General features: G+C 67.0%; 49 protein-coding genes, 1 tRNA gene and 1 pseudogene (1 of these 51 running past the window's edge). 16 read left to right on the top strand and 35 right to left on the bottom strand.

The window, feature by feature from the left end:
- The 5 genes from mrcB to JLDANKMP_RS05440 form a co-directional block, all read right to left on the bottom strand.
- Positions 1-1,592 carry the 5' portion of a penicillin-binding protein 1B gene (mrcB, locus tag JLDANKMP_RS05460; protein ID WP_044571433.1) on the bottom strand. The gene continues 847 nt to the left of window position 1, outside the view, so 1,592 of the gene's 2,439 nt are visible here — the first part of the coding sequence; it begins with the start codon at positions 1,590-1,592; its stop codon lies off the left edge, out of view.
- An 84-nt stretch (positions 1,593-1,676) separates the two neighbouring features.
- Entirely contained in the window at positions 1,677-2,729 is a 1,053-nt protein-coding gene (locus tag JLDANKMP_RS05455; protein WP_212560693.1) for a glycosyltransferase family 2 protein, read from the bottom strand.
- Between the two features lie 74 nt (positions 2,730-2,803).
- The gene (locus JLDANKMP_RS05450) at positions 2,804-3,694 is read right to left on the bottom strand and encodes an NAD-dependent epimerase/dehydratase family protein (protein WP_005414259.1); all 891 of its coding nucleotides are present in this window, start codon (positions 3,692-3,694) and stop codon (positions 2,804-2,806) included.
- A 63-nt stretch (positions 3,695-3,757) separates the two neighbouring features.
- Positions 3,758-5,329, bottom strand: a complete 1,572-nt coding sequence (locus JLDANKMP_RS05445) for a hypothetical protein (protein ID WP_212560692.1) — start codon at positions 5,327-5,329, stop codon at positions 3,758-3,760.
- A 30-nt stretch (positions 5,330-5,359) separates the two neighbouring features.
- Complete coding sequence (locus JLDANKMP_RS05440) at positions 5,360-7,516, bottom strand: bifunctional (p)ppGpp synthetase/guanosine-3',5'-bis(diphosphate) 3'-pyrophosphohydrolase (RefSeq protein WP_043035705.1); 2,157 nt, start codon at positions 7,514-7,516, stop codon at positions 5,360-5,362.
- A 130-nt stretch (positions 7,517-7,646) separates the two neighbouring features.
- Here JLDANKMP_RS05440 and JLDANKMP_RS05435 point away from each other — a divergent pair, with 130 nt between their 5' ends.
- Positions 7,647-8,183 carry a hypothetical protein gene (locus JLDANKMP_RS05435; protein WP_005410728.1) on the top strand — a complete coding sequence of 179 codons (537 nt, stop codon included), beginning with the start codon at positions 7,647-7,649 and terminating at the stop codon, positions 8,181-8,183.
- Positions 8,184-8,256: 73 nt separating this feature from the next.
- Here JLDANKMP_RS05435 and hrpA read toward each other — a convergent pair whose 3' ends face one another.
- On the bottom strand, positions 8,257-12,342 hold the full coding sequence (gene hrpA / locus JLDANKMP_RS05430) for an ATP-dependent RNA helicase HrpA (RefSeq protein WP_212560691.1): 4,086 nt from the start codon (positions 12,340-12,342) through the stop codon (positions 8,257-8,259).
- Positions 12,343-12,428: 86 nt separating this feature from the next.
- On the opposite strand from hrpA, the gene JLDANKMP_RS05425 reads away from it, so the two are divergent.
- From JLDANKMP_RS05425 to JLDANKMP_RS05400, 6 genes are all read left to right on the top strand, one after another.
- Positions 12,429-12,977: a Dps family protein gene (locus JLDANKMP_RS05425; RefSeq protein WP_005410730.1), complete on the top strand. Its 549-nt coding sequence runs from the start codon at positions 12,429-12,431 to the stop codon at positions 12,975-12,977.
- Between the two features lie 639 nt (positions 12,978-13,616).
- Positions 13,617-15,422 (top strand): DNA helicase RecQ, encoded by a 1,806-nt coding sequence (gene recQ, locus JLDANKMP_RS05420; RefSeq protein ID WP_212560690.1) that lies wholly within the window; start codon positions 13,617-13,619, stop codon positions 15,420-15,422.
- 154 nt (positions 15,423-15,576) lie between these two features.
- Complete coding sequence (locus JLDANKMP_RS05415; RefSeq protein ID WP_212560689.1) at positions 15,577-15,957, top strand: CopL family metal-binding regulatory protein; 381 nt, start codon at positions 15,577-15,579, stop codon at positions 15,955-15,957.
- A gap of 75 nt (positions 15,958-16,032) precedes the next feature.
- Positions 16,033-17,841: a copper resistance system multicopper oxidase gene (locus JLDANKMP_RS05410; RefSeq protein ID WP_212560688.1), complete on the top strand. Its 1,809-nt coding sequence runs from the start codon at positions 16,033-16,035 to the stop codon at positions 17,839-17,841.
- Positions 17,838-18,863, top strand: a complete 1,026-nt coding sequence (locus JLDANKMP_RS05405; protein WP_212560687.1) for a copper resistance protein B — start codon at positions 17,838-17,840, stop codon at positions 18,861-18,863. Before JLDANKMP_RS05410 ends, JLDANKMP_RS05405 begins: the two co-directional genes overlap by 4 nt.
- 81 nt (positions 18,864-18,944) lie before the next feature.
- Positions 18,945-19,457: a GNAT family N-acetyltransferase gene (locus tag JLDANKMP_RS05400; protein ID WP_212560686.1), complete on the top strand. Its 513-nt coding sequence runs from the start codon at positions 18,945-18,947 to the stop codon at positions 19,455-19,457.
- Between the two features lie 73 nt (positions 19,458-19,530).
- On the opposite strand, the gene JLDANKMP_RS05395 is transcribed toward JLDANKMP_RS05400, so the two are convergent.
- Positions 19,531-19,839, bottom strand: a complete 309-nt coding sequence (locus tag JLDANKMP_RS05395) for a zf-TFIIB domain-containing protein (RefSeq protein ID WP_049396256.1) — start codon at positions 19,837-19,839, stop codon at positions 19,531-19,533.
- A 149-nt stretch (positions 19,840-19,988) separates the two neighbouring features.
- Here JLDANKMP_RS05395 and JLDANKMP_RS05390 point away from each other — a divergent pair, with 149 nt between their 5' ends.
- Both JLDANKMP_RS05390 and JLDANKMP_RS05385 read left to right on the top strand, forming a co-directional pair.
- Entirely contained in the window at positions 19,989-20,756 is a 768-nt protein-coding gene (locus tag JLDANKMP_RS05390) for a CPBP family glutamic-type intramembrane protease (protein ID WP_212560685.1), read from the top strand.
- A 92-nt stretch (positions 20,757-20,848) separates the two neighbouring features.
- Entirely contained in the window at positions 20,849-21,271 is a 423-nt protein-coding gene (locus tag JLDANKMP_RS05385) for a response regulator (RefSeq protein WP_005414268.1), read from the top strand.
- Between the two features lie 76 nt (positions 21,272-21,347).
- On the opposite strand, the gene JLDANKMP_RS05380 is transcribed toward JLDANKMP_RS05385, so the two are convergent.
- Both JLDANKMP_RS05380 and JLDANKMP_RS05375 read right to left on the bottom strand, forming a co-directional pair.
- Positions 21,348-22,286, bottom strand: coding sequence for an alpha/beta hydrolase-fold protein (locus tag JLDANKMP_RS05380; protein ID WP_212560684.1), 939 nt, complete (start codon positions 22,284-22,286; stop codon positions 21,348-21,350).
- An 82-nt stretch (positions 22,287-22,368) separates the two neighbouring features.
- Complete coding sequence (locus tag JLDANKMP_RS05375; protein ID WP_212560683.1) at positions 22,369-23,211, bottom strand: alpha/beta hydrolase-fold protein; 843 nt, start codon at positions 23,209-23,211, stop codon at positions 22,369-22,371.
- A 174-nt stretch (positions 23,212-23,385) separates the two neighbouring features.
- Between JLDANKMP_RS05375 and JLDANKMP_RS05370 the strand changes: the two genes are divergently transcribed.
- Positions 23,386-23,724, top strand: coding sequence for a hypothetical protein (locus tag JLDANKMP_RS05370; RefSeq protein WP_049432731.1), 339 nt, complete (start codon positions 23,386-23,388; stop codon positions 23,722-23,724).
- A gap of 75 nt (positions 23,725-23,799) precedes the next feature.
- Here JLDANKMP_RS05370 and JLDANKMP_RS05365 read toward each other — a convergent pair.
- Positions 23,800-23,875, bottom strand: a tRNA-Lys gene (locus tag JLDANKMP_RS05365).
- 178 nt (positions 23,876-24,053) lie between these two features.
- Here JLDANKMP_RS05365 and JLDANKMP_RS05360 point away from each other — a divergent pair.
- Positions 24,054-25,009, top strand: a pseudogene (locus JLDANKMP_RS05360) (DUF2268 domain-containing putative Zn-dependent protease).
- Between the two features lie 187 nt (positions 25,010-25,196).
- On the opposite strand, the gene queC reads toward JLDANKMP_RS05360, so the two are convergent.
- The 18 genes from queC to aspS all read right to left on the bottom strand — a co-directional run bounded on the left by queC (position 25,197) and on the right by aspS (position 41,586).
- Positions 25,197-25,862: a 7-cyano-7-deazaguanine synthase QueC gene (queC, locus tag JLDANKMP_RS05355; RefSeq protein ID WP_212560682.1), complete on the bottom strand. Its 666-nt coding sequence runs from the start codon at positions 25,860-25,862 to the stop codon at positions 25,197-25,199.
- A gap of 78 nt (positions 25,863-25,940) precedes the next feature.
- Positions 25,941-26,642: a 7-carboxy-7-deazaguanine synthase QueE gene (gene queE / locus JLDANKMP_RS05350; RefSeq protein WP_212560681.1), complete on the bottom strand. Its 702-nt coding sequence runs from the start codon at positions 26,640-26,642 to the stop codon at positions 25,941-25,943.
- 139 nt (positions 26,643-26,781) lie between these two features.
- A complete protein-coding gene (gene ybgF, locus JLDANKMP_RS05345) occupies positions 26,782-27,600 on the bottom strand; it encodes a tol-pal system protein YbgF (RefSeq protein WP_212560680.1) in 819 nt (272 codons plus the stop codon).
- A 3-nt stretch (positions 27,601-27,603) separates the two neighbouring features.
- On the bottom strand, positions 27,604-28,122 hold the full coding sequence (gene pal, locus JLDANKMP_RS05340; protein WP_005410748.1) for a peptidoglycan-associated lipoprotein Pal: 519 nt from the start codon (positions 28,120-28,122) through the stop codon (positions 27,604-27,606).
- A 64-nt stretch (positions 28,123-28,186) separates the two neighbouring features.
- A complete protein-coding gene (tolB, locus tag JLDANKMP_RS05335) occupies positions 28,187-29,506 on the bottom strand; it encodes a Tol-Pal system beta propeller repeat protein TolB (protein ID WP_005410749.1) in 1,320 nt (439 codons plus the stop codon).
- A 283-nt stretch (positions 29,507-29,789) separates the two neighbouring features.
- Entirely contained in the window at positions 29,790-30,845 is a 1,056-nt protein-coding gene (tolA, locus tag JLDANKMP_RS05330) for a cell envelope integrity protein TolA (protein WP_212560679.1), read from the bottom strand.
- Positions 30,835-31,263 (bottom strand): protein TolR, encoded by a 429-nt coding sequence (gene tolR / locus JLDANKMP_RS05325; RefSeq protein WP_005410751.1) that lies wholly within the window; start codon positions 31,261-31,263, stop codon positions 30,835-30,837. The genes tolA and tolR overlap by 11 nt, the downstream gene beginning before the upstream one ends.
- A 24-nt stretch (positions 31,264-31,287) precedes the next feature.
- The gene (gene tolQ / locus JLDANKMP_RS05320; RefSeq protein ID WP_005410752.1) at positions 31,288-32,067 is read right to left on the bottom strand and encodes a protein TolQ; all 780 of its coding nucleotides are present in this window, start codon (positions 32,065-32,067) and stop codon (positions 31,288-31,290) included.
- A 10-nt stretch (positions 32,068-32,077) separates the two neighbouring features.
- Positions 32,078-32,509 carry a tol-pal system-associated acyl-CoA thioesterase gene (gene ybgC / locus JLDANKMP_RS05315; protein ID WP_012481069.1) on the bottom strand — a complete coding sequence of 144 codons (432 nt, stop codon included), beginning with the start codon at positions 32,507-32,509 and terminating at the stop codon, positions 32,078-32,080.
- Positions 32,499-33,539, bottom strand: coding sequence for a Holliday junction branch migration DNA helicase RuvB (gene ruvB / locus JLDANKMP_RS05310; protein WP_005410754.1), 1,041 nt, complete (start codon positions 33,537-33,539; stop codon positions 32,499-32,501). The genes ybgC and ruvB overlap by 11 nt, the downstream gene beginning before the upstream one ends.
- Positions 33,540-34,077: 538 nt before the next feature.
- Positions 34,078-35,928, bottom strand: a complete 1,851-nt coding sequence (locus tag JLDANKMP_RS05305) for a potassium transporter Kup (RefSeq protein ID WP_171956640.1) — start codon at positions 35,926-35,928, stop codon at positions 34,078-34,080.
- 118 nt (positions 35,929-36,046) lie between these two features.
- A complete protein-coding gene (gene ruvA, locus JLDANKMP_RS05300) occupies positions 36,047-36,640 on the bottom strand; it encodes a Holliday junction branch migration protein RuvA (RefSeq protein WP_005410756.1) in 594 nt (197 codons plus the stop codon).
- Positions 36,641-36,653: 13 nt separating this feature from the next.
- Positions 36,654-37,175, bottom strand: a complete 522-nt coding sequence (gene ruvC, locus JLDANKMP_RS05295) for a crossover junction endodeoxyribonuclease RuvC (protein ID WP_005410757.1) — start codon at positions 37,173-37,175, stop codon at positions 36,654-36,656.
- A 105-nt stretch (positions 37,176-37,280) separates the two neighbouring features.
- On the bottom strand, positions 37,281-38,012 hold the full coding sequence (locus JLDANKMP_RS05290) for a YebC/PmpR family DNA-binding transcriptional regulator (protein WP_005410758.1): 732 nt from the start codon (positions 38,010-38,012) through the stop codon (positions 37,281-37,283).
- Between the two features lie 209 nt (positions 38,013-38,221).
- Positions 38,222-38,854, bottom strand: coding sequence for an alpha/beta fold hydrolase (locus JLDANKMP_RS05285; RefSeq protein ID WP_043035110.1), 633 nt, complete (start codon positions 38,852-38,854; stop codon positions 38,222-38,224).
- Between the two features lie 75 nt (positions 38,855-38,929).
- Positions 38,930-39,451, bottom strand: a complete 522-nt coding sequence (locus JLDANKMP_RS05280; RefSeq protein ID WP_005410760.1) for a GNAT family N-acetyltransferase — start codon at positions 39,449-39,451, stop codon at positions 38,930-38,932.
- 31 nt (positions 39,452-39,482) lie between these two features.
- Positions 39,483-39,818, bottom strand: a complete 336-nt coding sequence (locus JLDANKMP_RS05275) for a DNA primase (RefSeq protein WP_212560678.1) — start codon at positions 39,816-39,818, stop codon at positions 39,483-39,485.
- Positions 39,819-39,834: 16 nt separating this feature from the next.
- A complete protein-coding gene (aspS, locus tag JLDANKMP_RS05270) occupies positions 39,835-41,586 on the bottom strand; it encodes an aspartate--tRNA ligase (RefSeq protein WP_005414279.1) in 1,752 nt (583 codons plus the stop codon).
- Between the two features lie 158 nt (positions 41,587-41,744).
- Between aspS and JLDANKMP_RS05265 the strand changes: the two genes are divergently transcribed.
- Positions 41,745-42,488 (top strand): DUF3011 domain-containing protein, encoded by a 744-nt coding sequence (locus JLDANKMP_RS05265; RefSeq protein ID WP_212560677.1) that lies wholly within the window; start codon positions 41,745-41,747, stop codon positions 42,486-42,488.
- Between the two features lie 49 nt (positions 42,489-42,537).
- Here the strand turns inward: JLDANKMP_RS05265 and JLDANKMP_RS05260 are convergent, their stop codons facing one another.
- From JLDANKMP_RS05260 to blaL2, 3 genes are all read right to left on the bottom strand, one after another.
- Positions 42,538-43,179 (bottom strand): hypothetical protein, encoded by a 642-nt coding sequence (locus JLDANKMP_RS05260; RefSeq protein WP_212560676.1) that lies wholly within the window; start codon positions 43,177-43,179, stop codon positions 42,538-42,540.
- Between the two features lie 53 nt (positions 43,180-43,232).
- A complete protein-coding gene (locus JLDANKMP_RS05255) occupies positions 43,233-44,447 on the bottom strand; it encodes a cation:proton antiporter (protein ID WP_005410765.1) in 1,215 nt (404 codons plus the stop codon).
- An 85-nt stretch (positions 44,448-44,532) separates the two neighbouring features.
- Positions 44,533-45,444, bottom strand: a complete 912-nt coding sequence (gene blaL2 / locus JLDANKMP_RS05250) for a L2 family extended-spectrum class A beta-lactamase (protein ID WP_212560675.1) — start codon at positions 45,442-45,444, stop codon at positions 44,533-44,535.
- Positions 45,445-45,618: 174 nt separating this feature from the next.
- Here blaL2 and ampR point away from each other — a divergent pair, with 174 nt between their 5' ends.
- A complete protein-coding gene (gene ampR / locus JLDANKMP_RS05245) occupies positions 45,619-46,485 on the top strand; it encodes a LysR family transcriptional regulator AmpR (protein WP_212560674.1) in 867 nt (288 codons plus the stop codon).
- A gap of 78 nt (positions 46,486-46,563) precedes the next feature.
- Here ampR and JLDANKMP_RS05240 read toward each other — a convergent pair whose 3' ends face one another.
- Positions 46,564-48,429 carry an ABC-F family ATP-binding cassette domain-containing protein gene (locus tag JLDANKMP_RS05240; protein WP_212560673.1) on the bottom strand — a complete coding sequence of 622 codons (1,866 nt, stop codon included), beginning with the start codon at positions 48,427-48,429 and terminating at the stop codon, positions 46,564-46,566.
- Positions 48,430-48,764: 335 nt separating this feature from the next.
- On the opposite strand from JLDANKMP_RS05240, the gene JLDANKMP_RS05235 reads away from it, so the two are divergent.
- Positions 48,765-51,152, top strand: a complete 2,388-nt coding sequence (locus JLDANKMP_RS05235) for a TonB-dependent receptor (protein ID WP_212560672.1) — start codon at positions 48,765-48,767, stop codon at positions 51,150-51,152.
- A gap of 96 nt (positions 51,153-51,248) precedes the next feature.
- Here the strand turns inward: JLDANKMP_RS05235 and JLDANKMP_RS05230 are convergent, their stop codons facing one another.
- The 3 genes from JLDANKMP_RS05230 to JLDANKMP_RS05220 form a co-directional block, all read right to left on the bottom strand.
- On the bottom strand, positions 51,249-52,193 hold the full coding sequence (locus JLDANKMP_RS05230) for a hypothetical protein (protein WP_249336815.1): 945 nt from the start codon (positions 52,191-52,193) through the stop codon (positions 51,249-51,251).
- A gap of 63 nt (positions 52,194-52,256) precedes the next feature.
- Positions 52,257-52,754: a hypothetical protein gene (locus JLDANKMP_RS05225; RefSeq protein WP_065183971.1), complete on the bottom strand. Its 498-nt coding sequence runs from the start codon at positions 52,752-52,754 to the stop codon at positions 52,257-52,259.
- 43 nt (positions 52,755-52,797) lie between these two features.
- Positions 52,798-53,313, bottom strand: coding sequence for a hypothetical protein (locus JLDANKMP_RS05220; RefSeq protein WP_212560670.1), 516 nt, complete (start codon positions 53,311-53,313; stop codon positions 52,798-52,800).
- 485 nt (positions 53,314-53,798) lie between these two features.
- On the opposite strand from JLDANKMP_RS05220, the gene ybaL reads away from it, so the two are divergent.
- Entirely contained in the window at positions 53,799-55,496 is a 1,698-nt protein-coding gene (gene ybaL / locus JLDANKMP_RS05215; protein ID WP_212560669.1) for a YbaL family putative K(+) efflux transporter, read from the top strand.
- A gap of 231 nt (positions 55,497-55,727) precedes the next feature.
- On the top strand, positions 55,728-55,946 hold a 219-nt coding region (locus tag JLDANKMP_RS05210; RefSeq protein ID WP_212560668.1), incomplete at its 3' end, for a transposase.

The following is a 55,946-nucleotide window of genomic DNA, read 5'->3' as shown; positions in this document are numbered from 1 at the left end:
ATCAGGCGCACGGTGCCGTGGCTGCGGTTGTCCGCGTTGCCCGGGCTCCAGTTGCGGCCACGGCCGAGCTGCACCGTCACCGGCGAATCGTCGACCCAGCTGGCCAGCGAGTAGCGGTCCGGCTGCGCCAGCGCCAGCAGGTACACGAACGGCTTCAACAGCGAGCCGACCGGGCGTTGTGCTTCGATCGCTCGATTGAACCCCACCTCGGACACCTCACGGCTGCCGATCACCGCCAGCACGTCACCGTTGTGCACGTCGGTCAGCACCATGCCGGCCTGCAGTTCGGGACGGCGCTTGCTTTCCAGCGACTTGATGGTGCGGGTCACCGCGCCTTCGGCATAGGCCTGCGCAGACGGCGACATGCCGGTCATCACGCTCAGGCCGGCGCCCTGCAGCGCCGATTCCGGATAGTCATGGCCGAGCTGGCGGCGAACCAGGTCCACATAGGCCGGGAAGCGGTTGGCCGCCACCAGGCCCGGCGTCTTGGGCACGCCCAGCGGCGCCTTCAACGCACGCTGGTACTCGGCATCGTCGATCAGCGTCGCCTCATGCAGCTTGCCTAGCACGAAATTACGGCGATCCAGCGCGCGTTCCGGGTTGCGCCGCGGATCGTAGTAGGACGGGCCCTTGACCAGGCCGATCAGCAGCGCGATCTGCTCGGTTTCCAGCGATTGCAGGTCACGGCCGAACCAGAACTCGGCGCCGGAAGACATGCCGTGGATGGCCTGGCTGCCGCGCTGGCCCAGGTACACCTGGTTGAGATAGGCCTCGAAGATGGTGCGCTTGTCGTAGCGCGCCTCCATGATCAGCGCGTACAGCACTTCATTGAATTTGCGGGTGACCGTCTGTTCCTTGCCGATCCCGAGCAGGCCGCTGCGGGCCAGCTGCTGGGTCAGCGTGGACGCCCCCTGGCGACTCTGGCCACCGGAACGGACCGTCACCCACACCGCGCGCGCGATGCCGGACAGATCGATGCCGTGGTGACGGTTGAAGTCCTTGTCCTCCACCGCCTGCAGGCCGGTCACCAGCAGGTCCGGCGCCTCGTCCATGCGGATCAGGCGGCGTTCTTCCTGCTTCTGCCCGTACAGGGTGGCAATACGCGCCGGGTCCAGGCGCGCAGCCTTCAGCGCCTTGCGGTTGTCGGCATCACGCAGCGACGCGACCGCACCGTCTGCCAGCGACAGTTCCAGCCGACGCGGTGCGACGCGGCCATCCACATCGTTGTAGCCACGGCTGGAAATGACAAAGCGCCCGCCGTTCACCGCATAGGTCGCCGGCTCCTTGCCCTGCCCGTCATCGCGGTAGGCGGATGCGGCGAGTTCGGTCTTCAGGGTCGCCGCGTCCATCGCCTTGCCGGGCGTGAGCACCAGCGGCCGCGCATATACCCGGGTCGGGATCTGCCAACGCAGTTCACCGAAGCGCTGGGTCACCTGTTGGTTCAGGTACAGCGTATAAGGGATCAGGAAGCCCAATCCCAACGCGACCGCAGCCATGCTCCAGGTGATCAGGCGACGCCGCCACAGCGGGCTGTCGTCCTGCTGGTCGTCGTCGAAATCGTCGATGTCGTCGGAATCGTAGCGTCGGGGCACGGGCATGCAGGCAGGTAGGGTCTGGCGAGTCTAACGCAGGCGCCGCGGTGGCTGGCAGGCGATGGCCCGCGGTTTCACTGCAGTTCAAGCAGCGCGCGGCGCCTGCCACCCAGCCCACGCGCCCGCAAGCGCTGCCCAGCCCCCTTTCCAGCCGCCCCCCGCCAGGCAGACGTTGGCCAGGCGTGCGATCAACCGCGGCGCATCATGGGCGATCCAGCCTGCCGGCACATCCACACGGCGATACAGCTGCAGGCGCGACCAGGCCATGCGCCAGGCGAGCGCGTGAAGTCCCTGGAAGCGCTCCGGCGCCACCACCACGCCGCGCTGCCCCAGCAGATCGGCCAGGGCCAGCAGGCGCCCGGCCGTGCGCTGGCGCGCCTGTGAATCGAACAGATCGAGATGGCGCAGGCGTTGCAGGAAACCGCGGCGACTGGCACCGATCTGGTTGTTGCCATGCTGCCGGTAGTCGATGGTCGGTTCGGCCAGCATGTCCAATCCTCCACGCAGCGATGCGTGGACCGCCAGCCATTCGTCGTGGCTCCAGCCCGGCGGGACCGGCAGCGATCCGGCCAGCAGCCCGCGGCGCAGCGCACAGGTGGCACCGGTGATGAAGTTGCGCAGCAGGATCGCGTCGATCGCAAGGCCCGAGCGTTCCAGCTCGACCTCGGCCGGATGGACCACCAGTACCTCCAGCAGCCGCTGGCCAAGCGGCGCGCCCTGCGCGTCCACCAGCCATGCATCGCTGTGCAGCAGCAACAGGCCCTGGTCGGCGTGGAAGCGCTCCACGTAGCGGCGGACACGCCCCGCATGCCAGACATCATCCTGGTCGCACAGGAACAGGATGTCGGCCTGGCAACGCATCAGTGCATCGGCGAAATTGCGCACATAGCCGAGATTGCGCGCGTGCTGGACGATCTCGACACGGATGCCCAGCGCCTGTGCACGCGGCACGAAGGCCTGCAGCAGCTGCAGCGTCTGGTCGCTGGAACCGTCATCGCCGATCATGACTTCGTTCACCGGAAGATCCTGGTCGAGGATGCTGTCCAGCTGCGCCTGCAGGTAGCGCGCACCGTTGTAGGTGCACAGCGCGACGCCAATGCGCTCGGCAGGGGCCGATCGGGATGGCGCGTCAGGCATCGAACGTACTCGCGGAAACAAGGGCCGGGGGATGGTAGCAGAGCCCCTCCCAAGAGGATGGATACGATGGCTGGCTAGCCGTTGCCGGGATACGCAGCGATCCGCTGCACGGCCTGGGCCGCGCTCATCGGTCGCCACGTGTCCGCGTCGGGCTGGAACGGCCGCGGATGTACGTCCAGCAGCGCCTGCAGTGGGCCATTGTCCGCAATCAGATCCTGCTGCAGGCGTGACACCGGACCACGCGCCCGCGGCAGCACCGCAGCCAGGCCCCGCAGTGCCGCGCCCGGCAACGGCAGCGCCAATGTCGGCTGTGCCAGGCTGGCGTGCACGCGGCGGAACATCGCGTGATAGGGCAGGCGCTCGCCACCGCCGATTTCCAGCACCCGTGCCGACGCTGCACCGGTGGCGATGCAGGCCACCACGGCGCGGGCGATATCGTCGGCATGCACCGGTTGGCGCAGGCCTCCCACCAGCGGAATTGGAAACAGGCGCAGACGCAGCGCACGCTGCACGATCGGGGTGATGCTGCGGTCGATGCCGGCGCCATAGATCAGGGTCGGCCGCAGGATCGTCCAGCCCATGCCAAGACGCTCGGCCTGCGCGATCAGGCCCGCTTCGCCCCGCTGCAGCATCGCCACGACGTCCTGCTCGTCGGCCTGCTCGGAATTCTGCTTGCTCAGCACGCTCATCGAACTGGTGGCGATGACCTGCCGCGCGGGGGCCGCCGTCTGCCGCGACAACCACTGCGCCAATGCTTCAAGGGGGCCGAAGCTGGCAATCGCCTGCCAGTCCGGAGACGGCACACTGTCCAGCGCAGCCGCCAGGTCCCCGCACAGCCACTGCACGCCGTCCTGTGCCGGCTGCGGTTGCCGGCTCACCGCCTGTACCCGCCCATGCGCCTGCACCAGGCGCGGCAGCAGGAACCGGCCGATCTGGCTGGTGGCTCCGGAAACAAGGACGGTCATCGGCACTCCGTGGGGATGTTGCGAGGGGTGGCTACTATAGCGGTCCCTCCGGCAGCGGCGGGCTCAGGGCGACGACACCCCGATGTCGCGCAGGCGCTGCCGCAACTGCTGGTACTCGCTGCTGGAAGGGCCGACGCCAAGCTCGCCCGCCTGCTGGAGCGCACGTTCGGCAAAGGCGACATCTCCGTTGCCCAATCGTTCGCTGCCAATCGCAAGCCAACGCTGCGCGAGGCGCTGGCGGGCCGCAGGCAGGCCGCCGGCGGTGGGAGACAACGTCTGCCAGGCCTGCAGGCAGGCACCTGCAGCCTGCACCCGGTTCTGCCGGAGGTTGTCGTCGAAACAACGGCGACTGGCAGGCAGCAGGCGCGCGGCCGCGGCCTTCACCCGTGAATCGCGCGGTGCCAGCGCCTGTGCTTCGCGAAGGGCATCGAATGCGCTGTGCCCCGGCGGGCTGATCCATTGGCCTGCGCGCTCGGCGCGTTCGATCCGGCGCAGGTGATCGCGCAGCTCGCGTTCACGCTGCGCGTTGCTCACTGCGGGCTGCTGCAGTGCCTCCCGGGCCTGCCGTGCACGCTGCAGGCGCTGCACCAGTTGCTGGCGTGCCGCCTGCGAAGCGCCCAGTGCTTCGGCCAGCACGGCATCACGCTGCGCCGCCTCGAACTGGAAATCGTCGGCCTGGATCTGGCTTCGCGCCAGCACCGCCTGCAGCACCTGCTCGCGGCCCCGCTGGGCAGTGGGATCGTCCGGCGCCACCGCCAGCACGGCCAGGAACCCCTTTGCGGCAGGTTCCAGCTGCTGTCGCTGAAGTGCGCGCTGTGCCTGCCGCAAGCGCTCGTCGACCGCCCGTGCCAGGGCCTCCTGGCTGGCGGGAAGATCGGCGTGGCCTGCATCGAACAGGCGCGCGCGCTGCAACGTCGCAGCGGCTTCAGCCAGTTCCCCGCGTCCGGCCAGCGCGCGCGCGTGCTGCAGCAGATCGCTCAGTGCATCCTCGCGCCCCTCCAGAGCGGGCAGGTTGTCCGGCTGCAGTGCCAGGATGCGCTGGAACAGCGGCAGCGCACTGCTGTCGCCATCGTCCAGCCGGCCGGCCGCAAACGCATTGCGGGCCTGGGCCAGCAATGCGCCGATACCGGCGCCGGCGCTACGCCGCGCCTGCAGTTGGCGGGCCACGGCGTCGGCGTCGCCCTGCGGCACCTGCAGCTCGCGGGCCAGCGCCAGTGACTGCGCGCTGCCCTCGAGATCGTCGCCCTGCAGCTTGTCGCGGGCCTGCTGCAATGCTGCCGCGGCGGTTCGTGCAAGGCCCTGGCGCGCCTGCGGCCGATCGCCATCCAGTGCCAGCACCGCCTGGTAGCGCTCCCGCGCACCACTGCCGTCGGCCGCACTCAGCCGGCCGGCGGCGAGCGCGCGATCGCCTTCGACCAGCAGCTGTTCGATCTGCGGCTCGTCCCAGAACCAGTCGGCCAGCGGCTTGCGCAGCAGCACCAGCAGCACGAACACCGCCAGCGCCGCGACCAGCGCCCATCGCCAGACCCGCCGCGCATGACGTGCCTGCAGCCACCACCAGCGGCCTTCGCGGCGGACGCGATCCAGCGCAGGGTGTTCAGCGCCATGCGGGCGATGCGGGGGCTCGCGTTCCATGCGTGCAGGGTAGCCGGGGCGGCGTGAAGCTCAGCCGAGGCGACGCGCCTCGCTCACACCCGGCAGCGCGTCCAGCTTGCCCAGCAGGTTCGACAACTGGTCGTAGTCGCTGACCTTCAGCCTCAGGCGCAGATGGGCACGGCCACTGTTGCGCACGTTGTCACTGTGGATGTCGAGCACGTAGGCGTCTTCCTGGGCGATCAGGTTGGTGATGTCCTTCAGCAGCCAGCGGCGGTCGACCGCATTGACCACCACGTCCACCTCGTAGCCGCCCCCGGCCTGGCCCCATTCCACCGGCAGGATGCGCTGCGGGCTGGTGGCCGCCAGCCGGGCCAGCGCGGCACAGTCTGCCCGGTGCACGGTGACACCACGGCTACGGGTGAGGTAGCCGACGATCGGTTCGCCGGCCACCGGCTGGCAGCAGCGCGCCAGCTGCACCAGCAGATTGCCCACGCCCTGCACCGTGAACTTGGACTTGCCCAGGTTCTCGCGGCGGGCGGTCGGGCGCGGAAGCGCCGGCGCAGGGGCCGGCTGGCTGGCCGCGCGCTCTGCTTCCAGCAGCGTACGGCTGACCTGGTTCGGGCCGGTGTCGCCCAGCGCCACCTGGATGTAGAGGTCGTCAACGCTGTCGGCATGGAACTTCTTCGCCGCCACCGCCAGATCCGAATGCTGCAGCCCCAGGCGCTTCAGCTCGCGCTCGAGCAGTTCGCGCCCGGCCTGCACGTTGCGCGCGCGGTCCAGCTTGTGGAACCAGCTGCGTACCTTTTCGCGCGAGCGGTTGCTGGCCAGGAAGCCCAGCGCGGGCATCAGCCAGTCGCGGCGGGGGTCGGCCTCCTTGCCGGTGAGGATCTCGACACGGTCGCCGCTGCGCAGGCGATAGGTCAGCGGCACGATGCGGCCATTGACCTTGGCGCCGCGACAGCGGTGGCCCACCATCGTATGTACCTGGTAGGCGAAATCGAGCGGCGTGGCCCCCTGGGGCAGGTCCAGCACCTCGTCCTTCGGGCTGAGCGCATAGACCCGGTCCTCGGTCAGCTCGGCGTCGAGTGCCCCGGCCAGTTCATTGCCCTGCCCGTCCTGCGCCTGCTCCAGCAGCTGGCGCATCCAGGTGATCTTGCGATCGAACGACTTTTCCGCGCCCTTGCCGCCTTCCTTGTACTTCCAGTGCGCGGCCACGCCCAGCTCGGCCTGGGAATGCATCTCGTGGGTGCGGATCTGCACTTCGATCGTGCGCCCTTCCGGGCCGACCACGGCGGTGTGCAGCGAACGGTAGTCGTTGGCCTTCGGGCGTGCGATGTAATCGTCGAACTCGCTCGGCACCGGGGCCCACAGCGCATGCACCACACCCAGCGCGGCGTAGCAGGCGGCGACGTCGTCGACCATCACCCGCACCGCGCGGATGTCGTACAGCTGGTCGAACGCCAGCCGCTTCTTCTGCATCTTCCGCCAGATGCTGTAGATGTGCTTGGGGCGGCCACTCACTTCGGCATGGATGCCCTGTGCGGCCAGCTCGCGCGACAGCTGCTTCTTCACGTTCTGCACGTAGCGCTCGCGCGCCACGCGGGTTTCGTCCACTTCGCGCGCGATGCGGCGGTAGGTTTCCGGCTCCAGGTGGCGGAACGCCAGGTCCTCCAGCTCCCACTTCAGCTGCCAGATGCCCAACCGGTTGGCCAGCGGCGCGTGGATGTCGCGGGTCAGCTGCGCCAGCGCCCGGCGCTGCTCGTCGTCCAGCTTGTCGGCAGCGCGCATTCTCGCCAGCTGCCGGGCCAGCAGGATCGGCACCACGCGCAGGTCGCGGATGATCGCCAGCAGCAGGCGGCGCAGGCCCTCGCTGTTGCGCCCGGCCTCGCGGCCAGCATGCAGCGCCCAGACCGGATCGGCGGCGTCCTGGCCGTCGAGCAGGCCGATCACCGCCGCCTTGTGGTTGCCCAGCGGCAGCTGGTCCAGGCTGGCGCGCAGGCCGGGCAGGTCGAACAACAGCGCGGCAACCACCGCGCCTTCGTCGGCCGAGAGCATCGACAGTGCATCGAGGGTATCGCCCAGCACCGACCAGCTGGCGCGCATCTGGTGGTCGCACTCCGGTGCTTCCCAGTGTTCGCGCAGGGCCTGGCGCAGCGGAGCGGGCAGCACCGCGGCGGAGGGACGGTTCAACAAGGCATCCAGGCCGGGGACAGAAGCGCGGTTCACAGCATCGAGCAGGCAAGACAGAGGTTCCTACACTAGCGCCGGCGCCGTTCAGGGACAATCACCGCAGCCACCATCACCCGGCATGAAGACATGCCGCTACACTCGCCGGCAAACCCAGGAGAGTTCCGCCATGCCCTCGATCGCCCCACGTTTCCGTCCACGGCTGCTGGCCTGCGCCGCACTGCTGCTGTCCCTGTCGGCGCCTGCGCTGGCCCAGCGCGTGGTGGACGGTGACCTGCAGCAGCAGATGTCGCCGACCGAATTCAAGGCGGCCGGCCTGGACAAGCTGAGCGCGCAGGAACTGGCCACGCTCAACCGCTGGCTGCAGGGCAAGGTTGAAGCGGCGACGACCCAGGCTGTGGCAGCGGTACGCGAAGAAGCCCGCGAACAGGGCCGCCAGGAAGTGATCGTGAAGAACCGCGGGTTCTTCGATTTCGGCAGCAGCGAGCCGATCACCGGCGTGCTGCAGGGCGAGTTCCGTGGCTTCGGCAAGGGCCGCGTCTACGTGCTGGACAACGGCCAGGAATGGGAGCAGACCGACAGCACCAGCGTGGTCGGCGTGCGCAAGCAATCGCCCAAGGTCAGCATCAAGCCCGGCGTGATGGGCGTGTGGTACATGAAGGTCGAAGGCGTGAACAGCCAGCCCAAGGTGCGCCGCTCCAAGTAGTGGATCCACGCCACGCGTGGATGACATTCCACCGTACCCCGCCGGTCATCGTCCGGCGGGGTCGGGTCGCGGGTTACGAGGCCTGGCGCAGTGCCGTCACCCGCTGCGCCAGCTTCTTCGCCGAAATGCCGGTACGTGCCCCCAGCTCCTGCGCGAACAGCGACACCCGCAGCTCTTCCAGGTCCCAGCGCAGCGCCTGCCATTGCGGGCGATCGCGCAGGCCCTGCTGCTCTGCCGTTTCCAGCGCTTCCAGGAACGGATGCAGTTCCAGCATGCGTGCCTGGTCACGTGGCGGATCACGCTTGGCGCGTTCGGTGCGCAGGATCATCGCCTTCAGGTAGCGCGGATACTGCGCCAGCGCGTCGGCCGGCGTATCGCGCAGGAAACCGGGGTGGATCAGCCCGGACAGCTGCGCTTCCATGTCGTCCAGGTTGCCGCGTGCCCAACCCATCAACGGTGCTTCCAGCATCGGCTTCAGTTCCGCCACCAGCGCCAGGATGGTTTCGGCCAGTTTCAGCCGCGACATGGCCTCGCCGAACAGGGCCTTGGCCGCATGCTCACGGCGCTGTTCGAAGGCCGCCGCATCGCGGATGTCTTCCAGGCCCTCCGCCAACACCGCGTTCATCGCCGCATCCACCAGGTCTCCGCGCAGGCGCTCCTGCGACTCGATCGCCGCATACAACAGGCCGGTCTTGGCGCCCACCGGCAGCTGCTTGCGCGCCTGCTTGACCTTCTCGGCCAGGGCGATCTCCAGCAACCGGCGCACACCCAGCGGGTGCGCCTCCTGCGCCTGCTGGCGGTCGGCGAAGATGCGCAGCGCCACGCTGTCGCCTTCATCGAGCAGCGCCGGATAGGCCGGCACGCCGGCTTCGCCAGGCACCTGCAGCGGGATCGGCGTGGCCGGGAACGTACGCAGGCCATCGGCTGCCATCTCGCGCCCAGCGCGTGCAGCGAAGGCATCGCCGGCACGACCGCCGAATTTCGCGCGCAGTGCGTCCAGATCACGCGAAGTGGCCAGCACCTTGCCCTGCTCGTCGCGCAGCCGCAGGTTCATGTGCAGGTGCGGCTCGATCGAACCGGGCTCGAAATCGAGCGCGGTCACGGTGGCACCGGTTGCACGTGACAGGAAACGCGCCAGTTCGCCGGTGATGGCATCGGCGCTGGGCTGCGGGAACGCCTCGTAGAACGCGCGGCCGAAGTCCGGCGCCGGCACGTAGTTGCGGCGCATTGCCTTGGGCAGGCTGCGGATCAGTGCCGAGGCCTTGTCGGCGACGAAGCCCGGCGCCAGCCAGCCCAGCTGCACCGGGTCCAATGCATTGAGCAGGTGCAGCGGCACGTCCAGGGTCACGCCGTCATCGTCGGCGCCCGGCTCGAAGCGGTAATGCAGCGGCAGCCGCGCCTGGCCCAGCGCCAGGTACTTCGGATAGCGCTCCTGTTCGCTGCCCTCGCCGGGCAGCAGGTCTGCCAGCGACCAGTGCAGGGTCTTCCGCTGTTCCGGCGCCAGTCCCTTCCACCAGGTATCCAGGCCCGCGGCCGAATGGATCTGCGGCGGTACGCGGTCCAGGTACCAGCGTGCCTGCCAGTCCTCGTCGGCAACAATGCCGGCGCGACGCAGCTTGGCTTCCTCCTCGCGGGCGGCCTCCAGCACTTTCTGGTTGTCGGCCACGAAACTGGCGCGGGTGTTGATCTCGCCGGTCACCAGTGCCTGGCGCACGAAGATGTCATGTGCCTCGCCCGGCTCGATGCGGCCGTAATGCACCGGCTTCTTCGGCGCCAACACCAGGCCGAACAGACTGATCTGCTCGGAGGCCAGCACCTGTCCCTGCGCGCGCGACCAGTGCGGATCGAAGTGCTTGCGCAGCAACAGGTGCGGCAGCTCGGCAATCACCCAGTCCGGTTCGATCGCGGCCAGGGTCATGCCCCACACCTTCTGCGTATCCAGCAGGTTGGCCACTAGCAGCCACGGCGGCGGCCGCTTGGACAGCGCCGAACCCGGGAACGGCAGGAAGCGGCGCTGGCGTGGCGCCTGGAAATCGCCCTTCTCGGTGCGGTGGCCGATCTGCGTCGGCAGGCCCGCCACCAGCGCCCGGTGCAGGGTCTGGTAGGCGGCGGCGCGCACGCGTTCGCTGAAACCGCCGCCAACCGGCGCCTGTTCCTTCTGCGCGCGCACGGCCACCGGCGCCGGTGCGGTCTCCGCCTTGCCTTCGCGGGCCAGGCGCGCGGCGCGGTGCAGCTGGCCCCGGGTGGCTTTCACCGCCGCCGCGTCATCACGCGCCGGGGCCGGCGCACTGCTACCGGCCAGCAACGGCGCCATCGACGCCTCGCTGGCCTCTTCCTTCCAGCCCAGTTCCTCGCACAGCAGCCGCAGCTGGCGATGCAGCTCGCGCCACTCGCGCATGCGCAGGAAGCCGAGGAAATGACGTCCGCACCAGTCGCGCAGCTTGGACTGGGTCAGGTCTTCATGGGCCTGCCGGTAGGCATCCCACAGGCGCAGCACGCCAACGAACTCGGAGCGGCCATCGGCGAACTGCGCGTGCGCGCTGTCGGCCGCACCACGCGCTTCGGGTGGGCGTTCGCGCGGGTCCTGGATGCCCAGGAACGAGGCGATCACCAGCATCGGCCGCAGACAGCCGGCAGCTTGCGCGGCGACCAGCATGCGTGCCAGCTTCACGTCCACCGGCAGGCGTGCCATCTGCTTGCCGATGGTGGTCATGCGCCGCTCGGCGTCGATCGCGCCCAGTTCGGTCAGCTGCTGCCAGCCATCGGCTACCGCGCGCTCGTCCGGCGCTTCCAGGAACGGGAAATCCTCGATGCGGCCCAGGCCCAGCTGCAGCATGCGCAGGATCACCCCGGCCAGGCTGGAGCGGCGGATTTCTGGATCGGTGAATTCAGGCCGCGCCTGGAAATCGGCTTCGGCGTACAGGCGGTAACAGATACCTTCGGCGATACGGCCGCAGCGGCCCTTGCGCTGGTTGGCGCTGGCCTGCGAGATCGGCTCGATGTGCAAGCGGTCCAGCTTGTTGCGCGGGCTGTAGCGCTTGACGCGGGCGAAACCCGGATCGACCACGTAACGGATGCGCGGCACCGTCAGCGAAGTTTCCGCCACGTTGGTGGCCAGCACGATGCGCCGGTTCGGCCCGGGGTTGAACACCCGGTCCTGGTCCTGGTTGGACAGCCGCGCGTACAACGGCAGCACCTCGGTATTGCGGTACTTGCGCCGTTCCAGCGACTGGTGCGCATCGCGGATCTCGCGCTCGCCCGGCAGGAAGATCAGCACGTCGCCGCGCGCATCCAGGCGGGTGATCTCGTCAATGGCCGACACGATGGCGTCGTTGACGGTGCGTTCGCCCTGGTCTTCACCCTCGCCTTCCAGCGCGCGGTAGCGCACTTCCACCGGATAGGTACGGCCTTCGACGCTGATCACCGGCGCATTGTCGAAATGCTGGGCGAAGCGTTCGGTGTCGATGGTGGCCGAAGTGACGATCAGCTTCAGGTCCGGGCGCTTGCGCAGCAGCTGCTTCAGGTAGCCCAGCAGGAAATCGATGTTGAGGCTGCGTTCGTGCGCCTCGTCGACGATGATCGTGTCGTAGTTCGACAGCCAGCGGTCACTGGCGATCTCCGCCAGCAGGATGCCGTCGGTCATGAACTTGATGCGGCTGTCTTCGCTGACCTTGTCATTGAAGCGCACCTGGTAGCCGACCAGCTGGCCCAGTTCACTCTGCAGTTCCTGTGCCACGCGGCTGGCCACCGCACGTGCGGCAATCCGTCGCGGCTGGGTGCAGCCGATCATGCCGGCCTGGCCACGGCCGGCGGCCAGGCACAGTTTCGGCAGCTGGGTGGTCTTGCCCGAGCCGGTTTCACCGGCGATCACCACCACCTGGTGTTCGCGGATCAGCCCGATGATGGCGTCGGCTTCACGCGCAATCGGCAGCTGCGGGTCCAGAGTAATGGACGGCTGCTGTTGCGCCCGCACCTGCCGGCGCTGCACCGACGCCTGCAAGGCCTGCTCGAAGGTGGCGGCCAGTGCCGCATCCTGTGGCTTGGCCTGGCAACGCGAGAGCATCCCCAGCAAACGGCCCCGGTCGCGGCTCATGGCGCCGTCGATGGCGGCACGCTGTTGGCGCAGGCGGGGCGATGGATTTTTATCGATAGAGTTCATCAATCGGTTCGTTCAAAACTTTGAAAGCGACCAGTCATCACGACCGGTTTATTGTGAAGGCCAACGATTCCACAAGGAGGAACCCCATGGCGAAGACCAAGAGCACGACCAAGGCCAAGACCGGCAAGCAGAAGCTTGCTGCGGCGGCACCGTCGGCACCGAACATCGATATCGGGATCACCCAGGGCGACCGCAAGAAGATCGCCGATGGTCTGTCGCGCTTCCAGGCCGATGCGTTCACGCTCTACCTGAAGACGCACAACTTCCACTGGAACGTGACCGGGTCGATGTTCAACTCGCTGCACACCATGTTCGAGACGCAGTACACCGAGCAGTGGGCGGCACTGGACGACGTGGCCGAGCGCATCCGCGCGCTGGGCTTCAATGCCCCGGGCTCCTACCGGGAATTCGCTGCGCTGACCTCGATCGCCGAGGAACCGGGCCTGACCGACAGTGCGGACTGGCGTGAAATGGTACGCCAGTTGGTGGTCGCCAACGAAGCGGTCTGCCGTACGGCACGTGAAGTGCTGGAGGTGGCGGCCAAGGGGGATGACGCCCCGACCGAGGATCTGATGACCCAGCGCCTGCAGACACACGAGAAGTACGCCTGGATGCTGCGTTCCCTGCTCCAGTAAGGGTTGGGGGTGTTCGGCAGGGCTGCGCCCTGCACCCGCAGAGGCCTTGAATCAAAGGCCAGAGCCAGAGCAGAAGCTGGTTTCCTGAGGGTTGGCGGGGTGGATCCGGTGGCAGGGGACGCCGTAAACCCGTCCATGGGGGCTTGGCCGCGGCATCCATGCCGCGGACACCCCTGCCACCGGACCCACCCCGCCTTCGACAGATTTTCGCGATCTGCCGGCAAAGCCATTGGGGTCGGATCCGTTTTCCGTCGGAAAACGGATCCGACCCCATTTTGTTTGTCGATATCTGACAGATTTCATCCACGCATGGCGTGGATGGATCCACCGTCACCGGGAAACTGTCGGGGGTGGGGCGATGTGGGCTTGCAGGACCGTTGGCGCCATGGATGGCGCCATCGAGCCCCCAGGGGTGAGGGCGCTTTGCTTGCGAAGCACTGCTTCGCAAGCGCCCGAACGCACAGCCGCCAGCGGCTGGGCCGGACCGCGGAGCGGGGTTTACGGCGTGTCCTGCAAGCCCACACCGCCCCGCCCAGCCAGAAGACACCCCAGAGCCGGCTGTTGCCTTTGACGTTGCTCTGGCTTGTAGCAGGTGCAGGGCGCAGCCCTGCCGCCGCCTCCGGGAGGTAAACTAGCCGGATGCCTTCCCGTCCCGCGCACGACCTGCTCCAACGCGTCTTTGGTTACGACGATTTCCGTGGTCCGCAGCAGGACATCGTGGAGCATGTGGCTGCCGGTCATGATGCCCTGGTACTGATGCCCACCGGCGGTGGCAAGTCGCTGTGCTACCAGGTCCCGGCCCTGCTGCGTGACGGATGTGGCATCGTCATCTCGCCGCTGATCGCGCTGATGCAGGACCAGGTCGAAGCCCTGCGCCAGCTCGGCGTGCGTGCCGAGTACCTGAATTCAACCCTGGATGCCGAGACCGCCGGCCGCGTCGAGCGCGAACTGCTCGCGGGTGAGCTGGACATGCTCTATGTCGCTCCCGAGCGGCTGCTGACCGGCCGCTTCCTGTCGCTGTTGTCGCGCAGCCAGATCGCCCTGTTCGCCATCGACGAAGCCCACTGCGTGTCGCAGTGGGGCCACGACTTCCGCCCGGAATACCGCCAGCTGACCGTACTGCACGAGCGCTGGCCGCAGATCCCGCGGATCGCGCTCACCGCCACCGCCGACCCGCCGACCCAACGCGAGATCGCCGAGCGCCTCGACCTGCAGGAAGCACGCCACTTCGTCAGCTCCTTCGACCGCCCCAACATCCGCTACACCGTGGTGCAGAAGGACAACGCGCGCAAGCAGCTGACCGATTTCCTGCGCGGCCACCGTGGCGAGGCCGGCATCGTCTACTGCATGTCCCGGCGCAAGGTCGAGGAGACCGCTGAATTCCTCTGCGGCCAGGGCTTCAACGCCCTGCCCTACCACGCCGGCCTGCCGCCGGACGTGCGCGCCAACAACCAGCGCCGCTTCCTGCGCGAGGACGGCATCGTCATGTGCGCCACCATCGCCTTCGGCATGGGCATCGACAAGCCGGACGTGCGCTTTGTCGCGCATACCGACCTGCCCAAGTCGATGGAAGGCTACTACCAGGAAACCGGCCGCGCTGGTCGTGATGGCGAAGCTGCCGAGGCCTGGCTGTGCTACGGCCTGGGCGACGTGGTACTGCTCAAGCAGATGATCGAACAATCCGAGGCCGGCGAAGAACGCAAGCAGCTGGAGCGGGGCAAGCTCGATCACCTGCTGGGCTACTGCGAATCCATGCAGTGCCGCCGCCAGGTGCTGCTGGCCGGTTTCGGCGAGACCTATCCCCAGCCGTGCGGCAACTGCGACAACTGCCTGACGCCGCCGGCCTCGTGGGACGCGACCATTCCGGCGCAGAAGGCACTGAGCTGTGTCTACCGCACCGGCCAGCGCTTCGGCGTCGGCCACCTGATCGACGTCCTGCGTGGCAGCGAGAACGAGAAGGTGAAGCAGCAGGGCCACGACAAGCTCAGCACCTACGCCATCGGCCGCGATCTGGATGCGCGCACTTGGCGCAGCGTGTTCCGCCAGCTGGTCGCCGCCAGCCTGCTGGAAGTGGACAGCGAGGGCCACGGTGGCCTGCGCCTGACCGATGCCAGCCGTGACGTACTGACCGGCCGCCGCCAGATCAGCATGCGCCGCGACCCGGCCAGCAGCACCAGCGGACGCGAGCGTAGCGCGCAGCGCACCGGGTTGTCGGTACTGCCGCAGGACCTGGCCCTGTTCAACGCCCTGCGCGGCCTGCGTGCCGAACTGGCGCGCGAACAGAACGTGCCGGCCTTCGTGATCTTCCACGACAGCACCCTGCGCAACATCGCCGAGCAGCGCCCGACCAGCCTGGATGAACTGGCCCGGGTCGGCGGCATCGGCGGCACCAAGCTGAGCCGCTACGGCCCGCGCCTGGTCGAGATCGTGCGCGAAGAAGGCTGACGCCGGGCTCCCTGTAGCACCGAGCCCACGCTCGGCTGCCGTGGCCGCAGAAGCAGCCGAGCGCGGGTTCGGCTCTACATTGGTGCAGGTCCAACCTTGAACCGGCCATTCAGCCGGAAGTGCATCCACGGCCGCTTGCGGCTAGATTAGCGCCATGTCCCTCGCCTCGACCCTGCTCCGTGTCGTGCTCATGCTCAGCCTGCTGCTCAACGGGCTGAACGCGGCCATGGCCAGCGGTCACGAGGAAATGGGCCGGATGGCCCACACGGCAGCCGCCCTTGAAGGCGGCAATGCCGACTGCCACCACCACGCCGCCATGCAGGCCGACGAGGCCCCACAGGCCAAGGCCCCCGCCCACGACGCCCACTGCCAGATCAAGGACTGCGTGCGCAGTTGCGCCCAGCACCCGCTGCTGGTGGTGCAGCCGTTGCCGTATCTGGCGGGCCCGGCACTGTCGCTGGCGCCGCAGCCGATGCCGGCCACTGGCCGGCCGGCGCCGCCGCTGCCGCCGATCTCCCGCCCTCCCATCGGCTGATTCCACACGCACCGTGCGCCCTGCGCACCGTAGCCGGCCACCTGCCGGCGTCTTTACGTGTCTGGAGTCACCACCATGAATACCCGCATTCCCCCCGGCCCGGGCGCCCTGCCCATGCCGTCGCGCCGCCTGTTCGTGCAGGGCCTGGCCGCCGGTGGCGTGGTTGCCGGCATCGCCGCTGTCGGCGTGCCGCAGCGCGCGCTCGCCGCCGCCACGGCCGCCCCACGCCTGGCCGGCGCCCCTGCCGTGCTCAGCGACACCCGCATCGAATTGGCCATCGGCGAATCGCTGGCCAATTTCACCGGCCGCACCCGCCCGGCGATCACCGTCAACGGCTCGCTGCCGGCCCCGATCCTGCGCTGGCGCGAAGGCCAGACGGTGGATCTGTTCGTGCGCAACACGCTGGACCGCCATCCGACCTCGATCCACTGGCACGGCATTCTGCTGCCAGCCAACATGGACGGCGTGCCCGGGCTGAGCTTCAACGGCATCGGCCCCGGCGAGACCTACCACTACCACTTCGACCTCAAGCAGTCCGGCACCTACTGGTACCACAGCCACTCGATGTTCCAGGAGCAGGCCGGCCTGTACGGTGCGCTGATCATCGATCCGGCCGAACCGGCGCCGTACCGCCACGACCGCGAGCACGTGATCATGCTGTCTGACTGGACCGACATGGACCCGGGCGCGCTGTTCCGGCGCATGAAGAAGCTTGCCGAGCACGACAACTACTACAAGCGCACGCTGCCCGACTTCCTGCGTGACGTGAAGCGCGACGGCTGGTCGGCCGCGCTGTCCGACCGTGGCATGTGGGGCCGGATGCGGATGACGCCGACCGACATCTCCGACATCAACGCGCACACCTACACCTACCTGATGAACGGCACCGCCCCGGCCGGCAACTGGACCGGGCTGTTCCGCAGCGGCGAGAAGGTGCTGCTGCGCTTCATCAATGGTGGGTCGATGACCTATTTCGACGTGCGCATCCCCGGCCTGAAGATGACCGTGGTCGCCGCCGACGGCCAGTACATCCACCCGGTCAGCATCGACGAATTCCGCATCGCTCCCGCCGAAACCTACGACGTGCTGGTGGAACCAAGTGGCCAGGACGCCTTCACGATCTTCTGCCAGGACATGGGCCGCACCGGCTACGCCGCCGGAACACTGGCGGTTCGCCATGGCCTGCAGGCACCGATTCCCGCGCGCGACCCACGCCCGTTGCTGACGATGAGCGACTTGGGGCACGACATGGGCAGTGGTGGCCACGGTGGCCACGACATGGCCGCGATGAAGGGCATGGAAGGCAGCTGCGGCGCCAGCATGGGCCACGGCGCGCACGGCGGCGATACCGCCAGCAAGGCACCGAAGCATCCGGCCAGCGAACGCAACAACCCGCTGGTGGACATGCAGAGTTCGGCCTCCGAACCGAAGCTGGACGACCCCGGCATCGGCCTGCGCGACAACGGCCGCCAGGTGCTGACCTACGGCGCGATGCGCAGCCTGTTCGAAGACCCGGATGGCCGCGAGCCCAGTCGTGAGGTCGAGCTGCACCTGACCGGCCACATGGAGAAATTCTCCTGGTCGTTCGATGGCGTCCCGTTTGCCAGCGCCGAACCGCTGCGGCTGAACTACGGCGAGCGCATGCGCATCGTGCTGGTAAACGACACCATGATGCAGCACCCGATCCACCTGCACGGCGTGTGGAGCGATCTGGAAAACGCGCAGGGCGAATTCCAGCTGCGCAAGCACACCATCGACATGCCACCGGGCACCCGCCGCAGCTACCGCGTGCGCGCCGATGCGCTCGGCCGCTGGGCCTATCACTGCCATCTGCTGTACCACATGGAAGCGGGCATGATGCGCGAAGTGAGGATCGAAGAATGAGCCGCTCACTGCTTTCCCCCAGCCTGCTGGCCCTGGGCCTGGCCGCCGCGTTGCCGGTGTCCGCGCAGTCGCACGCCGGCCATGACATGGGCGCGATGAACGTGCCTGCGAAGAGCGCGAAGACCCCGGCCGAATCGGTCGATCATTCAAAGATGGATCATTCGGAGATGGACATGGGTGCGGCGGATCAGGCCGGCATGGACCACTCCACGATGGACCACTCGAAGATGGACCATGGCGCGATGCAGCCAGCGGCGATGGACCATTCGCAGATGGACCACGGGGCGATGGGCCACGGCACGCCTGCTCCCACCGAACCGCGCGAACCGATCCCGGTCCCGACCGATGCCGACCGCGCCGCCGCCTTCCCGCCGATCGCGCATGGCGCGATGGAACACGCGCCGGAGATCAACAGCCTGCTGCTGATCGACCGGCTTGAGCATTGGGATGGCAAGAGCAGCAACGGCCAGGCATGGGAGGCCACCGGCTGGGTCGGCGGCAACATCAACCGCCTGTGGCTGCGCACCGATGGCGAACGCAGCCGCGGCCGCACCGAATCGTCGTCACTGGAAGCACTGTATGGCCGCAGCGTGTCGCCGTGGTGGGACGTGCTGGTCGGCGTGCGCCAGGACTTCCGCCCGTCCGACTCGCGCACATGGGCGGCCATCGGCATCCAGGGTCTGGCGCCGTACAAGTTCGAAAGCTCGGCCACGCTGTACATGGGCTCCGGCGGCCAAGTGCTGGCCAAGGCCGAGGTCGAGTACGACGTGCTGTTGACCAACCGATTGATCCTGCAGCCGCTGCTGGAAGCTACCGTTGCGGCCAAGGACGAGCAGGAGTACGGCATCGGCCGTGGCCTGAACAAGGTAGAGGCCGGCCTGCGCCTGCGCTACGAGTTCAGCCGTCGCTTCGCGCCCTACATCGGCATCAGTCACGAACGCAGTTTTGGCGACACCGCCGACTATGCCGGTGACCACGCGCGCGACACGCGCTGGGTGGCCGGCGTGCGCATGTGGTTCTGAGCAGCAGATCGTGAGCAATGGCCAGCCCCGGCAGCCGCCGGGGCCGGCTACACTGCGCCACGTTCCAATGCAGGCACCGCCATGTCGTTGCAGATCCGCCGCGCCACCCTTGCCGATGTCGACGCGCTGTCGGCGATCGCCATCGCCACGTACAACGAAACCTGGGGCGATTCCTATCCGCCGCAGGAGCTGCACGATTTCCTGCAGGCGCACTACAGCAGCGAACCGCAGCGCATCGAACTGTCCGACCCACGCAGTGCCATCTGGCTGTTGCTGGACGGTGACGCCGTGGTCGGCTACCTGGCCGCCGGTGCCAACACCTTGCCGCACACGGATGCATGCGAGGGTGACATCGAACTGAAGCGGTTCTACATCCTGGCCGGACACCAGAACGGCGGACATGGTGCACGCATGATGGACACATTCATGGCGTGGCTGGACCAGCCGCAGCGCCGCACCCTGTGGGTGGGCGTGTGGGAAGAGAATTTCGGCGCACAGCGCTTCTACGCGCGCTATGGCTGCAGCAAGGTTGGCGAGTACGACTTCATCGTCGGTGACACGCGCGACCGCGAGCTCATCCTGCGGCGGCCGTGATCACGCGCCCCATGTAGAGTGAAGCTTGCTCGACTGTCACCGCCAAAAGTCGAGCATGGCTCGACTCTACACGTTAGAAATCGAACAACTCCGACAGGAAGCTGTCCTTCTTCTTTTTCCTGTAGCCGTGTCCGCGGTTGTCCTCGTAGCGCTGGCCGAGGTGGCGGGTATCACGGTGCATCACCGGTGGCGGCGCGGACGCCGGCTGAGCCTGCACGGGCGCTGGCGGAGGTACTGCAGCACCGGCGCCCGCACGTTCGATGATCTTGTCCAGCTCGCCACGATCCAGCCACACACCGCGGCAACTCGGGCAGTAATCAATCTCGATGCCATGGCGTTCGGCCATCTGCAGCGTCTGGGTCTTGCACACGGGGCACAGCATCGGCATTGCTCCTGTCGGTCTGGTTTCGACTGTACCTGCACCGCGATGACTGTGCGGCAACGCGTGACCGATGGCACAGGGACTTCCGGCGCGTGTCCACATGCATACCGCGTGGCACGCTGCGTCCTTGTTCCGCAGGGAATGCGTACATGACCGTGTTGTCCCGCCTGCCCACCACCGCACGCCTGTTGCTGGTGCTGCTGGGTGTCGGCCTTGGCCTGAACCTGCGCGATATCGCCACGGCCATCGGCACACCGATTCCCGCACTGCCCATCCCCTATGGCGGCAGCCTGTTGGACAACGCGCTGGCGGTACTGGTGGCACTGCTGCTGGCCGCGCTGCTGCGGCCCCGTGGCATGAGCCTGCTGGCCAGCCTCGGGCTGCGCACAAACGGCTGGAGCGGTCCAATGTGGGTGTTGCTGGCCAGCCTGCCCTGCTGGCTCGGCCTGGCGCTGCTGGGCACGCCGAACACCGCGCTGACCGTCTTGGATGCCACGATGCTGGCGGTGCTGTTCCCGCTGGCCGAGGAAGTGCTCTTCCGCGGCCTGGGCTTCGTGCTGCTGGTGAAGATCGTGCGCGGCCCCTGGCCATGGCTTGCACTGCCGCAGGCGCTGTTGTTCGGCATGGTGCACTGGCTCGGCTTCGGCGGGTTCGACGGTGGCGGCATCGCGCTGTTCGTCGGCGCGGTGATCGCCGTGGGCGGCTTCATCTTCGCCTGGCTCGACCACCTTGACGGCAACACGCTCTGGTGCGGCCTGGTCCTGCATGTTTCGATGAACCTGGCCTGGAATGTGTTCAGCCTCGATGACGCCCTCGCATTGGGCTGGCAGGCCACCAGCCTGCGCATCGGCACCGCCCTGCTCGCGGTCGCGGTGCTGGCCTGGCACGTGCGGCTCCGGCGCCAGAGAGGCCTGTAACGCCCGCTTAGCTTGCCGTGCACGTCGGGATCACTACCGGCTTGCGCATACTTGCGCGCCTTTTCACCGTTGCTGTCCGGAGTTGTCGCGTCATGTTGCTGTCCAAGCGCCACGTTGAACCCCGCGTCCTGCTTATCGAGGACGCCGAGGAAACCCGCGAACTGAGCCGGCTGGCGCTGGAAAGCCAGGCCTGCCACGTAGTGGGCGTGAGCTCTGCCGAAGCGGCGCTGGGCCTGCTGGCCGCCGGTGAGCGTTTCGACCTGCTGTTCACCGACGTGAATCTGGGCGCGATCAGCGGCATTGAAGCCGCCAACCGGGTCCGCGGCCTGTATCCCCAGCTGCCGATCCTGGTGACGTCGGGCATGGACCAGCACCAGGTGCTGCCGCAGCTGCGCGACGGCATCCATTTCCTGCCCAAGCCGTACAACATGAGCGAGCTGCTCGACGCCATCCGGCTGTGCTTCCGGCACGCCGATGTGGGCGTATTGACCGGGCCGGATGCACAGGCGGCCTGAGGCATTCATCCACGCATGGCGTGGATCTACTGCAATGGCCCTGTAGATCCACGCCATGCGTGGATGGCGCCCATCATCAACCGCTGCTGTACGGTCCGGTACCCGGGAACACCTTCAGCAGTGCGCGGGTGATCATGTCCGGGTAGACGGTGAAGTGATCCTCTTCATCGATCACCATGTTCTCCACCTTCAACGATCGCCCGCTGCTGCGCAGCTGCTCGGCGAATTCGGCGTTGTGGCGCCGCATGTCGTTGCGGGTGAAGTAACGCGGTTCGGGCTTGACCGTTTCAAAGCTGCCCACCGACAGCACCACCGTGGTCGGCTGCGCCGGCGCCTTGGCTTCGGCCTGCATGCGCGGCACCCGATGGTCGTCGAACCACAGCGATGGGCTGGACAGGATGTAGGTGCGGAACATGTCCGGGCGCGTGGTCAGCACATAGGCGCCGAACAGGCCACCATAGGAATGACCCGCATAGGCACGCCGCGCCGGATCGGTGCGGTAGCGCGCATCGATCATCGGCAGTACCTGCCCAGCGAGGAAATCGCGGTAGTGCGCCGCGCCGCCGTAGCTGACGTCCTCGCTGTAATCACGCGGATCGGTACGCACCGGGTCGCTGGGCGTGTAATCGCGCGAGCGGCTCTGCCTGGAGGTCAGGCCTTCCTGCGGCGGCAGACCGACCAGGATGAAATCCTCGATGTTGACGCCCTTCTGCCCGACCATGTTGCGCACGCTGCGCACCAGCGGGAAGCTGTACAGCGCATCGGTCACGTACAGCACCGGGTAGTGCTTTTCCGGATGCGCCGCATAGTCGGCCGGCAGCGCCACCCAGACCGGATAATCGCGGCCGACCGGGTCGTGCACGCGCAGCGCTTCGGTGTCCGGCAGCACCACACCCGGCGTGGCAGTCGGCGCACTGTCCTTCGCTTCACCCTGCACTGCGGGCGGCGCGACCGACATCGCACAGCCACTCACGGCCAGGCAGGCCGCCACACTCCATCCACGCACACGCTGCATCCACACGCTCCCGTTGCGGGCGGCGCACCCGATGGCGCCGCTGCCGCATCGTTGCATGGTGCGCAACCCGCTGCCAGTGCGGTCAGGGCGAGGCCGGCGGCGGCGCCGGGAACAGCGTGCGCAGCGCCTGCAATGCGGCCGGGTGATAGATCGTGGCGTGGGTTTCCTCCGGCAGCGGCAGGTACTTCACCAGCGGAGATGGCGACGCCTGCTGCAGCAGCGTTGCAAGCTGTGCGGCAGAGGCTGCCAGCTGCGGCTGCCCACTGCTGGCCAGGAACACGCGCGGCCGTGTGCGCGTCACCGCCGGCAGCTGTCTGGCCGCCCCGGCCAGCATTGCACCACGGTTCCACCACAGGCTGGGGTCCAGCGCGATATAGCTGTTGAACAGCGTCGGCTCCTGCAGCAGCGTCTCGACCACGAACAGGCCGGCCAGCGACTCGCCGATCAGCGCGCGCTCGTCGGTAGTCGGGTAACGCTGGCGCACCTGCGGCATCAGTTCATCGCGCAGGAAGGTACGGTAGGCCGCCGAGCCGCCGATGCGCGGCGCGATCTTCTGGTCCTGCGGGTCCTTGCTGGGGCCGGTCATGTCGCGGCGGCGCTCGGTGTTCTCGATGCCAACCAGCAGGAACGGACGCATGCTGCCGTTGCCGCTGAGCACCTGCACCAGCCCGGCCACATGCAGGAAGTCCTCGCCGATGCCGCCGTCGGGCATGTAGAGCACCGGTAGCGGTGCCTTCGGGTCCAGCCCCCACGGCTGCGGGCGGTAGACGTTGATACGACGGGTCTCGCCCAGCGCCTTCGACTCGATGGTGAAGGTCTTGCCGATGACCAGCGGCGTGGCGGCGGCGGGCGACGCGGATTCGGCGGCCATCAGCGGCGCGGCGGAGACGACGGACAACAACAGCGACAGCACGATCAGACGCATGGGACGGCCCATCCTGGGAAAGATGCCGAGCATAGACCGCCGGAGGCACTGTCGTTCGCGGCACTTTGCCGATCTGCCGGAACTGGAGCACCATGGAGCCGGTGATGGTCATGCAACGGGCACCTTGGCTCAAGGACTGGTCGCCGCCACGCTCATATCCACAAGGAGGTTCCCATGCTGAGTGTATTGATCGCCACCACCCTTGCCGCCGCCTCACCGCAGTCCAGCAGCACTCCGCCAGCATCCGCAGCGTATGCGGACTGCCTGCTCGCCCACCTCCAACCGGGATTGTCCGACCACGCGATCCCGCTGCTGCAGCAGGCCTGCGTCGCGAAGTATCCGGAGAGCTACGTCGCATATTCAGAACTGGAACGCCGGATCAGCGCGCAGCGCCGGGCTGACTTTGACGCGGCTCAAGCTGAAGCCGTGCGTTCCGCGAATGCGGCAGCGACGGCCGCACAGCAAGCTGCGGACGCGGCGGCCGCAAAAGCCAAGGGAGTGCGGGCGAAGTAGACGCCACGGACCAGGGCAACAAAAAAGGCACCGCATTACGGTGCCTTTCTGAATGACATGGGTCATTGGATGCAATGGTGGGCCGTGAAGGATTCGAACCTTCGACCAAAAGATTAAAAGTCTTCTGCTCTACCGACTGAGCTAACGGCCCATTGCACTGCCCCAGCCTTTCGGCGGGGTGGGCATTCTACCCTACTTTACCGGGCCGAGTGAAACCCTGGTGCGTCGAGGTTGCCGGCCAGCGGCCGGCACTACCCGATCTGGTGAGCCCGCTTAAACCTTATGGGCCTCACGCGCATCCCAGCTGTGATTCCTGCCCGGAGCCACGGATGCGCCTGCCCTTCTGCCTCATTGCCGCCCTGTTGCTGCCCTGTACGGCACTGGCCCCCCATCCCAGGTCGTCACCGACGACATCGGCCGCTTCTGGGCCACCTATGACGCTGTGCGCGCCGAGCCCGACGTTGAACGCCAGGTCGCACTGGTGCAGGAGCGCTACATCGATCCAGGCAGCCCCGGCCTGCATGCGCTGATGCAGGTGCGCAACTACACCGCCCGCGAATATGCCGAGGCCATGCGGGCCTGGCCGCGCTTCTGGGCTTCGGTGCGACCGCTCACCGCCAACGCGCAGCAGGCCAGCGCCACACTGGAACGGGACCTGGCCGCCTTCCGCACGCTCTACCCCGCCCTGCGTCCGGCCACCATCACCTATGCCGTGGGCGTGCTGCGTACTGGCGGGACCACGCTGGGTGACAAGGTACTGATCGGTGCGGAGATGGCGCTGGGCGATGAACGCGTGGACGTGAGCGAGCTGCCGGAGCCGATGCGCAGCCGCCTGCGGATCTCCTACGACAGCCGTCCGGGGGCGAACAACGCGCAGAACAACCTGCACGAGTACGTGCATACCCAGCAGCGCGAAACTACCGGCAGCCTGGCGCAGTACGCGGTGCGCGAAGGCGTGGCGGAGTATGTGGCCGAACGGCTGAGCGGGCGTCGGCCGGCGTTGCCACTGTACAGCTACGGGCCCGCGCACGAAGCGGAAATCCGCGCGCGTTTCGTCGCTGAAATGGACGGCGGGGATCTGGACAATTGGCTGTACAACAGCGCCGGTAATCCGTTCGGGGTGAGTGATGTGGGGTACTACGCCGGCTACCGTATCGCGCAGGAGTACATGCGCCAGCAGAAGGATGAGAAGGCTGGGATCGCGCGGATGATCGAGCTGGATTATGCCGATCCGGGGGCGGTGCGGATGTTTATTGAAGCGTCGGGGTGGTTGCGGCAGCGGTAGCGCCGGGCCATGCCTGGCGGGTCAGGGAGTGCGATCCAACGGTTCGCACCCACCCGAGTCAGACCTGCCCGGCGGGTCAGGGAGTGCGAACCAAGGTTCGCACCCACCGAGGAGCAGTTCGCACCCACCATCTGGGAATTCACACCCATCAGGGAAGCCGGCCAGCGGCCGGCACTACCAGGGGCGATCAGGCGTACAGCGTCGGGTCCGGCACGCCGGCGTCGGCGAAGCCCTGCGCGCGCAGGCGGCAGGCATCACAGTGGCCGCAGGCGGCGCCGTTGGCGTCGGCGTTGTAGCAGGACACGGTCAGGCCGAAGTCCACGCCCAGGCGCACGCCTTCGCTGACGATCTGGCCCTTGCTGAGGAACTGCAGCGGCGCGTGTACCTTGATGCCCGCACCTTCCACGCCCGACTTGGTGGCCAGGTTGGCCAGCGCCTGGAACGCGGCCACGAACTCGGGGCGGCAGTCCGGATAGCCGGAATAATCCACGGCGTTGACGCCGCAGAAGATGTCGTTGGCACCGAGCACTTCGGCCCAGCCGAGGGCCAGCGACAGCATGATGGTGTTGCGCGCCGGTACGTAGGTGACCGGAATGCCGGCACCGCCGGCCTCGGGCACGTCGATGTCGTCGGTGAGCGCCGAGCCACCTATGCTGCGCAGGTCCACGTCCACGGTCTTGTGCGCGACCACGCCCTGGGCCTTGGCCACGCGGGCGGCGGCATCCAGTTCGGAGGTATGGCGCTGGCCATAGCGCACGCTCAGGGCATGCACGGCAAAGCCCTGTTCCTGGGCCATGGCGATGACGGCGGCTGAATCCATGCCGCCGGAGAGAAGCACGACTGCCTTCTTCATGGGTAAAACATCCGGTTGGGAGGGGAAAGCCAGCACGCTGTCCCGCGCCGGAGCTACATCAGGGAACGCCGCGCGGGCTCATCGGCCCGGCTCGTCGTTCCACAGGATTTTATGCAACTGCATCTGGAAGCGCACCGGCAGGCGGTCTTCGACGATCCAGTCGGCCAGCTGCCGCGCGGTGATCTCGCCCTTGCTGGGCGAGAAGAACACGGTGCAGCGCTTCACCAGCTCGTGCTCGGCGACCAGGGCCTTGGCCCAGTCGTAGTCCTCGCGGCTGCAGATGACGAACTTGATCTGGTCGCGTGCGGTCAGCAGCGACAGGTTTTCCCAGCGGTTGCGCGCCACTTCGGCAGACCCCGGGGTCTTGATGTCGACCACGCGCGATACACGCGGGTCCACCGCGCTGACGTCCAGCGCGCCGGAGGTTTCCAGCGAGACGTCCATGCCGGCGTCGCACAGCTTCTGCAGCAGCACCAGGCAGCGTTTCTGCGCCAGCGGCTCGCCGCCGGTCACGCAGACGTGGCGCACGCCCTGGGCCAGCACCTCGGCCACGATGTCGTCGATGTCCCACCAGGTGCCGCCATGGAAGGCATAGGCCGTATCGCAGTACTGGCAGCGCAGCGGGCAGCCGGTCAGGCGCACGAACACGGTCGGCCAGCCGGCGGTATCGGCTTCGCCCTGCAGCGAGGTGAAGATCTCGGTGATCTTCAGGCGCGGCAGCGGCGACTGCACGATGTCGCTGGGGGTGGCGACGGCGTTGGACGGGGTAACGGCGGTCATGGCAAACAATTCTTCATGGGACGGGCGACCGATTTATCGGCGCCGGAAACGAAAGCAGCCGAGCATGGGCTCGGCTCTACAGGAGGCTGCCGGAAATCAGCCCGGCGCCAGGGTACGCATTGTACGCCCGGTCAGCGGATCAACGGATCTGCTTGCCGAGGCGGATGGACTGCAGCCGATCCTGGGCGGTGCGCGCGGCGTCCGAGCCCGGGTACTGCGCCACGACGCTCTCCAGCGTCTGCTGGGCCTGGTCGACCTTGCCCTCGCCATACTGCGAGAGGCCAACCTTGAGCAGGCCGCCAGCGGCCTTGTCGTGGGTCGGATAGCGCGCGAGCAGTTCACGGAACTGGGTCTCGGCCATCGGGAAATTGCGGGTGGCGTAGTAGCTCTCGCCCAACCAGTACAGCGCGTTCGGCGCGTAGACGCCGTTCGGATACAGCTGCAGGAAGCTCAGGAAAAGCTGCGCCGAATCATCGTACTTGCCGGCCTTCAGCGAATCGAAGGCGACGTTGTAGGAGGTGCGCTCGTCGCCAGTGGCGGCAAGGCTGCCGGCATCACCATGGACGGAAGGCGGCCGCTCGGAAGTGGCCGCCGCTGCGGGTTTTGCCGGGGCCGGTGCGGCCTTCGGCGCGCTCGCCGGAACGGGCGGCAGGGCCGGGGCGGCATTGCCCCCTTCCAACCGGTTCAGGCGGCTGTCCAGATCCAGGTACTGGTCCTGGGAGGACTGCTTGAGCTGGGCGTTGTCGTGCTGCAACTGCTCGATCGAGGCCTGCAGGCTGGTGACCTGCTGCCGCAGCTGGTTGATCTGGTTCAACAGGTCCTGGTTGGCACTGTTGTTGTACATCTGCTGCTCGAGCGCGCCGACACGGTCAGCCAGGCTCTGTCGCTGTGCATGCGCCGGTGCGGCAGCCACGAGGGCTGCCGCAACGACCAGCATCAGTTTGATGCCAATGCGCATGGATTACTGCGCGGTGTAGACGATTTCGACGCGACGGTTCTGCGACCAGCAGGACTCGTTCGACTCGGTGCAGACCGGACGCTCTTCACCGTAGGAAACGACGGTCAGCTGCGAAGCCGAGCCACCGTTGGCCTGCAGGGCCGAGTTGACGCCGTTGCCACGACGCTCACCCAGGGCCTGGTTGTACGCGCGCGAACCGCGCTCGTCGGTGTGACCCTGCAGGGTGATGCGCGAGGACGGACGGTCACGCAGGTACTTGGCGTGGCACGCCATGATGGCCTGGAATTCCGGCTTCACGTCTTCCTTGTCCAGGTCGAAGTAGACAACGCGCTGGCGCAGGCAAGCGTCGGTATCCAGGTCGCCCGGGCCGTACAGGCCCGAGGTCGACGGACCGGTCGGGGTGGTGGTCGAGGTGCCGGTGTCGACCGGGGCTGCCGGCTCTTCCTTCACCTTCTTCGAGCAACCGGCCAGGACGGCCACAGACAGCAGGGAAACAAGCAGAACGCGGGTGGACTTGTTCATGGCGATACCTTTGTGGCTCCTAGGCCGATGAGGGGTTCAAGACAACGAAAATATTAACACTCTTTTAGCGCTGGGTACGGTATGGGGACCATGCCGGCTCGCGCACATCACCATCGGCCAGGACCAGGCGCTGGCGAACCCGCGCATCGGCCGAGACGGCATACAACACACCACGGCCACCTTCGCGGGCGGCGTACAACACCATGCTCGCGTTGGGCGCAAAGCTCGGCGATTCATCCAGCGAGCCCGGGGACAGCGTGCTCCAGCGCGGCGAACCCAGCGAGCTGTCCATCACCGCGATCTTGTAGCTGTTGCCCGAGCCTTGGGCGACGGCGATCTTCTTGCCATCGTAGGACACCGAGGGCTTGGCATTGTAGTTGCCCTGGAAGGTCACGCGCTCGGCGCTGCCGCCGCCCGCGCCGACCTTGTAGACCTGCGGACGGCCGCCGCGGTCGGAGGTGAAGTACACCGCGCTGCCGTCCGGCGCCCAGGTCGGCTCGGTATCGATGGCGAAGTGGTTGGTCAGCTGGGTCAGCTGCTTGCTGCCCAGGTCCATCACGTAGATTTCCGGGTTGCCCGAACGCGACAGGGTCAGGGCCAGCTTGCGGCCGTCCGGCGAGAACGCCGGGGCGCTGTTGATGCCGCGGAAGCTGGTGACGAGCTCACGCGCGCCGGTACCGATGTTCTGGATGTAGATGGCCGAATTGCCACGCTCGAAGCTGACGTAGGCCAGCTTGCTGCCATCCGGGCTCCACGACGGCGACAGCAGCGGCTCGGCCGAACGCACGATGGTCTGCGGATTGAAGCCATCGGAGTCGGCCACCATCAGCGCGTAGCGCATGGCGTCGCCCTTGCCGCTGGCGGTCACGTAGGCGATGCGGGTCCAGAAGGCGCCGCGCACACCGGTGATCTTTTCGTAAATGGCGTCGGCCATCTGGTGGGCAACGTCGCGCATGGCGTTGCCACGGGCGGTCATCGCCAGGCCCAGTAGGCGCTCGCCCTTAGGTACGTCGAACAGTTCGTACTCGACGCGGTAGGCGCCGGCACCGGCGTCGAGCACGCGGCCGACCACGATGTAGTTCTGCTTCAGCGCGCGCCAGGTGGCGAACTGGATGTCGCCGCCGCGCACCGGCTTCTCGACGATCTGCGCTTCGGGCAGCGTACGGAACTGGCCCGAGCGCTCCAGGTCGGCACGGACCACGCCGGCGACGTCGGTCTGCGGTGCAGCCGACGACCCCTGGTAAGGCATCGGCACGATGGTGATCGGCAGCGCGGAAGCATTGCCGCCGATGATGTCGATATCCAGCCCCTTCTGCTGCGCGACGGCAGCAAAGGGCAGCAACAGGGCCGCAAACACGGCAAGCCAGCGAGGCATCTTTTTCATGGAGCGCTCAATAGGGGGAAACCGGAACGAGGGATAACAAAGCGGCAGTGAACCGCTTCGCAATCATGAACCAAGGGTACGTGAATTCCGGGTCAGTTCCAGCCCGTCCTCTCACGCACCGTTAACGTCGTGGCTAACATCGCGCCCGTCTGCCCCGTCACGCCGCCCTGCGGGGCGGTGTCCGACAGCAGCCCACAGCCTGCCCGGTCGAGACCTGGCCTGCCAGAGGCAAGCGCGACATCCGTGGACGCGGGCAGCGGAGAGCCACCCTGCCCTGCCCGCCTCAGCGATCCTGGGCGGTGAAGGTGAAGTTGAGCGTGCGTGCGAACACCGACTCGAAGCCGCGGTACGGCAGCGGCTGCGCGTTGAGCACGGCGGCCTCGATCGAGCGCTTGCCGGCCTCGTCGTACGGGCAGTTCGGGCTGACCTTGGCCTGCATCACCGTGCCACCCGGAATCTGGGTGATGGTGATCTGGCAGCGCTGGCCCAGCGGCACCGCATCCGGGCGCACCCACTGCGACAGCACCTTGGCCTGGATGGCGGCTGCGTACTTGGCCGAAAGGTCGTCGCTGTTGCCACCGCCACCGGCGGCCGGCTGCGAGGCACCACTGGAACCGGCAGCGGCACTGCCGGCGGCATTGCGCGCGGCGGCCACCTGGCGCAGCTTCTGCTCGGCCAGCTTGGCTTCCTTCTCGGCCTGCTCGCGGCGGGCACGGAGCTCGGCGATCTTCTTCTGCTTCTCGGCCTCGGCCTTGTCAGCGGCCACGCGCTCCTGCTCGGCCTGCTTCTTCTTCTCGTCCGCTTCCTGCTGCTTGGCCAGGCGCAGCTTCTGCTCCGCTTCTTCCTGGCGCTTGCGTTCGGTCAGGTCGATCTGTTCCTGGCGGCGCTTGGCTTCCTGTTCCTGCTTGGCCTTCTCCTGGGAGATGGCCAGCGCACTCACCGCTTCCTGATCCTTGGTATCCGGCTGCGCGACACGCTCCTGCGCCTGTTGCTGCTGCGGCGTGGGGGCGTCCTGCGGGCGCGGTTCCGGGATCGGCTGCGGCGGCGGAATGGTGTCTTCCGGCACCGGGATGGGCTCGGCCACCGGCGGCGGCAGGTCTTCCAGCTTTTCCGACTGGCGCAGGGCCTGGCGCGCAGCGGAGGCCTCCGACGCGGACAGCGCCAGGCTGGCCTCGACCGACGGATCACCGGCGGCGGCGTCGGTGTTGCGCTCGGGCGACCAGAACCAGGCCACGATGAAGACCAGCGCGACCAGCAGGTGCACCAGCAACGCCAATGCCAGGGGCAGGCCCCAGCCGGGTTCGCGCTGATGCGGGGGTGGCAGGGCGTCAGCGTGCATCGGTGGCCAGGCCTACCTTGTCTACCTTGGCGCGCTTGATCACATCCATCGCGGCGATGACCTTTTCATAGGCCACGGCACGGTCGGCGGCGACGATCACGCGCACGCCCTTGTCCTGGGCGGCGATGCCGGCCAGGCGGCCTTCCAGTTCCTCGGCCGACACGGCGGTCGGTTCCTTGGCATCGGGCAGCTTCAGGCTGAGCTGGCCGTCCTGGCGCACCGAGACGATCACCGGGTCCTGCTTGCTCTCCAGCGCCTTGGCGTTGGACTGCGGCAGGTCGACGTCGAAGCTCAGGGTGAGCAGCGGCGCGGTGACCATGAAGATGATCAGCAGCACCAGCATGACGTCGATGTAGGGAACGACGTTGATTTCCGATTTCAGCTTGCGGCGCTTGCGGCGACCGATGGCAGCGGACATGGCTTGGACTCCCGGGTCAGGCGCTTACTCGTCGCCAGCGCTCTGGCGCTGCAGGATGGAGCTGAACTCTTCGGCAAAGGTCTCGAACCGCACCGACATGCGCTCAACGCGCGTGGTGAAGCGGTTGTAGGCCCACACCGCCGGGATCGCCACGAACAGGCCGATGGCGGTAGCGAACAGTGCCTCGGAGATGCCCGGCGCGACGGCGGCGATGCCGGCCTGCGCCCCACTGCTGATCATGTCGTGCATGGTCACCATGATGCCGAACACGGTGCCGACCAGGCCCACGTACGGCGCGGTCGAACCGATGTTGGCCAGCAGTTCCAGGTTGCGCTCGAGCTGGTCCACTTCGCGGGTATAGGTGGTGCGCATCGCGCGCTGCGCGCCTTCCAGCTGTGCGCGGCCATCCAGGCGGCGCTTGTCACGCAGGCGGGTGTATTCGCGGAACCCTGCTTCGAAGATGGCTTCCAGGCCGGTCACGCTGCGGCTGCGGTCGGTGGCCGCGCTGTACAGCTTGCCCAGGTCCGCGCCGGACCAGAAGCGGTTCTCGAACTCGTCGGCTTCGCGGGTGGCCTGCTTGAACACGCGGGCCTTGCGGAAAATGATCACCCAGCTGACGAACGAGCCGACCAGCAGCAGCAGCACGATGATCTTCACCGGCAGGCTGGCCTTGGCCATCAGTTCGAGGTAGTTGATGCCGCCGCCGGTGGTGGCCTGGGCAAGGGTCTGTGTCGCGGCGTTGCTGACGTCGGCCGGCAGTGCCTCGGTGACCGTGGCCTGCAGGGCCAGGAGCGTTGCGATCATCCGTTGTTCCTCAGTGTTCGGATTCGGGGTGGAGGTGGGGTTGCAGCACGGCAAGGACGGCCTCGTCCATGCCACGCGGGCGGAAACTGGCCGCGTCCAGTGCGGCGATGCGGACCTGGGCCGACAGCAGCAATTCGCCGTCGCGCAGGATCTGCTGGTCGAAGACCATGCTGGCCTTCTTCAGCTGGACCAGGCGGGCACTCACCTGCAGGGTGTCATCCAGCCGTGCCGGCCTGATGAAATCCATCTGCATCGAGCGCACCGCGAAGATCATCCCGTGCTCGGCGCGCATGCGCTCCTGGCCGTAGCCGAGCGAACGCATCCATTCGGTCCGGGCCCGTTCCATGAAGGCCACGTAGCGGGCGTGGTAGACCACGCCGCCAGCGTCGGTATCTTCCCAGTAAATGCGTGTCGGCCAACTGAATAGTGGCTCAACCGACATCGGGAACCTCCGCGAACAGGTCCTGCGGCGGGTTCTTCGGCTTCAGACCCATGTGCCGGTAGGCTTTGTGGGTGGCCATGCGGCCACGCGCGGTACGCACCAGGAAGCCCTGCTGGATCAGGTACGGCTCGACCACGTCTTCCAGCGTGCCACGCTCTTCGGACAGCGCCGCGGCCAGCGATTCGATGCCGACCGGGCCACCATCGAAGTAGTCGACCATGGTCTTGAGCAGGCGCCGGTCAAGCTCGTCGAAGCCTTCCGGGTCGACCTTGAGCATCTTCATCGCGGCCTGGGCTACGGGCTCGTCGATGTGGCCACCGGCCTTGACCTGCGCGTAATCGCGCACGCGTCGGAGCAAGCGGTTGGCGATACGCGGGGTACCACGCGCGCGGCGCGCGATCTCCCCTGCCCCATCGGCGGTGCAGTCGATGCCGAGGATGCTGGCGGAGCGGCGCACGATACGGGTCAGTTCCTCGACGCTGTAGAACTCCAGCCGCTGGACGATGCCGAAGCGGTCGCGCAGCGGCGCGGTCAGCAGGCCGGCGCGGGTGGTGGCGCCGATCAGGGTGAACGGCGGCAGGTCGATCTTGATCGAGCGGGCGGCGGGGCCCTCGCCGATCATGATGTCGATCTGGAAATCTTCCATCGCCGGGTACAGCACTTCCTCGACCACCGGCGACAGGCGATGGATCTCGTCGATGAACAGAACGTCGTGCGGCTGCAGGTTGGTCAGCAGCGCAGCCAGGTCGCCGGCCTTTTCGATCACCGGGCCGGAGGTCACGCGCAGGGCCACGCCCAGTTCGTTGGCAATGACATGGCTGAGGGTGGTCTTGCCCAGGCCCGGCGGCCCGAAGATCAGTACGTGGTCGAGCGCGTCGCCACGCCCCTTGGCCGCCTGGATGTAGATTTCCATCTGCTCGCGCACCGGCACCTGGCCGAGGTAGTCGGCAAGGCGCTTTGGGCGGATGCTGGCGTCGGCGGCGTCATCCTCGCGGGTGGCGCCGGCGCCGATGATGCGGTCGTCGGTCATGTGCTGATTATGCGGCAAAAGTACGGGTTTCGGCCGGGCTGCGCCCGGCACCCGCAGAGGCAACGCCAACGTCAACGTCAATTGCGAATCTACTGGGGATGGCGGGGTGGGTCCGGTCGCGGGGGACGCCGTGAACCCGTCCTTGGGGGCTTGGTCGCGGCATCCATGCCGCGGACACCCCCGCAACCGGACCCACCCCGCCTTCGACAGTTTCCTGCGGTCTGTCGGAACGGCGTTCTGCTTTGGTGGGTGCCGACCGTTGGTCGGCACGGGGTCGGATCTGGTAGGTGTCGACCTTGGTCGACACGGTAGATCCACGCCATGCGTGGATGGAACAGAGGGGGAGAGTTGGCTCAGCTTCTGGCGCGCGGTGCCTCCGCAAGCGGAGCCCCCTTGTTGTTCAAGGGGGCGCGCCGACAGGCGGGGGGTAAGGTGGAATGCGCGGAACGCCAGCGCCAACGGCGCCTGCGTTTCAAGGGGGCGCGCCGATAGGCGGGGGATAAGGTGGAATGCGTGTGGGGCGTAGCGCAGGTGGAGATTAAATCTCCACCTGCGCGCCGAGTTCCACCAGGCGGTTGCCCGGAATCCGGAAGAAGCCCGTGGCCGGGGCGGCGTTGCGATGCATCAGCGCGAACAGCTTGTCGCGCCAGATCGGCATGCCGCGGTTGGCGGTGGCCACGATGGTCTCGCGGCTGGCGAAGAAGGTGGTGTCCATCGGGTCGAAGTAGATGCCACCGTGGTCACACGAGCGCATCAGCGCCAGCGGCACGTCCGGGGTTTCCATGAAACCGAAGCGCACATAGACCCGGTAGAACTCGTCGCCCACCGACTCGATCTTCAGCCGCTGCCCTTCCATCGCATAGGGAATGGGCAGGGTTTCCACGTGCAGGAACACGTTGCGCTCGTGCAGCACCTTGTTGTGCTTGAGGTTGTGCATCAGCGCGTGCGGGGCCACGGTCGGGTCGGCGGTGAGGAACACCGCGGTGCCCGGCACGCGTACCGGCGGTGCCAGCATCAGGCCCGGCAGGAAGGTGTCCAGGCGGATGCCGTCCTTGCGGATCTCATCACGCAGCAGCTCGCGGCCACGCCGCCAGGTGCGCATCATGGTGAACAGGAAGATACCCAGCACCACCGGGAACCAGGCGCCCTGCAGCAGCTTGGCGCCGTTGGCGATGACAAAGCCGAGGTCGATGATGAAGAACACCACGCACAGCGGCAGCAGCCAGGCGCGCGCCTTCGGCCACAGCGAGCGGGCGACCAGGGCCAGCAGCAGGGTATCGATCAGCATGGTGGCCGACACCGAGATGCCGTAGGCCACGGCCAGGTTGGACGAGCTGCGGAAGGCCAGCACCAGGCCGATCACCATCACCGCGATGCCCCAGTTGATGCCCGGGATGTAGATCTGGCCGATGGTGTCGTGCGAGGTGTGCTTGATGCGCATGCGCGGGATGTAGCCCAGCTGCATGGCCTGGCGCGAGACCGAGAACGCGCCGGTGATGACCGACTGCGAGGCGATCACCGCCGCCATCGTGGCCAGGATGATCATCGGGTACAGTGCCCACGACGGCACGGCCTCGAAGAACGGGTTCTTCAGCGCCTCGGGATGGTTGAGCACCAGCGCGCCCTGCCCCAGGTAATTCAGCACCAGGCACGGCAGCACGAAGAAGTACCAGGCGTGGCGGATCGGCTTGGCGCCGAAATGGCCCATATCGGCGTACAGCGCTTCGCCGCCGGTCACCGCCAGTACCACCGCACCCAGGATGAAGATGCCGTGCCAGCCGTGCTCCATGAAGAAGCGGATCGCCCACCACGGGTTGAAGGCTTTCAGCACTTCCGGCGCGTCGACGATGTTGTAGATGCCGATCGCCGCCAGCGAAATGAACCAGACCGACGTGATCGGGCCGAACGCCTTGCCGATCTTCTCGGTGCCGAAGCGCTGCGCGGCGAACACCATCAACAGCACCACCACCGTGATCGGCACGATGAAGGCATGCAGGCCGGGGGCCGCCACCTCCAGGCCCTCAACCGCGCCCAGCACTGAAATGGCCGGGGTGATCACGCCGTCGCCGAAGAACAGCGAGGCGCCGAAGATGCCGAGGATGCCCACCACATAGGCCGAGCGCGACCCGTTGCGCAGGGTGCGCTGGGTCAGTGCCATCAGCGCCATGATGCCGCCCTCGCCGTCATTGTCGGCGCGCATGATGATGGTCACGTACTTCAGCGTGACCACGATGTTCAGCGCCCAGAACGCCAGCGACAGCACGCCCAGCACGGTGTCGTGGTCGCTGTTGAGCCCATAGTGCGGCGAGAACGCCTCCTTCAGGGTGTACAGCGGGCTGGTACCGATATCGCCGAAGACCACGCCGATCGCACCGATGATCAGCGCCATGCCTCCGGCTGGAGGAGCGTGACCGTGGCCGCCGGGGGCAGCTGCGTGCGGGGTTTGACTGCTGGACATGGGACTCCTGGCGAAGCTCAGGCGGTTTGTTGAAGGAAAGGAAGGCGGATCAACGCAGCGCCGACTGCAGCGCCTTGCGGATCACGGTGGCCACTTCGTCGCCTTCATTGAAGGCATCACGGGCCATGCGCGCCGCTTCGGCCGGCTTGTAGCCCAGCTGCTGCAGGGCCACGGTGGCGTCGGACAGCGGATCGGCCGGGGCCGGGCCACTGCCGGTGGGCAGCGCGCCGCCGGCACCGAACTGGGCCGCGCGGTCACGCAGCTCCAGCACCATGCGCTCGGCGGTCTTCTTGCCGATGCCCGGAATGCGGGTCAGCGCGGTAATGTCACCGGCCTGGACCATGCGCGCGAACTCCTCGACGGTGACGCCGGACAGCACGGCCAGCGCGATCTTCGCGCCGATGCCGCTGACCTTCTGCACGTCGCGGAACAGGCGCCGCTCGCCCTCGCGCAGGAAGCCGTACAGCGAGACGCTGTCTTCCTTCTGCGAGTAGTGGGTATACAGGGTGACCTCGCGGCCGAGCTCGGGCAGGTCGTAGAAGGTGCTCATCGGCGCCTCCAGTTCGTAGCCCACTCCGTTCACGTCCACCACCAGCCACGGCGGCGCCTTGTAGGCGACGATGCCGCGCAGTCGACCGATCATTGCGTGCAGCTCCTCATTTGCGGCCCCATGCCTGGCGGGCACTGAGCCCCAGGCGGTTGGCCGTCGCCCTTACGTGGGCATGGGTGATCGCCACCGCCAACGCGTCGGCCGCGTCGGCCTGCAGCTTGATTTTCAGATTGAGCATGAGCCCGACCATGTGTTGAACCTGTTGCTTTTCGGCGCCACCGCGCCCGACAACCGCCAGCTTGATCTCGCTGGCAGCATATTCGTGCACCGGCAGGTCGCGCAGCACCACCGCCGAGATCGCCGCGCCACGGGCCTGGCCCAGCTTCAATGCCGAATCGGGGTTGCGGGCCATGAACACGCGTTCGATGGCCACTTCCTGCGGCTCATACTCGCGGCACAGGTCGGCCAGGCCCAGCACCAGCAGCTTCATGCGCTGCGGGAAGTCGTCAGCGCCCAGCAGCACCAGCGGCTGGTGGTGCACGTAGCTGACGCGGCCGGTGGCATCGACATCAATGATGCCGACCCCGGTCCGCTGCGAACCGGGGTCGATGCCGAGGATGCGGGTCATGCTGCACTCCTGGCGGGGCGGAACGGAATGCGCTGGCAGGCGTATGGGCTCATGACTGTCCGCGGTGACCGTTCAACGGCCCGCGCCCAGGCCGTCGAAGACGGCTCAGGCGTAGGCGTCGGCGCCGAGTTCGGCGTTGGAATACACGTCCTGCACGTCGTCCAGGTCTTCCAGCATGTCCAGCAGCTTCTTGACCTGCAGGGCGACCTCGCCCTCGACCTTGATGTCGTTGTCGGCGCGGAAGGTGATCTCGGCGTGGTCGGCGACATGGCCAGCGGCGGCCATCGCGTCCTTGACTGCGCTGAACGCGTCAGGGCTGGTGACCACATCGATCGAGCCATCGTCCGGATAGACCACGATGTCATCAGCGCCGGCCTCGATGGCCGCCTCGGTGATGGCTTCCTCGTCGGCACCCGGGGCGAAGCTGAGCACGCCCAGGCGCTTGAACATGAAGGCCACCGAGCCTTCGGTGCCCATGTTGCCGCCGCACTTGCTGAACGCATGGCGGACATCGGCCACGGTGCGCACGCGGTTGTCGGTCAGGCAGTCGACGATCACGGCCACGCCACCCGGGGCGTAGCCTTCGTAGCGGATTTCCTCGTAGTCGACGCCTTCCAGTTCACCGGTGGCCTTCTTGATGGCGCGCTCGATCACGTCCTTGGACATGTTCACGGCCAGGCCCTTGTCCACCGCCACGCGCAGGCGCGGGTTGTTGTTGGGGTCGCCTCCACCGCCGCGCGCGGCAACGCCGATCTCGCGGATGATCTTGGTGAAAATCTTGCCGCGCTTCGCGTCGGACGCGTTCTTGCGGGCTTCGATGGAGGGGCCTCTACCCATGGGTGCTACCGTCTGGCTGCTTCAGGATCAAGGCGCGGATTCTACCTGATCGGGGGCGGCAACCGTGTCTAGGGCGGAGAGATGCCGTCGGGCATGGCCCGGCGAAGCGCGTGCGAACCAACGGTTCGCACCCACCGAGGTAGGCCGGTCGCATCCACCAAGGCAGGACGGTCCGCGCCCACCGAGCCAGGGCGGTCGCCCCTACCAGATTACGCGGCGGCGGCGTCGCGGCTGTGGTCGAACTGGCCGTGGCGCAGGAAATGCGCGGTCTGCCGCGCAGCATCCGGCGACACGACCAGGCCACTGTGGCTGGTGCGCACCACGCAATGATCGGCCAGGCCCGGCAGGCGGGTTTCGGCCAGGGCCACGGTGCCATCGGAGGCGTCGTCCATCGCGCCCAGCAGGCTGCCCAGACCATGCGGCACCGAACCGGCGATCAGCCCGACCTCGGCCTTGCCCTGCCAGTCCGGCAGGCCGTCCAGCAGCAGCTCGCTGCTGCGCCCAAGCGCCAGGCCCCAACCATGATCGGACAACGAGCGCGCGGTGCCACTGCCGCGCAGCGGTGAACCCAGGCAGACCACGCGCTGCACCGGCAGCTGCGGATTGCGCCGCAGCGCTTCCAGCGCCAGCAGCCCGCCCAGGCTGTGGCCGACCAAACTCAGTGGGCCGGCGTCGGCCAGCCGCTCCAGCAGCTGCGGTACGGCCACGTCCGGGCCACCGAACACCGAGGAATAACCAAACGCGTGCACCTGGAAGCCGCGCGCGCGCAGGCGCCAGGCCAGCGGCCCGACCCAGGCGCGGGCATTCCAGATGCCATGCAGCAGCAATACGGGGGGAGTCATGCAAACAGCCTGGCGGTCAGCGGGGCAGGAACGTACGGTGATTGAACACGCGCGCGCAGCAAGCGGCAGTGAACATCAGGCCGCGCGCGGTGCGCGGCGCAGGATGAATTCGAGATCGTTCGTGTCGCCCACCGGGAACAGGTATTCGCCGGCCTTCTCGAAACCGTAGCGGGCGTAGAAGCGCTGTGCGCCGAAGTTCTCCGACCACACGCCCAACCACAGGGTGCGCGGGCCCTCGTGTTCCAGCCAGGCCAGCGCGGTTTCCAGCAGGCGGCTGCCCCAGCCGCAGCTTTGCTGCGTCTTGATCAGGTACAGGCGCTTGAGTTCGCCGTCACCGGGCTTCACGTCCGGGTGCGGCAGGCCACAGGGGCCGGCGGCGGCATGGCCGACCGCCTCCCCGTCCAGCTCCAGCAGCCACACCGCGTAATCCGGGTGGGCCAGGATCACGCGCTGGCGCTCGACCGTGTAGGCCTCCTCAAGGAAGGCCTGCAGGTCCTGCGGCGGATACAGATGGCCGAAGGTTTCGGTGAACGTGCGGGCGGCCAGCGCCGACAGGGTCGGCGCGTCGTCCACGGTGGCGCGGCGGATGGAATACATGCAGCCAGTTGACGTCAGCGCGAAGGGGCGGTCAAGCCTTTTCCGACGATTCCGCTTCTTCGTCTTCCTCGTCCTCTTCCTCGTACTCCTCTTCGTCCTCGTCTTCCTCGTCTTCCTCGCCTTCCTCGCCTTCCTCGTCCTCGTCGTACTCTTCCTCTTCGTCGTCCTCGTAATCCTCGACGCCGAAGTCTTCTCCATCCCAACGGCCTTCGCCGTCGGCGACGAAGGTCAGGGCCATCGCGGCCGGGTTGGTACCGACGCGGACCAGCCAACCGCCGAACACGCGTGCACGCTCGGTGACCAGGTTGGCCTCGGAGCCTTCATTGCCCAGCTTTTCCCACTCCAGCGAAAACGCAAACTCGGTCATTGCCTGGATCTCCTGATCAGTTGGTCTTGGGGCGAACCTGGATGTGCACTTCGGCCAGCTGCGCGTCGACGATCGGCGACGGCGCGTCGGTCATCAGATCCTGTGCACCCGTGGTCTTCGGGAACGGGATGACGTCGCGGATCGACTCGGTGCCGGCCATCAGCGCGGCGATGCGGTCGATGCCGAAGGCGATGCCACCGTGCGGCGGCGCGCCGTAGTTCAGCGCGTCGAGCAGGAAGCCGAACTTGGCACGGGCTTCTTCGGCACCGATGCCCAGCAGCTCGAACACCGCGCTCTGCATGTCCGGACGGTGGATACGGATCGAACCGCCGCCGATCTCATTGCCGTTGAGCACCATGTCGTAGCCGCGCGAAACGGCGGTACGGGCATTGGCGCGCAGGTCGGCGATGTCGTCCACGGCCGGTGCGGTGAAGGGGTGATGCAGGGCGACGTAGCGCTGTTCTTCCTCGTCCCACTCGAACATCGGGAAGTCGGTGACCCACAGCGGTGCCCAGCCGTCGGCGACCAGGCCGAAGTCCTTGCCGGCCTTCAGGCGCAGCGCGCCCATGAAGTCGGAGACCTTGTTGTAGCCGCCGGCACCGAAGAACACGATGTCGCCGTTGCCGGCGCCGACGTGGGCGACCAGCGCGGCGAACGACGCTTCGCTGAAGAACTTCTGGATCGGCGAGCTGATTTCGCCGTTGTCGGCGATCTTGATGTAGGCCAGGCCCTTGGCGCCGTACTTGGCGGCATGCGCGGCGTATTCGTCGATCTGCTTGCGCGACAGCGACGCACCGCCCGGGATGCGCAGCGCGGCAACGCGGCCCTCGGCATCATTGGCCGGGCCGGTGAACACCGGGAACTCGCTGTCCTTGACCAGTTCGGCCACGTCCACCAGCTCCAGCGCGATGCGCAGGTCCGGCTTGTCCGAGCCGTAGCGGCGCATGGCCTCGGCCCAGGTCATGCGCGGGAAGCTGGCGTCCAGCTGCACGTCCACCACTTCCTTGAAGATGGCGCGGATCATGTCCTCGACGAAATCCTGCACGTCGCGCTCGCGGACGAAGGCGAATTCCATGTCCAGCTGGGTGAACTCCAGCTGGCGATCGGCACGCAGGGCCTCGTCGCGGAAGCAGCGCGCGATCTGGTAGTAGCGGTCGAAGCCGGCCACCATCAGGATCTGCTTGAACAGCTGCGGGCTCTGCGGCAGTGCGTAGAACTCGCCCGGGTGCATGCGCGCCGGCACCAGGAAGTCGCGTGCGCCTTCCGGGGTGGCCTTAGTCAGGATCGGGGTTTCGATGTCCTGGAAGCCCTTTTCGTCCAGGTGGCGGCGCAGCGCCTGCACCAGCTTGATGCGGGTGCGCTGCATGCGCTGCATTTCCGGGCGGCGCAGGTCCAGGTAGCGGTACTTCAGGCGGGTTTCCTCGCCCGGGTTCTCATGGGCGTGGAACGGCAGCGGCGCAGCCTTGTTCAGGACGGTGATGGCGGTGGCGATCACTTCCACCTTACCGGTGCGCATCTTGTCGTTCACCGCGTGGCGGGCACGCACGACGCCTTCCACCTGCAGCACATCCTCGTAGCCCAACGACGCGGCCACCGCGAACACTTCGGCATTGTCGACCTCCACCGTCACCTGCACGATGCCTTCATGATCGCGGAGATCGATGAAGCAGACGCCGCCCTGGTTACGGGCCACGTCGGTCCAGCCGGCGAGGGTGACAGTCTGGCCAATCAGGGTCTCGTCGACCAGGCCGCAGAAGTGGGTACGCATGGGGGGAAGCTCCGCTGGAGAACGCCGGCACCGGATGGGGGCCGGAAAGCCTCGTATTCTGCGGCCGAGGCCCCGGCTGGGGCAAATCCGGCCAGTCACACCGGCTTGATCGTCCCCCTCCCTATAGTCGGGCACCTGCCACCGTATGGGATGCCGCCATGAAACCGCTGTCCCTGGCCAGCCTGGCCGTGACCCTCAGCCTGGGTGCGCTGGGCACCCTTGCCCTGCCCGCTCCGTCCGTCTCTGCGCAGAACGGGGTGATCCGCTGCGAAAGCCAGAGCAACCGCGAACGGGTCTGCAACACCGGCTGGCGCGGCGCGCAGCTGGTCCGTCAGTTGTCTGGCAGCCCCTGCGAGGAAGGGCGCTCCTGGGGCAGCCGCAATGGCAGCATCTGGGTCACCAATGGTTGCCGCGCCGAGTTCGTCGAGGCCCGTGGTGGCTGGGGCGGCGGCAATGGCGGTGGCTGGGCAGGCAACAACGGTCGGCCCGGCGAGACCATCCGCTGCGAAAGCCAGAACAACCGCGAGCGCAGCTGCCCGGTCGGCTGGCGCAATGCCCGCCTGGTCCGCCAGTTGTCCGGCAGCCCTTGCGACGAGGGCCGTACCTGGGGTGTGCGCAACGGCGCGGTATGGGTCAGCAATGGCTGCCGCGCCGAATTCGCCGAGGCCCGCGGCTGGGGCGGTGGCGGTGGCGGCTGGGGCGGTGGCAACAGCAACTATTCCGTCACCTGCAGCAGCAACAACAACCGCTCGCAGACCTGCGACTGGGATGAGCGCCAGGGCCGGCCGGTGCTGCAGCAGCAGCTGTCGGGCAGCGCCTGCCAGGAAGGCCGCAGCTGGGGTTACTCGCGTGGCCAGGTGTGGGTGAGCAACGGCTGCCGGGCGCGCTTCGGCACGCGATGAGTGCAGGGTCGGGGTCAGAGCCCTCCGCAGGAGGGATCCGACCCCGGGATCACGGCGCGGGTGCTGTGTCGTCGCCCCATGGTGCAGGCGGCAGGTCGACCGGCTTGCTCAGGTCGAACTGCACGCGGAAGCGGCGTCCATCCGGGCGGGTCAGCTCGTAGACGAAGGTCTGGTCGGGATCAATCTCCATCGCCCAGGTGTTGTGCGTGGAAGCCAGCATGTCGGCACGGCGGAACATCGCCACCGAATCGGCATCGGCCGGGAACCGCTGGCGCTCGGCGGTACCCGGCGGCGTGCTGTCGCCACCGTACAGGGTGATCGCGTCGGGGCTGCCGTCTTCGTGGCGATGGTCGTGCTTCAGCCGCAGCCCGTTCGGCGTGCGGGTCAGCACCCAGGTCCGCGAGTGGTCATCACCGACATGAAACGGGATGCGCAGCTCGTGCGCCGGGTCGGCGCAGCCGCGCACATGCATGACCAGGCGCTGCCCGGCGAACGGATCCTTGGCGGTCGGTGCAGGCGTGTCCTCCACCACCTTGCCGACGTAGGCCTGGCCGCAATGTGCGGCGATGGCGGCCATGAACGCATCGGCCGGTGCGGTCGCCAGGTCATGGACGACCGTATCGGAGCGCTGCGTGCACGCAGCGAGGCTGAGCAGGAGGGCGGCGGTAGTGGCAACGGCAATCGGTCTCATGCCCCAACCCTAACGGCCATGGACGATGGGCGCAAACCGCGCGCCAGTCCCGCTCAGCGCTCGGCAGACGGTGCTGCCGGCAGTGCTTCGGTCGCCGCCACCGGTGCGGCCTCGCCCTCGCCGGCCGGCTCCTGCTCCACCGGATCAACGTCAAACGGTGTACGGAACACCAGCGACGGCAACAGCGTGGTCAGCGCCGCGTACAGCAGCAGCGCACCGAACAGCACCGCCGGAATCTGGAAGCGCTCACGCATGATCGCCGCCAGCACCAGGGTGAAGATCAGCGTCGGTGCCAGCGCCAGCGAGACCCGCAGGCTGCTGCGGAAGCTCTCGCCGAACATCACCCGGCGCTGCAGCCAGACCACGCCGATGCGCAGCGGCAGCACCACCAGGGTGATCACGATGCCCAGCCCCAGCGCCTCGAAGCTCAGCGCTTCGGCGGGCACCTTGGTGCCGGCGTTGAAGAAGTAGAACGGCACGAAGAACGAGGCGAACAGGCGCAGCGCGTGCAGGTTCTCGTGCGAGGCCAGCAGTGGCATGCGCTGGTGCAGCAGGCGCGCGACCAGGCCGGCGATGAACGCGCCAACCAGGTAGTACACGCCCAGCAGGTAGGTGATGTAGGCCGCCACCATGCCGACCATCACCAGCAGCGAGAATTCCGAGCCCGGCGCGTGCGGTGCCACCCAGCGGCCCAGCGCGATGAACAGCAGCGGCAGGCCGATCATCATCGCCAGCAGTGCCAGGCTGGACAACGCCATGTGCCCTGGATCACCGGCCTGCAGCACGATGAACAACGCCGCCAGCGCCAGCAGTTCGCCGGCGATGGCCTTGCTGGTCACCCAGAACCGCTCGTCTTCGCTGAGGCCCAGCCGCGACAGCGAGTCCATGATGAAGCCCGTGGACGGCGTCAGCAGCGCCAGCGCCAGCAGGCCGGCGGCCTGCCACGGCAGCCCCGCATAGCGCCAGGCCAGCCAGCCCACGCCGAACAGCGTGCCGGTCCGGATCACCAGGTGCGCCAGCAGCGGCCACATGCCACGGCGCAGCGCCTGCAGGTCCACTTCCAGGCCGGCGAACAGGAACAGCGAGGAAATGCCCAGCGTGGCCAGCAGGCCGATCACCGCATCGTGGGCCTGGTCGCCCAGCCAGAGCATGCCGATGATGCCGAACAGCAGGCAGGTCAGCGGCGCTGGCAGGCTGAAACGCTGCAGCGCTCGCGGGATCACCAGCAGCGCGAAGATCAGCAGCAGGTAGATCAGTTCATGGCTCATGGGGGACTTCCGTGTGGTTCGAACGCGCGCAGGATGCGCGCGCCGAACCGATCCGGCAAGCCACGTTTGAATGACCCCGGTTACCTCATCCGATCAACCGGTCGGCAATCCGCCCCACCTGTGCCAGCACGCTAGCGCGTTGCTCGTAGCTGATCGCACCTGCCTGCAGATAAGCCGTCAACACCCACGGGGCGCCTCCGGCTACGGGCCACAGCACGGCGATGTCGTTGCGCGCGTCTTCACCATTGCTGCCGGTCTTGTCACCCACGCGCCAACGCTTGCCCAGGCCCGCGCGCAGGCAGGCGTCGCCGGTTTCGTTGTCGATCAGCCAGTCGGCCAGCTGCTGCCGCGAGGCCGGTTGCAGTACCTCGCCCAACACCACGCGCTGCAGGGTCGCGGCCATCGCCGCCGGCGTGGTGGTGTCGCGCGGGTCGCCCTTGGCAAAGCTGTTCAGCTCCGGCTCCAGGCGGTCACTGCGGCTCACCGTGTCGCCGCTGGCGCGCAGGAACGCGGTCACTGCGGGCGGGCCACCGACCACGCCGAACAGCAGGTTGGCGGCGGTGTTGTCGCTGGTGATGATCGTGGCACGGCACAGATCGCGCACCGTCATGTCCTTGCCTGCATGGCGGCGGGTAACCGGTGCGTGCGAGAGCAGATTGGCCTCGCCCACCGGCACGCGGGTGTCCAGCAATGCCGGCGTGCGCTCGGCCTGGCTGAGCACGGTAGCCGCCAGCATGCTCTTGAAAGTGCTGCACATCGGGAAGCGCTCGTCCTGGCGATGACCGATGCGGCGACCGCTGGCAGTGTCCAGCAGGGTCACGCCAAGGCGTCCGGCGCAGGCCTTTTCCAGCGCGGCGAAATCACTGGCGGCGGTGATGGCGGCATCGGTGGGTGCGTTGGCGGTGGCCTTGCCCGCTGCACGTGCCAGCAGCGGCAAGGCAAGCGAGGAAGCCACGGCGGCAGCACTGAACTGCAGGAATCGGCGACGGGCGAGCATGCGGGTTCTCCTGGGGGACCGCATGATTATTGAGGCCTCCCCTGGAAGTGACCAGCGCAAAAAATCAGCAAAAGGCATGAATTAATTTCATGCCTGTCGCATTCAACTCATTATTTTTCCGAAATGATGCATTGAACGAGTAGGATCAGCCATCACTCTGGCTCACGACTCCCGATGCTGCACCCTACCCTGCCGCTGAACGCGCTGCGTGCCTTCGAAGCGGCTGCGCGCCACCAGAACTTCACCCGTGCCGCGCTGGAGCTGTGTGTCAGCCAGGCCGCGCTGAGCCACCAGATCCGGGGGCTGGAAGACCGGCTCGGGATCCGCCTGTTCCATCGCCTGCCGCGCGGCGTGGCGCTGACCGATGAAGGCGCGGCGCTGTATCCGGTACTCAACGAATCGTTCGAGCGCATCTCGGCCAGCATCGCGCGCTACACCGGCGGGCCGGCACGTGAAGTACTGACGCTGGGGGTGGTCGGCACCTTCGCCACCGGCTGGCTGCTGCCACGGCTGGCCGCGTTCGAGGCGGCGCACCCGGACATCGAGCTGCGTCTGCAGACCCACAACAACCGCATCGACCTGGCCGGCGAAGGACTGGATCTGGCCATCCGCTTCGGTGATGGCGATTGGCAGGGCCAGGCCTGCACGGCAATCCTCGATGCGCCCTTCGCGCCACTGTGCGCACCGGCATTGGCGCGGCGGCTGAAGCAGCCGCGCGACCTGGCCACGCTGCCGCTGCTGCGTTCCTACCGCAGCGACGAATGGCCGCGCTGGCTGCAGGCAGCCGGCGTCAGTGGCGTGGAAGCCCGCGGGCCGGTGTTCGATTCCTCACTGACGGTGGCGATGGCCGCCGCCGGTGGTGCCGGCGTGGCCCTGCTGCCCTTGCGCATGTTCGAACAGGAACTGGCCGAAGGCCGCCTGCTGCAACCGTTCAGCACCACGCTGGAGCTGGGGCGCTACTGGCTGACGCGACTGCGCTCGCGCGCCGAGCGTGAGCCGGCCAAGCGCTTCCGCGAATGGCTGCAGGCACAGGGCGGGTAGGCAGTGCCGGCCGCTGGCCGGCAATCCCTTGATCGTTGTGGGCGCATCGCGCTGCCGGCCAGTGGCCGGCACTACCGGTCAGGACTCGAGCAGTTCCATCCAGGCGGCTTCGGCCTTTTCCAGCTGCGTGGCGGCGGTTTCGCGATCGCGGCCAAGCACGGCCATGCGCGTGGCATCGGCGTAGTTGGCCGGGTCGGCCAGCTGGCGGTCCAGCTCGGCCAGGGCACCTTCCAGCTCGGCCACCTTGGCTTCAGCGGCGGCCAGCTTGTGCGGGTTCACCGGCTTCTTCTGCACCACCTGCGCCACCGGGGCGGTCTTGACCACCACCGGCTCTTCCACCTGTTCCATGCGCGCCTTGGTGCCCTGCGCCTGCGGGCGGGTCCGCAGCCACGCGGCGTAGGCATCCAGGTCGCCATCGAACGGCTCGACCACGCCATCGGCCACGCGCCAGTAGGTATCGCAGACCAGGCCGATCAGATGGCGGTCGTGCGAGACCATCACGATCGCGCCTTCGAAGGTGGCCAATGCTTCGGCCAGCGCTTCGCGCATTTCCAGGTCAAGGTGGTTGGTCGGTTCGTCCAGCAGCAGCACGTTTGGCTGCTGCCAGGCGATCAGCGCCAGCGCCAGGCGTGCGCGCTCGCCACCGGAGAAGCCATCGACCGGCTCGAACGCGCGGTCACCCGGGAAGTTCCACTTGCCGAGGAAATCGCGGAACGACTGGTTCGGTGCGTCCGGGGCGATCTCGCGGAAATGCTCCATCGGCGACTGGCCTTCGTGCAGCGACTCCACCGTGTGCTGGGCGAAGTAGCCGATCCTCAGGTCCGGGTGCGCCATGCGCTCGCCGACGATCGGCGCCAGCTCGCCCACCAGGGTCTTCACCAACGTGGTCTTGCCGGCGCCGTTCGGACCGAGCAGGCCGATGCGCTGGCCCGCCTCCAGGCCGAAGCCAACATTGTGCAGGATCACCGCGTCCTTGCCGTAGCCAGCCTCGACGTGGTTCAGGCGGATCAGCGAGAACGGCAGCTTGGCCGGCGGCGCGAACTCGATGCGGAATTCGCGCTCGGCACGCACCGCTTCGGTGCCGGCCAGCTTGGCCAGGCGCTTCATGCGGCTCTGCGCCTGCGCCGCCTTGCTGGCCTGCGCCTTGAAGCGGTCGATGAAGCTCTGCAGGTGGGCGCGCTCGGCCTGTTCCTTCTCGTGCGCGATCTGCTGCTGGCGCAGCTGTTCGGCGCGCTGGCGTTCGAAATCGGTGTAGCCGCCCGGGTAGAGCTTGGCGCCGCCACCGTGCAGGTGCAGGGTGTGGGTGGCCACGTTGTCAAGGAACTCGCGGTCATGCGAGATCAGCAACAAGGTGCCCGGGTACTTCAGCAGCCACTGTTCCAGCCAGTACACCGCGTCCAGATCCAGGTGGTTGGTCGGTTCGTCCAGCAGCAGCAGGTCGCTGGGCATCATCAGCGCGCGCGCCAGGTTCAGGCGCACGCGCCAGCCGCCGGAGAACGAGGAAACCGCGCGATGGTGGGTCTCGGCCGGGAAGCCCAGGCCATGCAGCAGCTTACCGGCACGCGCTTCGGCGTCGTAGGCCCCCATCTCGGCCATCTTCGTGTGCGCGTTGGCCACCGCCTCCCAGTCTTCGCGCGCGGTTGCTTCAGCCTCTTCAGCCAGCACCGCAGCCACATCGGTATCCCCGCCCAGCACAAAGCTCAGCGCCGGGTCCGGCAGCGACGGGGTTTCCTGGGCCACGCTGGCGATACGGACCTTGCCGGGCAGGTCGACGTCACCCTTGTCGGCCTCCAGCTCGCCCTTCACCGCCGCGAACAGGCTGGACTTGCCAGCACCGTTGCGGCCGACCACGCCCACCCGGTAACCGGCGTGCAGGGTCAGGTCGACATTGGACAACAGCAGCCGCTCGCCGCGGCGCAAGGCGAAATTACGAAGGGAGATCATCGGGGGAGGGGTCCATATAACCGGATGGAATGTGCTGGTGAGCACTGTTCCTGCGACGTAATTCTAGCGTTAACGAATACTTGACGCGCCCCGGGATGCGCGGCGGCAGGCCAACTCTCTCCCTCGTCGGCCCCGCGCAGCCCCCGGGCCCCACCTCCCGCCGCTGCCCTCTGCCGCTAAATGGTTGCTGCTGCAACGTTTTTTCCTGTTGCAACCATTTGACAGGCACTGAATATCCCGTTAATTCCTGCCTTGCGCACCGCAACAACCGCCGTCCGCCTCACCCCCGTGATGTCGATTCCGGTGCCACCCCCGCCAACCGGAGCCCCATCCCGATGACCCGCAAGACCAGCCTGATCGCCGCCGCCGTCGCTGTCGCACTCGGTGGCTCTCCGTTCGTTGCCGCTGCCCAGCAGGCCGGCACCGCCGCCAACACCCTGGACACGGTGATCGTCACCGGCACCCGCGTGGCCGACCGCACCGTCGCCGAATCGCAGTCGCCGATCGACATCATCACCCCTGAAGTGCTGCAGTCCACCGGCACCAGTGAACTGGCCACCGCACTGTCACGCGCCCTGCCCTCGCTGAACTTCCCGCGCCCGGCCTTGACCGACGGCACCAGTGGCGTGCGCCCGGCGCAGCTGCGCGGCCTGTCGCCGGACCAGGTGCTGGTGCTGGTCAACGGCAAGCGCCGCCACACCTCGGCGATGATCAACGTCAACGGCAGCATCGGCCGTGGCTCGTCGGCGGTGGACATCAATGCGATCCCGATTGCCGCCATCGAGCGCGTGGAAGTGCTGCGCGACGGTGCGTCGGCACAGTACGGCTCGGACGCCATTGCAGGCGTCATCAACATCGTGCTCAAGGGCAGCGGCCGTGGCGGCAGCCTGGCCGTGGACTACGGCCAGTACTCGGCCGGTGACGGCAACAAGTACCAGCTCTCCGGCGATACCGGCGTCGAGTTCGGCAACGGCCGTGGTCGCGTGCACGTGGCTGGCCAGATCAGCCAGCAGGACGAGAGCAACCGCGCCGGCCCGTACCGCGGCGCCACGCCGAACACCAGCAACTTCCCCAGCATCGGCCAGAAGACCTTCATCGTCGGCGACCCGCGCGTGGATGCCACCGCCGCGTCGGCCAACGCCAGCTTCGACTTCAGCGACCACGTGACCGGCTACGCCAGCGCGCTGCTCAGCAACCGCGACATCACCTCGTTCGCGTTCTACCGTTCGCGCAACCACAGCGGGCAGAGCGCGCTGCTGGCGCAGACCTACCCCGACGGCTTCGTGCCGGAGATCAACCAGTATTCGAAGGACCGCTCGCTGGTGGCCGGGGTCAAGGGCAACACCGACAACGGCTGGACCTGGGACCTGAGCCTGAACCACGGTGAGAACACCCTCGACTTCCACACCCGCAACAGCATCAACTACAGCCTCGGCGCAACCAGCCCGCGCTCGTTCTACGACGGCACGCTGAAATACCAGCAGGACATCTTCAACGCCGACCTGACCAAGTCGCTGGACTGGGGCCTGGCCTACCCGGTCACGCTGTCCTTCGGTGGTGAGTACCGCAAGGAAAAGTGGGACCAGAACCCGGGCGAGCTGAACTCGTACACCGGCAGCGGCGCGCAGGGCTTCGCGGGCTTCACCCCGACCAATGAAGTGCATGCGGACCGCCACAACTACGCGGTCTATGCTGGCCTGGAAGCGGACCTGACCGAGAAGTTCTCGGCCGGCATCACCGGCCGCTACGAGGACTACTCGGACTTCGGCGACCGCTTCTCCGGCAAGCTTTCGGCGCGCTATGCATTCACCGACAAGGTCGCGCTGCGGGCCACCGCCTCCAGTGGCTTCCGTGCACCGTCGCTGGCGCAGCAGGGCTACCAGGCGGTCACCAGCCAGTTCCTCAATGGCGTATTCGTCGAGCGTGGCACCTTCCCGACCACCAGCCCGGCCGCGCAGGCGCTGGGCGCCTCGCCGCTGAAGGCCGAGACCTCCACCTCCTACAGCCTGGGCGTGGTGCTGCAGCCGGCCGACCGCCTGTACATCACCGTCGACGCCTACCAGATCGACATCGATGACCGCATCGCATTGTCGTCCAGCATCACCACCAACGCGGCCACCAGCGCGCTGCTGGGCACCCTGGGCCTGCCGCAGGTGACCGCGTTCTCCTACTTCACCAACGGCCTGGATACGCGCACCCGTGGCGTCGACTTCGTGTCCAGCTATACGGTGCCGTTCAACGCCAGCAGCCTGGAGCTGACCGCTGCGTACAGCTACAACGACACCGAAGTGCGCCGCGTCGGCGGCACCCCGGCGGTGTTCGGCACGCTGGGCCTGACCCAGTCGCTGATCGGGCGCGATGAAATTGGCCGCATCGAGGACAGCTACCCGCGCGACAAGGCGATCCTGAGCGGTACCTGGCGCTCGGACCACTGGGAACTGGGCCTGGCCGCCACCCGCTACGGCAAATTCACCGTGCGCAACTCGGCCACCGCGCTGCGTGACCAGACCTACGGCGACGCCTGGGTGGTGGATGCCTCGGCCAGCTACAAGCCGAGCAGCAACTGGACCCTGACCGTGGGCGCCGACAACCTGCTGGACAAGTACCCGGACCGCACCGAAGACCTGCAGAACTCGACCTTCGGCATGCTGCCGTACAGCAACTACTCGCCGTTCGGCTTCAACGGCGCGTATGTGTACGGGCGGATCAAGTACACCTGGTAAGGGGTAGAGCCGGCCGCTGGCCGGCATACCATCGACGCATCTCTCACACCCGCCGGAATGATCCGGCGGGTATTTTGTTATGTGCTGCGAGCAAGATCAGCCGCGCGGCTGGCAACTGGACGTCCGATGACCTTCTGCGATCACACGGACAGACTCGAGACAGTTGTCCAGACTGTCAAAATTCACGCTCACTTGAAGACCAGGAAGCATCCAGCTCGCGCTGCCAAATGTCTGTTCATCGTGCCAACGACTGGCTCTTTGGCCAATGCGCTCCTCGAGAATGGACGGCGGATCATCGAACTGAAGACCGAATGGCAGCGACCCAGCCCAGGCTCTTGAGTTTCCCAATCGATCGCGGACGAAACTGATACCCGTGCATACCGGATGGCCACCGGGCGTGCCCCGTTTGCTGTCGAAGTACAGGATGAAGCCATGCTCGCCGGATCTATCGACGACCTCCCTGCTCGACTCCGCCATCAGACTCGCAAGACCAAACTCCCGGAACACTGCCCGGAAATCAGCATCCTCGGTCGATCTGCCGAGGACAGCGAGCACCTGCTCCGCTGAAGGGTACTCGCGCGTTGCCGGTGCGCAAGCCAACGGACGCATGGGAATTCCCAAGCTGATATCAAAGATCCCACACGCTCCTGCCTGCTTGATGCATCCAGCCTGATACGTCAGACGAATGCGGTAGTCAGGCAACCACCACGCGTCACGCCTGCCGGCATGCAAGCTATCCCCAAAGCCCGCCGTGGCGAGCCTTTCGCGCGCTGTCGCCCTATCGTCCTCCCATTGCAGGCCAAACGGCAGATCGCCTTCGTACCTGCGCATGACATCCGGAATGCCGGCTGTCACCGCAACGTTGGTGAAGATCAGCTCACCGCTCTTGCCGTGCGAAGCAACGGATCGCCCGTTCCAGTAGTTGCGCTCGCTGAAAGAGAACAGCATGCCCCGCGCGCTCACACGCAGAATCGCCTCGTAAGGGCATTTTGCAGGACGGGCCAGCTCTGGCCTTCGCCTGACGCCAAGCGATTGCAGCATCGTTGAGACGGCTGGGTCAGTGGCGCTTCTGCCAAACAGCGCCGTTATCGCCTGTAGGTCCATTCATTCCTCTGGTGGAAGCCCCAGGCTGACGCAACGGATTGCCCTTTCACCGTCGTAGTCGACAGCCAGCTCCAGCTTTCCGAGCATCCATGCGTCGACATTACCAGACAGACCAAACACCATTGGCGCCCCCAGATCGGCAGATACGTCCGACCTGATCTGGTCCCTGGACATCAGGAAGTTCAGGCCGAAAGGCATCGGCCCTTCATACTGGGTGCCGGTGTCATTTCGCCAGCCCCAGAAGATCACGTCGGTGAGCATCCAGGGGCCATCATCGATGTCGTGATAGGCGGTCTCTGAGACCAGACCGGCATCCTTGAATTCAAGCTGCAGTCCAGCAGCGTCATCTGCCCAGATCCGGTGACCACTGACACCCATGCGGTAATCATCCAGATTCTGAAGCTGGATTCCGATCCTCGAAAATATGGTTTCGAGCTCCTGCGATTCTGAATCGCTGCCGATCGCAGCGATGAACTCTTCAATGGCTGGATGATTCATCAAGGTCCCTTGTCCATACGGGCGAGAAGCACACACGCCGCGCTTACGCCCGGCGATCAGGACGGTCCACCGGAATGCCGACGGATACGCAGCGAATCGAATCTCCGGGACCGAGGAAGTTAACTTTGAACTCCATGCCACCAATGCTCCATATTTCCACATTACCCGAGATACCCGCCTCGACAGGACTTCCCGCATTCAGGGCTGCAAATCGCTCTCTCACATGGTGACGAGACATTGAGAAATTAAGCCCATGGGGCAACGGGCCAGAGTAAGCACGCTTGTTTTTCTCAGATGGCCAGAACACGACATTGGTGAGTACCCAAGGCCCATCGTCCAGATCATGATACGGAATGTCCTTAAGGAGTCCGACGTCCTTGAACTCCAACTGCAGCGCCCCCTCGCTGTCAGTCCATATTCGCCTTCCAGCCAAGTTGAACGGATAGCGACGGAAGTCGACCTCGCCGATTTCCAGTTCAAGGAGCAACCGGGACAGGGAAGCAGAACTCGTGTCCTGGCCTACCGCCTGAATCACTACGTCAATGTCGGGAAGCTTCATGCGGTCATCCGCCCATGCAGTCTGAAGAGAGCAGGCCCCGCCTGGTTGGCAAGCAGAAGGGGCAATGAGCACATGGTGACGCGTGCGGGGCTCGGGAAAACTTCGGCCAGACCGCAGGCGTCCTGCCCAGAACGCGCGCCACCAGAATGACTTCCCACCCTCGTATGTCATTGGATCGACTGAAAAACCTTGGCGCACAGGGGCAAAGGGTCCTGCGATGGCACCGCCGCGTATCGAACCCATCCCCCGTCCCGTGCCTGTCTCGGGTGGCGTCGGTCTGGCTCCGGTTCACGGTCCAGAGCAACTGGCCACCCCAAACAGGTCCAATCCCGACAGCGCCACCCTCGACCGCCCCGCACACACCAAGTCGGACGCCGACCACTGATGACTCCGCCCACGCAACGATCCGATACGCTGGCCCGGTTTGCCGTATGTGGCCGCATCGGTGAAAATCGGGGCATCCCCCCGATTTCCTGCGAGTGCCGATGCACCATGACACCGACCTGATCAACATCGTTGCCGTTGGCCTCGGGCTCGCCTTCATCTTCGGCGCGCTGGCCAACAAGCTCCGCTTGTCTCCCCTGGTCGGTTACCTGGTTGCTGGCATCTGCGTAGGTCCGTTCACCCCCGGCTTCGTCGCCGACCAGGCGCTGGCCAACCAGCTGGCCGAGCTGGGCGTGATGCTGCTGATGTTCGGCGTCGGCCTGCACTTCTCGTTGAAGGACCTGATGGCGGTCAAGGCCATCGCCATTCCCGGTGCCATTGGGCAGATCGCAGTGGCCACCCTGCTCGGCTGGGGCGTGGCCTCGCTGATGGGCTGGCCCGCCATCCATGGCGTCATCTTCGGTTTCTCGCTGGCCACCGCCAGTACCGTAGTGCTGTTGCGGGCGATGGAAGAACGCCGCCTGCTGGAGACGATGCGCGGCAAGATCGCGGTTGGCTGGTTGATCGTGGAAGACCTGGCCTGTGTGCTGGCACTGGTGATGATGCCGGTGATGGCCGGTGTGTTCGGCCCCGATGCGGCCAAGGAGTCGCACTCGCTCGGCAGCGTGCTGGCCGACATCGGCTGGACCTTCGTACAGCTGGGCCTGTTCGTGGCGGTGATGCTGGTGGTCGGGCGCCGGGTCATCCCGTGGATCCTCGAGCGCATCGCCGGTACCGGCTCGCGCGAGCTGTTCACCCTGTCGGTGCTGGCAATCGCGCTGGGCGTGGCGTTCGGCTCGGCCATGTTGTTCGGCGTCTCGTTCGCGCTGGGCGCGTTCTTCGCCGGCATGCTGCTCAACGAATCGGAACTGAGCCACAAGGCCGCACACGATTCGCTGCCGCTGCGTGATGCCTTCGCAGTGCTGTTCTTCGTCTCGGTCGGCATGCTGTTCGACCCCAACATCCTCATCCAGCACCCGTGGCAGGTGCTGGCCACCGTGCTGATCATCATGTTCGGCAAGTCGGCGGCGGCGTTCTTCATCGTGCGTGCGTTCGGCCACCCGACCAGCACCGCGCTGACCATCTCGGCCAGCCTGGCGCAGATCGGCGAGTTCGCCTTCATCATCGCCGGCCTCGGTGTCGCGCTGCAGATCCTGCCGAAGGAAGGCCAGTCGCTGGTCCTGGCCGGTGCGCTGGTGTCGATCATGCTCAACCCGCTGGTGTTCGGGCTGCTGGACCGTTGGCAGGCCAAGCAGGAGCAGTCGCCCCAGGCCGTCGAGCCCGAAGAGGCCACCGGACCCTCGCGTGACCTGCATGACCACGCCATCGTGATTGGCTACGGCCGCGTCGGCAGCGAACTGGCCCAGGTGCTGCGCGATCGTGGCGTGCCGGTGCTGGTGATCGATGACAACAAGGAACACGTCGAGCAGGCACATGCCAAGGGCCTGGCGGCGATCCGCGGCAGTGCCGCCGCCGACCGGGTGCTGGCTGAAGCCCATCCGGAGCGCGCGAAGATCGCGGTGCTGGCGATTCCGCAGCCGCTGGAAGCCGGTGAGGCGCTGGCCAAGCTGCGGGCGATCAACCCGGACCTGACCCTGCTGGCGCGTGCGCACAGCGACGCAGAGGTGAAGCATCTGCTGGAACACGGTGCGGATGGCACAGTGATGGCCGAGCGTGAGCTGGCGTATTCGCTGGCGGAGATGGTGATGTCCACGCCGCCGTACCGGAATCTGGGGCAGCACAGCATTCCGGTGGTGTGAGGGGTGTGGGTGCGGCAGGGCTTGCAGCCCTGCACCTGCTGAAACAACGGCAACGGCAACGACTAGAGCAAAAGCTGGCATTCCGTGGGATGGCGGGGTTGGGTCCAGTGGCGGGAGACGCCGTAAACCCTTCCATGGGGGCTTGTCCGCAGCATCCATGCCGCGGACTGATCTGGCCCCCCGTCAGCGGACGCCAAGAAGCGATACTTTGATCGCACTTGGAGGTCCCTTATGTCCCGTATCACCCGTCGTAGCTACACCGATGAGTTCAAGCACCAAGCCGTCGAGTTGGCCGAGTCGCTCGGGCCTGCCGCAGCGGCCCGTCAGTTGGAGATGTCGGTCAAGACGCTGGCAAACTGGCTTGACGCGGTCCGTGCTGGCCGGTCGTTGACCTCTGAGGCTCGCAGGCCAGCCACCGACCTGGAAAGCGAGATCAGCCGCCTTCGGGCC

It is taken from the genome of Stenotrophomonas sp. PE591, assembly GCF_018320795.1.
GTDB classification, from domain to species: Bacteria; Pseudomonadota; Gammaproteobacteria; order Xanthomonadales; family Xanthomonadaceae; genus Stenotrophomonas; species Stenotrophomonas maltophilia.
Note: the sequence above shows the minus strand (reverse complement) of the source record. Positions and strands in the feature narration are given on the sequence as shown.

What these genes read in the sequence shown, in the direction of transcription:
- JLDANKMP_RS05455 (WP_212560693.1), bottom strand. Translation starts at nt 2,729, where the DNA reads ATGCCTGACGCGCCATCCCGATCGGCCCCTGCCGAGCGCATTGGCGTC.
- JLDANKMP_RS05450 (WP_005414259.1), bottom strand. Translation starts at nt 3,694, where the DNA reads ATGACCGTCCTTGTTTCCGGAGCCACCAGCCAGATCGGCCGGTTCCTG.
- JLDANKMP_RS05445 (WP_212560692.1), bottom strand. Translation starts at nt 5,329, where the DNA reads ATGGAACGCGAGCCCCCGCATCGCCCGCATGGCGCTGAACACCCTGCG.
- JLDANKMP_RS05435 (WP_005410728.1), top strand. Translation starts at nt 7,647, where the DNA reads ATGCCCTCGATCGCCCCACGTTTCCGTCCACGGCTGCTGGCCTGCGCC.
- hrpA (WP_212560691.1), bottom strand. Translation starts at nt 12,342, where the DNA reads ATGAACTCTATCGATAAAAATCCATCGCCCCGCCTGCGCCAACAGCGT.
- JLDANKMP_RS05425 (WP_005410730.1), top strand. Translation starts at nt 12,429, where the DNA reads ATGGCGAAGACCAAGAGCACGACCAAGGCCAAGACCGGCAAGCAGAAG.
- recQ (WP_212560690.1), top strand. Translation starts at nt 13,617, where the DNA reads ATGCCTTCCCGTCCCGCGCACGACCTGCTCCAACGCGTCTTTGGTTAC.
- JLDANKMP_RS05415 (WP_212560689.1), top strand. Translation starts at nt 15,577, where the DNA reads ATGTCCCTCGCCTCGACCCTGCTCCGTGTCGTGCTCATGCTCAGCCTG.
- JLDANKMP_RS05410 (WP_212560688.1), top strand. Translation starts at nt 16,033, where the DNA reads ATGAATACCCGCATTCCCCCCGGCCCGGGCGCCCTGCCCATGCCGTCG.
- JLDANKMP_RS05405 (WP_212560687.1), top strand. Translation starts at nt 17,838, where the DNA reads ATGAGCCGCTCACTGCTTTCCCCCAGCCTGCTGGCCCTGGGCCTGGCC.
- JLDANKMP_RS05400 (WP_212560686.1), top strand. Translation starts at nt 18,945, where the DNA reads ATGTCGTTGCAGATCCGCCGCGCCACCCTTGCCGATGTCGACGCGCTG.
- JLDANKMP_RS05395 (WP_049396256.1), bottom strand. Translation starts at nt 19,839, where the DNA reads ATGCTGTGCCCCGTGTGCAAGACCCAGACGCTGCAGATGGCCGAACGC.
- JLDANKMP_RS05390 (WP_212560685.1), top strand. Translation starts at nt 19,989, where the DNA reads ATGACCGTGTTGTCCCGCCTGCCCACCACCGCACGCCTGTTGCTGGTG.
- JLDANKMP_RS05385 (WP_005414268.1), top strand. Translation starts at nt 20,849, where the DNA reads ATGTTGCTGTCCAAGCGCCACGTTGAACCCCGCGTCCTGCTTATCGAG.
- JLDANKMP_RS05380 (WP_212560684.1), bottom strand. Translation starts at nt 22,286, where the DNA reads ATGCAGCGTGTGCGTGGATGGAGTGTGGCGGCCTGCCTGGCCGTGAGT.
- JLDANKMP_RS05375 (WP_212560683.1), bottom strand. Translation starts at nt 23,211, where the DNA reads ATGCGTCTGATCGTGCTGTCGCTGTTGTTGTCCGTCGTCTCCGCCGCG.
- JLDANKMP_RS05370 (WP_049432731.1), top strand. Translation starts at nt 23,386, where the DNA reads ATGCTGAGTGTATTGATCGCCACCACCCTTGCCGCCGCCTCACCGCAG.
- queC (WP_212560682.1), bottom strand. Translation starts at nt 25,862, where the DNA reads ATGAAGAAGGCAGTCGTGCTTCTCTCCGGCGGCATGGATTCAGCCGCC.
- queE (WP_212560681.1), bottom strand. Translation starts at nt 26,642, where the DNA reads ATGACCGCCGTTACCCCGTCCAACGCCGTCGCCACCCCCAGCGACATC.
- ybgF (WP_212560680.1), bottom strand. Translation starts at nt 27,600, where the DNA reads ATGCGCATTGGCATCAAACTGATGCTGGTCGTTGCGGCAGCCCTCGTG.
- pal (WP_005410748.1), bottom strand. Translation starts at nt 28,122, where the DNA reads ATGAACAAGTCCACCCGCGTTCTGCTTGTTTCCCTGCTGTCTGTGGCC.
- tolB (WP_005410749.1), bottom strand. Translation starts at nt 29,506, where the DNA reads ATGAAAAAGATGCCTCGCTGGCTTGCCGTGTTTGCGGCCCTGTTGCTG.
- tolA (WP_212560679.1), bottom strand. Translation starts at nt 30,845, where the DNA reads ATGCACGCTGACGCCCTGCCACCCCCGCATCAGCGCGAACCCGGCTGG.
- tolR (WP_005410751.1), bottom strand. Translation starts at nt 31,263, where the DNA reads ATGTCCGCTGCCATCGGTCGCCGCAAGCGCCGCAAGCTGAAATCGGAA.
- tolQ (WP_005410752.1), bottom strand. Translation starts at nt 32,067, where the DNA reads ATGATCGCAACGCTCCTGGCCCTGCAGGCCACGGTCACCGAGGCACTG.
- ybgC (WP_012481069.1), bottom strand. Translation starts at nt 32,509, where the DNA reads ATGTCGGTTGAGCCACTATTCAGTTGGCCGACACGCATTTACTGGGAA.
- ruvB (WP_005410754.1), bottom strand. Translation starts at nt 33,539, where the DNA reads ATGACCGACGACCGCATCATCGGCGCCGGCGCCACCCGCGAGGATGAC.
- JLDANKMP_RS05305 (WP_171956640.1), bottom strand. Translation starts at nt 35,928, where the DNA reads ATGGCGCTGATCATCGGTGCGATCGGCGTGGTCTTCGGCGATATCGGT.
- ruvA (WP_005410756.1), bottom strand. Translation starts at nt 36,640, where the DNA reads ATGATCGGTCGACTGCGCGGCATCGTCGCCTACAAGGCGCCGCCGTGG.
- ruvC (WP_005410757.1), bottom strand. Translation starts at nt 37,175, where the DNA reads ATGACCCGCATCCTCGGCATCGACCCCGGTTCGCAGCGGACCGGGGTC.
- JLDANKMP_RS05290 (WP_005410758.1), bottom strand. Translation starts at nt 38,012, where the DNA reads ATGGGTAGAGGCCCCTCCATCGAAGCCCGCAAGAACGCGTCCGACGCG.
- JLDANKMP_RS05285 (WP_043035110.1), bottom strand. Translation starts at nt 38,854, where the DNA reads ATGACTCCCCCCGTATTGCTGCTGCATGGCATCTGGAATGCCCGCGCC.
- JLDANKMP_RS05280 (WP_005410760.1), bottom strand. Translation starts at nt 39,451, where the DNA reads ATGTATTCCATCCGCCGCGCCACCGTGGACGACGCGCCGACCCTGTCG.
- JLDANKMP_RS05275 (WP_212560678.1), bottom strand. Translation starts at nt 39,818, where the DNA reads ATGACCGAGTTTGCGTTTTCGCTGGAGTGGGAAAAGCTGGGCAATGAA.
- aspS (WP_005414279.1), bottom strand. Translation starts at nt 41,586, where the DNA reads ATGCGTACCCACTTCTGCGGCCTGGTCGACGAGACCCTGATTGGCCAG.
- JLDANKMP_RS05265 (WP_212560677.1), top strand. Translation starts at nt 41,745, where the DNA reads ATGAAACCGCTGTCCCTGGCCAGCCTGGCCGTGACCCTCAGCCTGGGT.
- JLDANKMP_RS05260 (WP_212560676.1), bottom strand. Translation starts at nt 43,179, where the DNA reads ATGAGACCGATTGCCGTTGCCACTACCGCCGCCCTCCTGCTCAGCCTC.
- JLDANKMP_RS05255 (WP_005410765.1), bottom strand. Translation starts at nt 44,447, where the DNA reads ATGAGCCATGAACTGATCTACCTGCTGCTGATCTTCGCGCTGCTGGTG.
- blaL2 (WP_212560675.1), bottom strand. Translation starts at nt 45,444, where the DNA reads ATGCTCGCCCGTCGCCGATTCCTGCAGTTCAGTGCTGCCGCCGTGGCT.
- ampR (WP_212560674.1), top strand. Translation starts at nt 45,619, where the DNA reads ATGCTGCACCCTACCCTGCCGCTGAACGCGCTGCGTGCCTTCGAAGCG.
- JLDANKMP_RS05240 (WP_212560673.1), bottom strand. Translation starts at nt 48,429, where the DNA reads ATGATCTCCCTTCGTAATTTCGCCTTGCGCCGCGGCGAGCGGCTGCTG.
- JLDANKMP_RS05235 (WP_212560672.1), top strand. Translation starts at nt 48,765, where the DNA reads ATGACCCGCAAGACCAGCCTGATCGCCGCCGCCGTCGCTGTCGCACTC.
- JLDANKMP_RS05230 (WP_249336815.1), bottom strand. Translation starts at nt 52,193, where the DNA reads ATGCTGCAATCGCTTGGCGTCAGGCGAAGGCCAGAGCTGGCCCGTCCT.
- JLDANKMP_RS05225 (WP_065183971.1), bottom strand. Translation starts at nt 52,754, where the DNA reads ATGAATCATCCAGCCATTGAAGAGTTCATCGCTGCGATCGGCAGCGAT.
- JLDANKMP_RS05220 (WP_212560670.1), bottom strand. Translation starts at nt 53,313, where the DNA reads ATGAAGCTTCCCGACATTGACGTAGTGATTCAGGCGGTAGGCCAGGAC.
- ybaL (WP_212560669.1), top strand. Translation starts at nt 53,799, where the DNA reads ATGCACCATGACACCGACCTGATCAACATCGTTGCCGTTGGCCTCGGG.